Below are 46,293 nucleotides of genomic sequence, written 5' to 3'. Positions count from 1 at the left end.
TCGACCTCGCCGAAGCCGAGGCTGCGCGCGAGTTCGGCCAGGCGCGCGCTGGCCGCGCTGACGTGCGCCTGGCGCAGCCGCGCGCCGGCTTCGCCGGGCAATTGGGCGAGCACGCGTTGCAGCGCTTCGCCGCTCGACAGCGGCAACCACAGCGGACCCTCGGCACCGAGCAGGCGCGCGATCTCGAATCGCGACAACGCGCCCGGCTCGCGTACGTAGATGTCGGCGCGCAGCACGCGCGCGCCGCGCGCTTGCAACGCCGGCGCAAGCACGCCGCGTCCGCCCGCCGCAGTCAGCAAACCGAACGCTTCGTCGTCGAAATGTTGCAGTTCCGCCAATGCGAGCAGGCCTTCGCTGTCCATGCGCTGCGGCCACCGCACCTCGTCGATGCCGAGCTCGCGTAAAGCCGCGGCGGTGCCCGCGCCGACCGCGTACCAGCGCTGGCCGGCGCGCGCCGTCAGCGACGGTTGCAGATCGCGCAACGCGCGCGCCGCGGCCGGACTGGTGACGAGGACGTGCGGCGCCGCCAATGCTTCCGATAACGCACGCCGGGAGGCCGAATCGTTCTGCGTGCGCACCGACCATGGCGAAAGCTCGATCAATCCGCCGCCGTACTGTGCGGAGATACGACGAAGTTCTTCGTGATCGCCGCTCGGACGCAGTGAGATCACGTACCATCCCGGCGGTTGTCGCAGCTCGCGGCTCATGCGAACAGCTTCGCACAGCACCGCCGATCGCTGCACTCGCCGGTGGCCGCCGTCTCCGACGCGACACTCAATACTCCCCCGAACTGCAATGCCTTCGATGACTTCCGACGCCGCTCTGCAACGCCTTCATCAGCACTACCAATCGATGCCGCCGGTCGCGGCCATGCAGGTCAACATCGCCGGTTACGACGGCTCGCGCCTGCGCCTGCACGCGCCGCTGTCGCAACACGTCAACGACAAGGGCTGCGCCTTCGGCGGCAGCCTGGCCTCGATGATGACCCTGGCTTCCTGGGGCGTGATGTCGCTCGGCATCGAACAGGCCGGCCTCAAGGCCGAGGTGTTCGTCGCCGACAGCCAGACCCGCTACCTCGCGCCGCTGTTCGCCGACCTGGACGTGCACGCCGAGCTCGCCCCGGGCGCCGACTGGGACAGCTTCCTGACCACCCTGCGCGAGCGCCGCCGCGCCCGCACCTCGCTGATCGCGCGCGCGCTGCTGCCCGAAGGCGGGATCGCGACCGAGTTCACGGCGCGCTACGTGGCCATCGCTAAGCCCTGACGCGAACGGTAGGATGCACGCCGAACGTCCTTTCCGCCGGAGTCCGCGATGCGCCCGCTTTCGAACAGCTCGCTCCTGATGCGCTTGCTGCAGCTCGCCCTGGTGTTGTCGTGGGCGGCCGCGCTCAGCGGCTGCCAGACCACCGGCACCCAGAACAACAAGATCAGCGAGACCCAGTACGCCTACTCGGCGGCGATCCGCTGGGGCGACTTCGAGGGCGCGGTCAACCTGATCGAGCCCAAGCTGCGCAAGCAGCAGGCGCCGACGCCGATGCAACTGGAGCGCTACAAGCAGATCCAGGTCTCCTCCTACCGCGACGTCGGCACCGAGATGGACAAGGAAAAGGGCACTGCGGTGCGCCTGATCGACATCGGCGTGATCAATCGCCACACCCTGGCCGAGCGCACCGTGCGCTACACCGAGGCCTGGACCTGGGACCCGGAAGCCAAGACCTGGTGGCTGGTCAGCGGCCTGCCGGACTTCTGGGCCGGCCAGTAAGCACGCGTCCGGCCGCCCGCTCCGGGCGACCCGTTCGGGCCTCGCTTTTGCGCCGCCGCGCGCGCTGGGCGACAATCGCCGCCCGTTCGGGCCTGCGCGAGTCCGATTCCGCCCGCCCGACCTTGTGAGCCCGACCCTGTGAGCATGTCCCCGTGAGTCTTGAAGAACTGCTGGCGTTCGCCGGCCGCCACCTGTACCTGTCGCTGGGCTTCGCCGGCCTGACCGTGGCCATCGTCTACACCGAGATCGCGCGCCTGTTTCGCGGCTACAAGGCCCTGCGCCCGGCCGAACTGACCGCGCTGATCAACCGCGACAACGCCCTGGTCGTCGACCTGTCGGCCAGCACCGAGTTCGAGAAGGGCCACATTCCGGGTAGCCGTTCGGTCCAGCCGAGCCAGTTCGACCCGGAAAGCAAGCTGCTCGCCAACGCCAAGACGCTGCCGGTGGTGGCGGTCTGCCGCACCGGCCAGGCCTCGGCCGACGCCGCCAAGCGCCTAAAGAAGGCCGGCTTCGAGCAGGTCTACTGGCTCGACGGCGGCATCCAGGCCTGGCAGCAGGCCGATCTGCCGCTGATCAAGGGCCGCGGCTGAGCCCTGCCGCGGCGGCGCGAACCTGTCGCGCCAGCGCCACGGGCGCGGCCTAGACTGCGCCCCATCCACCCTCGATAGCCGCTGTGCGTGATCCCGGTCCGGGGGTTTGGTCCCGGTCCGCGCGAGCGGGCATAATCGACCTCTTTTCTGAATTCCGCTGGGGAGTCACCCGAATGTCCGAAGAAAACGTCAACGGCGCCGTCGCGCCGGCCGAAGCCGCAACCGGCCCCGCGTTCACCGTCGAGAAGATCTACGTCAAGGACGTCTCCTTCGAGGTGCCCGGCGCTCCGGCCGTGTTCGCCGAAGCCGCGCAGCCGCAGCTGCAGCTGAACCTGTCGCAGAACGTGCAGCGCGTCGGCGAGAACGCCTTCGAAGTCGTGCTCGGCGTCACCCTGACCTGCAGCGCCAACGACAAGCCGATGTACCTGGCCGAAGTGAAGCAGGCCGGCGTGTTCGGCCTGATCGGCTTCGACGCGGCGACCCTCGACGCGATGCTCGGCACGCACTGCCCGAACGTGCTGTACCCGTACGCGCGCCAGCTGGTCAGCGACCTGATCCAGGCCGGCGGCTTCCCGCCGTTCTTCCTGCAGCCGATCAACTTCGACGCGCTGTACGCCGAAGGCGTGCGTCAGCGCGGCGCCCAGTCCGAAGGCGGCCTGGCCGACGCGGAAACCGCGGGCAACGCCTGAGCCCCGGCTCGCTTCGCGCATGAGCCAGGATCCGTCGCCGGCGGTTGCGCCGAAGCTACGCGTGGCGGTGCTCGGTGCCGGTTCCTGGGGCACCGCGCTCGCCGCACTGATCGCCCGGCACGGTCATCCGACCGTGCTGTGGGGCCGCGACGCCGAGGGCGCCGCGGCCATCGACACGCGGCATGAAAACCCGCGTTACCTGCCCGGCATCGCCTTGCCGGACTCGCTGCGCGCGACCACCGACCTGGCCCTCGCCCTGCGCGAGGCCGACCTGGTCCTGGTGGTGGTGCCCTCGCACGCCTTCGCCGAAACCCTGCGCCAACTCGCGCCGCACCGTCCCGCACGCGCCGGCGTGGCCTGGGCGACCAAGGGCTTCGAACCCGGCAGCGGCCGTTTCCTGCACGAGGTCGCCACCGAAGTGCTCGGCGACGAGGTCCCGCTGGCGGTGGTGACCGGCCCTTCGTTCGCGAAGGAAGTCGCGCAAGGGCTGCCGACCGCATTGACCGTACACTCCGACGATGCCGGCTTCGCCCAGAGCGTCGCCGACGCCCTGCACGGGCCGGCCTTCCGCGCCTACACCGGCGACGACATGCTCGGCGCCGAGCTCGGCGGAGCGATGAAGAACGTGCTCGCGGTCGCCACCGGCGTCGCCGACGGCATGCAGCTCGGCCTCAACGCGCGCGCCGGCCTGATCACCCGCGGCCTCAACGAAATGCTGCGCCTCAACCAGGCCATCGGCGGTCAGCCCGAAACGTTGATGGGCCTGGCCGGCCTCGGCGACCTGGTGCTGACCTGCACCGGCGATCTGTCGCGCAACCGCCGCCTGGGCCTCGCCCTCGGCCGCGGCCAGTCGATCGAGGACGCGGTGCGCGAGATCGGCCAGGTGGTCGAATCGGTGCAGACCGCCGACGAGGTGATGCGCCAGGCCGAACGCCACGGCGTCGAATTGCCGATCTCCAACGCGGTGCGCGCGGTGCTGCACGGCGAGATCACCCCGGCCGACGGTCTGCGCAAGTTGCTTTCGCGCGAACAGAAGCCCGAATACCCGACCGACCTGTTCGGTTGAGTCGCAACGCCGGCGCGGTCGCCGGCATCGCCGCCTTCGCTGTTGCATCCGCCGCGCCGAGCGCGCGGCGCCCCACTGCCTCGAACCCTTCGGGAAAGGAACTCCTATGCCTCGTATGCGGGCCGTCTGGCCACTCGTGTTGTCCCTGTTGTCGCTCCCGGCCTTCGCCGCCGCGCCGCCTTGCGGCAGCTATGCGACCGACGATTCCAGCGATCGCCTGATCTTCGAGGGCAGCCGCGTCGAGCTGCGCGACGAGGACGGCTTCCTTTCGGATTTTTCGCCCTACGGCTACCGGGTCGAAGGCGACATCCTGTGGCTGCGCTCAGGCGACAGCAACCTGCTCAAGACCTACCGCATCGAGAGCGACGGCCGTCTGGTCCAGCAAGCCGATCGTTTCGACAGCGGCGGCGCGGTCTATAAACAGGTCGCCAAGGGCCAGTGCCAAGCGGCAAGCGCGCCGGTCGTGGCGGTCGCGCCGCTCGAAGGCAAGGAACGCGGCGACGACCAGCGCGATTGCGCGCTCGGCGACGTCCAGTCCTGCGTCGCGGCGATCGAATACGACCACCGGCTCGCCCCGGCGCAACGCGCGGCGAAACTGGAACCGCATTGCCGCCGCGACCGCAGCGCTTACGCCTGCAAGCAATGGGTCAAGGCGCTGAGCGCCGGACAGGACGGCGACCCGGTCTACATGTTCCGCACCGAGCGCGTGTCCGAGGCAGGTTTGGCCGTGTTGCGTCTGTCCTGCCGCGAGATCGGCAACGGCGAGGCCTGCGCCGCCTTGGCCGATCAGCAATGGCTGGCCGGGCGCTATGCCGATGCGCGCGACAGCTTCGCCTTCGCCTGCGACGGCAAGCGGTCCAAGGACGCCTGCAAGCGCGTGCGGGAGTTGAGCGGACTGGCCCTGAGCAACGACCCGCCGCGCCAGTCGCCGCGCCAGCCCTGCGGCAGCTACGCCTCCGCCGACAGCGAATCGAGCCTGTTCGGCCTGTTCCGGTTCGGCGACGGCCAGGGGGCGAGCGTCTCGGAAGAAGGCGAGTTCGACCTGCGCTATCGCCTGCGCGGAGACGAAGTGCTGGTGCGCCACGACAAAGGCGACGATTTCGTGCTGCGCTGGCTCGACGCCGACACCCTGGTCGGCATGGACGACTGGACCCGCTACAAGTCCTACCGGCGCAGCGAGCCGGCGCAGTGCGAGGCCATCGCGATGCCGGTGGCCGGCAAGCCGCTCAGGGAAACCCCGTACCAGGTCGACCACTGCGCCTTGACCGATCCCGGCGGCGCCGCGGCTTGCTGCGCGAAGGGCTCGATGTCGTCCTGCATGGGCGAGGGCCACATGGCCGCGCTCGCCAACGACTGGGCCAAGGCCGCGCGGTCCTACGACAAGGTCTGCGCGATGCACGTGCGCGAAGGCTGCGGCAACCTCGTCGCCGCGTACCACAACACCGGCGACGACACGCTGCTCGCCGGCATCCGCAAGGTCTGCGCCGACACGCCCGATTCGGTGGCCTGCGAAGAACTGCAACTGGCCAGCCCGCAGCAGGTCGAACAAAAACGCCTGGAGCGCGAGATGGCCCGGGAACTGCAGAAGATGCTGCAGCAAGGCGAGAAGGACGGCGAGGCGCCGCCGGCGCCCGAGGGCGAGCGCTGAGTACGAGTCCGGGGCGTTGCGATCGGCAGCGAGCGGGCTTCGCGGCAGGCGGGCGCTAACGCGTCGCGGCAGCGATGCGGCCGCTGACGGCGCGGCGAAAAAAAGAGCCCGGCCTTTCGGCCGGGCTCGATCGCGACGTTTCGGGGGAGAGAGAGACGGATCGCGGTGTTGCGGAATACTTATCGGTAGCGCTTTCTATCAGAAGCTGAAGCGCGGGCCGATGAAGAATTCCTTCTCGCCGCCGTCGATGAACTTGGCGTCGGCGGTGATGCCCCAGTTCTGGTTGAACTTCACCAGGGTGCCGATACGGCCGTAGAACTTGCCGTCGTAATGCTTGTCGTAGTCCTGGTAGCCGGCGAAGGCATAGCCTTCCCAGTTCGGCGTCAGGGTGCCGTTGACGCCGGCTTCGACGCTGCCGCCCTTGAGCTTGTACTCGCCGAACGAATCGAAGTCGGCCTTGTTGTTCTCGTAGGCGATGCGGGTCACCAGGTCGACGCGCTTGCTCAGCTCATGGTTGTAGCCCACGCCCAGGCGCCAATGATCGACATCGTGGCCGGGAATGCGGACGTTGCCGAACACCGCATCGTTCCAGTTGTACGAATCGGTCTTCTGTTGGTTGTAGCTGCCGAACACATGGAAGTTCGGGTGGAACGCATACGAGCCGCCGATGGCCCAGCCGTCGGCGTCGGAGTACTTGTTCTCGCCGTCGGTCTTGGCATAACCGGCTTCGGCGTAGGTGTAGGACACGCCTTCGGCCGCGGAAGCTGCGAACGGCAGGGCGGCGGCGAGGGTCAGGGCAAGCAATGCACGCTTCATAAGGTCTAAGCCTCTTTATTGGTTTTATTCCGAAGCCTCGCGCCTCGGTATGAGGCGTCGTGTGGATTCGGTGTGCGCAGTATCGGCATCGCGCATCAATCGAACCTGAATTTTGTGTGCCTTTTTACAGGAACTAAACGTTCTGCTTACGGTACTTGGACATTCTCCTAGGCCGTAAGTCACGGATTTTTTCGCTTGGTTCAGCTCGCGGCGACGCAATCTGGCTCGCGCCTGAATGTTTTGTTCCGCCGCATTCGGCAAAGCCGCGGTGTCGCATCGGCGCGCGATGCAAGAAACGGATATCGCTGCGCGCGATCGCGAGCGGAGAATGCGATCGACCCGACTGCCCGGCGCAAGCCACGACCATGACGTTTGTCATCGATCGCCCCACACGTCCGGCGCCGCCGGACGAACCTTCCGCCCTTGACGAACGCATCGGCGGCCTGGACTGGACGGCCATCGCCGCCGATCTGGACGCCGGCGGCCATGCGTCGCTGCGCTCGTTGTTGAGCCGCGAGCAATGCGAGGCCATCGCCGCCGGCTACGAGGACGAAGCGCGTTATCGCAGCCGCGTGATCATGGCCCGGCACGGTTTCGGCCGCGGCGAATACCGTTACTTCCGTTATCCCTTACCCGAGTTGGTGGAAGGTTTACGCCAGGCCTGCTACCCGCGGCTGGCGCCGATCGCGCAGCGCTGGAACGAGGCGATGGGGATCGGGGTGGCGTATCCGCCGCGGCTCGACGACTTCCTCGCGCGCTGCCATGGCGCCGGCCAGACCCGGCCGACGCCGCTGCTGCTGCGGTACGCGAGCGGCGATTACAACTGCCTGCACCAGGACCTGTACGGCGAACACGTGTTTCCCTTGCAGGTCGCGATCCTGTTGTCGCAGCCGGGACGCGATTTCGAGGGCGGCGAGTTCGTGTTGACCGAACAGCGCCCGCGCATGCAGTCGAGGGTCGAGGTGGTGCCGCTGCGGCAGGGCGATGCGGTGGTGTTCGCGGTCAACCAGCGCCCGGTGCGCGGCGCGCGCGGCCATTACCGGGTGGCGATGCGCCACGGCGTCAGCCGCCTGCATTCCGGGCAGCGGCACACGCTCGGTCTGATCTTCCACGACGCGAACTGAGCGCGGGCCGCGGCGATCGCGCGCGAGCGGTGTTGCAGGAATGAACGACCCGGGCGTGACCGTGTTCGCATGGCGCCGGCGTTGGCTAGGAAGTCGCGGCCCATGCGCCGCGACGACGCGACGATGACCGCTCGCGGTGCGCGCCCGCAGGCGCGCGCCGATGCCGGAGGCTTCGCGCGTCCATGGACGTAGTCGCCGTCAGGGAGTCAGCTCATGGCATTGCACGAACAAGCGTATATCCGTCGCGAACTGGAGTTTCCGGGGCCCCTGAGCAATGGGGCGAGCGGAGTCGGCGCGCGGCGCATCCAGGAATGGCTGGGGTTTCACGGCAACGGCACGCCGATCGACGGCAAGTTCGGCCCGGCCACCAACCGCGCCATCGGGGCCTTCGCCGAGCGCAAGCGCCTGAGCTATGCGGGCAGCTTGAATCAGGAGGTCTGGGCGGCGTTGACCGAACCGATGACGCGCGTCGTCGGCTTGCCGGCGAAGGCGCCGAACAAGAGCTATCCGCAGCTCGTGCGCTGGTTCGCCGAGCAGCACTTGGCCGAGCATCCGGTCGAGCTCGGCGGCGCCAACCGCGGGCCGTGGGTGCGCATGTACATGAAGGGCAGCGAAGGCGAGGCGATGCTGTGGTGCGCCGGCTTCGTCAGCTTCGTCGTGCAGCAGGCCGCCGAGAAGGCCGGCCGCGCCGCGCCGATCGCCGGCAGCTTCGGTTGCGACGAACTCGCCCGCCAGGCGAAGGCGGCCGGGCGCTTCGTCGCCGGCAAGAACGTCGCCCACAACGGCGGCTTCGGCGCGCTCGGCGCCTGCGGCATCTTCCTGGTGCGCAAGACCGCCAGCGACTGGATCCACACCGGCTTCGCCTTCGACGGCGGCGAGGAGAGTTTCCTCAGCATCGAGGGCAACACCGACCACAAGGGTTCGGCCAACGGTTTCGAAGTCGCGCGTCGCACCCGCCGCACCGCCGCCAACGATTTCATCCGCCTGGCCTGATCGCGGCGATACCTCGCCGCGCTGCGCGTCGCGATCCGCGACCCTGCCTGCGCTCCGCCGGCCAGACCGGCGGAGCGGCTTCGCTGCGTCCACGCCGATCCGCCAGACGAAATCTCGACGGGGCGTATTGACGCGCCCTCGACCCCGACTTACATTGCCGCGTAGATGAAATGATATATCGTTTCATTTCACATTCGGCATGGGGCGAGGATCACAGTGAGCGCAGGCAAGCAGGGCAGCCGGGCAGGTGCGGCGTACTTCGGGCGGATGACGCTCGCATCGGCTTTGGCATCGGTGGCGTTGGCGCCGCCGGCGGCGGCACAGGAGGCCGCCGGCGGCGCGGCGGCGACCCTGCTCGACACGGTCACCGTCGAAGGCCGGCGCGCCGCGGTCGCGCCGCTCGACACGCCCAGCGCCACCGGCTCGCGGCTCGGCCTGACCGTGCGCGAGACCCCGGCGATGGTCGAGGTGCTGGGCCAGGACACGATCCAGGCGCGCGGCCTGCGCGGCAGCGTCGACGCGCTCAATGCCGCGCCCGGCGTGCTGGCCGGACAGTTGCCGTCGTCGCCGGGCATGACCTCGATGCGCGGCTTCACCGGCGGCGCCATCGCCTTGCTCTACGACGGCGTGCGCCAGACCGCGGCTCCGCTGGTGACGCGCGACTTCGACAGCTGGAGCTTCGAGCGCATCGAGGTGCTCAAGGGCCCGGCCTCGGTGCTGTACGGCGAGGGCGCGCTGGCCGGCGCGATCAACCTGGTGCCGAAGCGGCCGCAGCTCGGCGACAGCACTGTGGACGCCCGCGCCTTCGAGGCCATGGCCGGCTGGGGCCGCTTCGGCAGCCAGCGGTACGCGGTCGACGCGAACTTCCCGGTCGGCGACCGCTTCGCCCTGCGCGCGGTGGCCAGCCACCGCCGCGGCGACGGTTACCTCGACGACACCGCCAGCGAGGCGACGTCGGCGACGCTGGCCGCGCGCTGGCGCCCGAGCGAGGCGCTCGACATCGATCTGGCCCTCGATCACTACGAAGACGACTACGACACCGCCTACTGGGGCACGCCGCTGCTGCCCCGCGCGCTCGCGCGCGACCCGAGCGGGCTGGTGCGCAGCGGCAACGACTACGTGCTCGACCGCTCCCTGCGCAAGCGCAACTACAACGTCGACAACGGCGTCCAGGACGCGCGCAGCGACTGGCTGCGCTCGCGGGTCCACTGGCGGATCGGCGACGGCCTGCGCTTCAGCAACGAGTTCAGCTACTACGACGCCAAGCGGCGCTGGATGAATTCCGAGACCTACGCCTATAACCGCCGCAGTGGCCTGCTCGATCGCGGCATCACCCGGATCGAACACGAGCACCGCTTCTGGGTCGAGCGCGCGACCCTGTTCTCGGAGCGCCTGCTGGCCGGGCGGCGCAACCGCGCCTCGGTCGGAGTGGAGTTCAGCGACGGCGACTTCTTCGTGATGCGGCGCTTCGGCACGACCAGCGCGGTCGATCCGTTCGCGCCGGCCCGCGGCCGGTTCTCGTTCGAGGACGACGCGCGCAACTTTCCCGGCGCCGGCAACCGCGTGGACTTCGACTCGACCACCCGCGTCGCCTCGGTGTTCGCCGAAGACGCGCTCAACCTGACCCCGCGCTGGCTGTTGCTGGCGGGGCTGCGTTACGACCGGATCGAACTCGAGCGCAGCATCCGCGACCTCAACACCGCCGCGCTGACCCGCTTCGAGCGGCGTTACGAGCCGCTGTCGTGGCGGCTCGGCACGGTGTTCGACCTGAGCCCGAAGACCCAGTGGTTCGCCCAGTACAGCGAGGCGGTCGCGCCGGTCGGCAGCCTGCCGCTGCTGTCGCTGGCCAATTCGCGCTTCGAGCTGACCCACGGCCGCGCCGTCGACGCCGGAATCAAGAGCAGTTTCTGGCAGGACCGGGTCGACGTGAGCCTGGGCGGCTACTGGATCGAACAGGACGACATCGTCACCCGCGATCCGGCCAACGCGAATCTGTCGGTGCAGGGCGGGCGCCAGTCCTCGCGCGGCATCGAACTGTCGGCATCGGCGAAGTTGAGCCGCGGCCTGCGCCTGGACGCCGGCTTCGCCGCGCTCGATGCGCGCTTCGACGAACTGCGCGAAGCCGGCGGCGTCGACCGCGCCGGCAAAGTTCCGCCGAATGTGCCCGAACGCGTCGCCAACCTGTATGCGAGCTATCGCTTCGAAGCGATTCCGCTGACTCTCGGCGGCGGCGTGCGCCACGTCGGCGCGTTCTACACCAACAACGCCAACAGCATCCGCGTCGCCGGCCACGAGGTCTGGGACGCCTCGCTCGCCTACCGCCTGCCGTTCGGCGAGATCGCCCTGCACGGGCGCAACCTCGGCGACGCCTTCTACGCCGACTGGTCCGGCGGCGCCGCCGACCAACTGGTGATCGCGGCGCCGCGCAGCGTCGAACTGACCTTCCGGGTGACCCTATGAGCCTGCTCGAAACCCGCAGCGATGCGCTGCGCCTGCATGCGGTGCGCAAGGACTTCGGCGCGCGCCATGCACTCGAGGCCTTGTCGCTGGCGATCGCGCCGGGCGAGGTGTATGCCTTGCTCGGGCCGAACGGCGCCGGCAAGACCACCACCTTGAACCTGATCCTCGGCTTCCTCAGCCCGGAATCGGGCCATATCGACGTCGCCGGCGTCCGCGTCGACCGCGATCCGCTCGCGGCGCGGGCGAAAATCGCCTATCTGCCGGAAACGGTGATGCTGCACCCGAGCCTCGACGCGATCGAGAACCTGAGCTATTTCGCTCTGCTCGGCGGGCGCCGGCTCGACGAGGCGCAAGCGCGGGCGCTGCTGACCGAAGCGGGCTTGCAGGAAGAAGCGCACACGCGCCGCGCCGCCGGTTTCTCCAAGGGCATGCGGCAGAAGGTCGGGCTGGCGATCGCGCTGGCCAAGAATGCGCAGTTGCTGCTGCTCGACGAACCCACTTCGGGGCTCGACGCCAGCGCCGCCAACGATCTGTCGCAAGGCGTGCGCGCCGCGGCCAGGCGCGGCATCGCGGTGCTGATGGCGACCCACGATCTGTATCGGGTCAAGGACGTGGCGCATCGGCTAGGCATCCTGCGCGCCGGGCGGCTGCTGGTCGAACGCCACACCGACGAGCTGTCGGCGACCGAGATCGAAGCCCTGTACCTGGAGCAGCTCGCCGCATGAGCGCGTCGCTGACCGGTTACGAATGGACCCTGCTGCGCCGCGACCGCCGCGCCTGGTGGGCCTTGCTCTGCCTCGGCGCGCTGGTGCTGCTGGCGTTCGCGGTCAATCTGGAGGCGCTCGCCACGGCCAATGCGGCCAAGAGCGAGGTCGCCCGCGCCGAACGCGCACGCTGGCTCGGCCAGGGCGAGAAAGACCCGCATTCGGCCGCGCACTACAGCATCTACGCGTTCAAGCCGACGCCGGTGCTGGCCGCGCTCGATCCCGGCGTGGAGCCCTTCGTCGGCCAGACGGTCTGGCTCGAAGCGCACGTGCAGAACGACATGCTGTACCGGCCGCAAGGCGAGGCCTCGACCTTGCAGCGCGCCGGCCTGGTCAGCCCGGCCGGCCTGCTGATCGGCTTCGCGCCGCTGGTCGCCTTCCTGCTGGCGTTCACCGCGGTGGCGATGGACCGCGAGCGCGGCACCTTGCGCCTGGCGCTCGGCGCGGCGATCCGGCCGCGCGCGATCGTGATCAGCAAGGCGCTGGCGATCTGGACCGCGCTGGTGCTGGTCCTGTTGCTGCCGGTGACGCTGGTCGCCGCCGCATCGACCTTCGTGCTGGGCGCGTTCGATCTCGACACGGCAACCCGCCTGGCGTTGTGGGCGCTGGCGATGGCGCTGTACCTGGCCTTGCTGACCGCGGTCGGCATCGCCGTGTCGATGCTCGCCGGCAGCGTGCGCGCGGCCCTGGCCGTGTTGTTCGGTCTGTGGATCGTGTTCGGCCTGGCCTTGCCGCGCTGGGCCAACAGCGCGGTCGACAGCGCGCAGCCGCTGCCGTCGACCCAGGCGGTCAAGCAGCGCCTGATCGACGAAGCGCCGGCGTTCTGGACCGCCGAGGACGCCAAGGCCAACCAGGCCAAGCTGCTGGCGAAGTACGGCGCGGCCAGCAAGGACGAGTTGCGGGTGGACCTGCGCGGCGCCGAACTCGATCTGAGCGAGCGCCATTCGCATGCGGTGTTCGACCGCGTGCTCGGCGGCTTCTACGATCGGGTCGAGGCCCAGGACCGCAGCTACGCGCTGCTCGGCCTGTTGTCGCCGATGGCGGCGATGCAGAGCCTGTCGCCGGCCCTGGCCGGCAGCGACTTCGTCCATCACCGCCGCTTCGTCGATGGCGCCGAGCGCTATCGGCGCGAGCTGGTCAATCGGATGAACCAGGACGTGATGGCGCATCCGCTCAACGGCGAGGGCGCGCGCCATACCAACGATGTGTCGCTGTGGGCGCAGATCCCCGAGTTCCGCCATTCGGTGCCGCGCCTGGCCAGCGCCTGGGGCGTGAGCGGTCCGGCCCTGCTGGCGTTGCTGGCCTGGTGCGCGGCGGCCCTGGCGGCGTTGGCCGTGGCGGCGCGGAGGATGCGCCCATGAGCGCCGCCGTCGATATCGGTTTCGCCGCGCTGTGGCGTTGGGAACTGCGCCACGTCGGCCGCAATCGTTTGCTGTGGATGGTGATCGGCCTGCTCGGCGCGGCGATGCTGTGGGGCGCGCTGAGCGGCGCCGCGCTGCATCGCGGCCAGACCGAGTCGATCGAACGCAGCCGCGCCAGCGACGCGGCCTGGACCGCGCAGATCCGCGAACGCGCGCGCCGGTACGCCGAGCCGGCCGAGAGCGAAGTGCCGTATTGGCAGGACCCGACCGATGCGGCCGGCTTCAGCCGCTATTTCCTGCGCGCGCACAGCTACAAGCCGCACCTGCCGCTGTCTCCGCTCGCGGTCGGGGTCAGCGACCTGATGCCGGGGCGCCTGCCGGTCAAGCTGGAAACGCCGTTCGGGGTCGAGCCGGTGTACGACTTCGAAAACCCGCGCGGGCTCGGGTTGGGGCGCTTCGACCTCGGCTTCGTGCTGGTATACCTGCTGCCGATCGCGGTGGTGCTCTTGTTCGGCCTGCTCGCCACCTTCGAGCGCGACCACGGCATGCTGCGCCTGATCGCCGCGCAACGGGTCGGCCCGCGGACCTGGCTCGGCGCCCGCGTCGCCGCGATCCTCGCCTGGCTCGCGCCGGCGACGGTGCTGCTGGCGACCGTCTCACTCCTGGCCGCCGGCGTCGATCTCGCCGCGGCCTGGCCCGAACTGATCGCGTCGGCGGTACTGGTGGTGGCTTACCTGTCGTTCTGGGCCGCGCTGGGATTCGTCGTGGTTTCGGCCTGGCCCAGCGCCGCCGGCGCGATCAGCCTGATGAGCGCGGTGTGGGCCCTGCTCGCGATCGGCCTGCCGCTGCTCGGCAGCGCGCTGGCGACCCGGCTCGGCGATGCGCCCTCGCCGGTTGCCTATGTGGACGCGCAGCGCCGCACCAACGACGCCATCGCCGAGCAGCGCGATGCGATCGTCGCCGCCGCGTTCCGCCGTTCGCCGACGCTCGCCGCGGCCACCGAACGGGTCGCCAAGATCGACTACGCCACCCGCATGAGCTTCCTCGCTCCGGAACTCGAACGACGCCTGCGGCCGTTGCGCGAGCGGCAACAAGCCGCGCGCGAGTCGCGCGCCCGGGTCTCGGACTGGGCCGGTTACCTCGCGCCGCCGTTGGGGCTGGAAGCGGCCCTGGCGGTGCTGGCCGGCACCGATGCCGCGCGTCATCAGCGTTTCGAACAACAGACCCGCGACTATCAACTGCGCTTGCGCGAATGGTTCTACCCGCGCATCCAGGGCCAGATCGCCGCGCCGACGCCGCGCACGGTGGCGAACAGCTACGGACGGATGAACTTCGCCGAGTACGACGCAATCCCGGCCTACCGCGGCAGCGAGGCGCCGGCGAGCGCGCGCTTGCTCGCGGTGCTGCCGACGATCGGCTGGCTGTGCCTGCTGGCGGGGCTGCTGACCGCGATGGCCTGGCGGCGCCTGCGCCGTTGGCCGACGGAGCTCTGAGCGATGAGACGACACGCACTGGCCTGGACCCTGGGACTGATCGCCGCGACCGCGACGAGCGCGGCGCAGGCGCAGCGCACCGACGACAACGCCGTCACCGCGGCCGAGGACGCGTTCGGCGCCACCCTCGGCAACGAGACCATCGGCCTGTACAGCACCAAGCAGGTGCGCGGCTTCTCGCCGGTCGATGCCGGCAACGTGCGGATGGACGGAGTGTATTTCGACCGTCAGGGCACGGTGCCGCCGCGCTTGGTCGAGGGCTCGACCATCCGCGTCGGCCTGTCGGCGCTGAGCTATCCGTTTCCGGCGCCGACCGGCATCGTCGACTATCGCCTGCAGAAGGCCGGCGACGAGCGGGTGATCAGCGTGGTCGGCGCGCTCAACGCGTACGGCGCGCCGGCCTTGGAACTCGATGCGAAGCTGCCTTTGATCGAGGGCCGGCTCGGCCTCGCTGCCGGCGTCTCGTATGCGCGCGAGGAGTACTACGACGGCGCCGACGCACGCTATCTGCGCGCCGGCGTGGTGCCGCGCTGGCGGCCGAGCGAGAACGTCGAGATCCTGCCGTTCTGGAGCATCTCGCGCGGTCGCGACGAGGAAGTCGCGCCCACCATCCTCACCGCCGGCAATCATCTGCCGCCGAAGATCAAGCGCCGCCGCCATTTCGGCCAGACCTGGGCGGACAACGAATACGACAGCCGCAACTACGGCGTGCTGGGCAAGGCGCGTTTCGGCGACGACTGGGCTCTGACCGGAGGGGTGTTCCGTTCGATCAACAACATGCCGAGCGGGTTCGCCGAGCTGTTCGTAGACACCGGCCGCGACGGCCTGTCGCGCGAGAAGGTCATCGCCGACCCGCGCCAGCGCTCGGCCTCGACCAGCGGCGAGCTGCGCCTGAGCCGCAGTTTCCGCGAAGGCCCGCGGCTGCACGTGCTGCACGTCGCGGCGCGCGGCCGCCGGCTCGACAGCGAGTACGGCGGTTCGGCGCCGGCCCTGGACTTCGGCGTGCGGCCGCTCGGCGAAGCCTTGCCGATGCCCGAGCCCGTCGCGTTCGCGTTCGGCCCGCGCACCCACGATCAGGTCCGCCAATGGACCGGCGGGCTCGCCTACGAAGGGCGCTGGCGCGAGGTCGGCGAACTCAGTCTCGGCATCCAGCGCAGCCGTTACGAAAAAAGCGTCGACCAGCCGGGCCTGCCGCGCACCGCCACTCGCGACCAGCCCTGGCTGCCGAACGCCAACGTTTCGGTCTACCTCGGCAAGCGCCTGGCCTTGTATGCCGGCCACACCCGCGGCCTGGAGGAAAGCGGCATAGCCCCCGACGACGCGGCCAACCGCAACGAGGCGCTGCCGGCGATCCGCACCCGGCAGAGCGACGCCGGCCTGCGCTGGGCCTTCGCCGACGGCATGAAACTGGTCGCCGGCGCCTTCGACGTGCGCAAGCCGTACTTCACCACCGACGAGCGCAACGTCTACGGCGCGATCGGCGAGGTGCGCCACCGCGGCGTGGAGCTGAGCCTGAGCGGCCGGCCGACCGATGCGCTGAACCTGGTCGCCGGCGCGGTGTTGATGCGGCCGCGGGTCAGCGGCGAAGCGGTGCGCCTGGGCCGGGTCGGCGACCGCCCGATCGGCCAGACCGAGCGCGTGCTGCGCGCCGATCTCGAATACCGGCCGCCGTCGTGGTCGGGGCTGTCCTTCGACCTGTCGATGAGTCACTACGGCGAACGCATCGCCTCGCGCGACGGCGTCAACCGCGTGCCCGCCTACACCCTGGTCGACGTCGGCGCGCGCTATCGGTTCCGACTCGGTTCGGCGCCGGCGACCTTGCGCCTGTTGGTCGCCAACCTCGGCGACACCTACACCTGGAACATCTACGGCAACAACAGTTTCGGACTCACCGACGGGCGCCGCTACGTGGCCCAGCTCGCGGTCGATTTCGACGGTTAATTCGACGGATCACTCGACGTTTCATTCGATGTTTTTGGGGGAGCGTGCGGCCATGCTGAGGCAGGAGCGGTACCGCGACAACGAACACGTGCGCATCGGGGCCCGTGCGCCAGCGCAGGCGTCGAGCGAACACGAACCGACGCCGAGGATCTACAGCGGCGTCTGCCACGGCACGCTCGGCGAGCTGTTGCAGGGGCCGTACGCCCAGGACGGCGAGTTGCACATCGGCCTGATCTCCCTGCCGGTGCGCAAATACAGTTGGATCCACTTCGCCCCCGGCGAAGACGGCGAGATCGCCGTCGACCTGGCAGGCAAAGACAAATGCCGGCAGGCGATCGCGCTGTACCTGCAAGCGCACGGCAAGCGGCTGCCGCGCGGACGCTGGAGCCACGATTCGGAACTGCCGCTCGGCAAGGGCATGGCCAGTTCGACCGCCGACATCGTCGCGACCATCCGTTGCCTCGACCGGATCTTCGGCCTGGACACGGCGCCGGCGGCGATCGCCGACCTGCTGCGCGGCATCGAGCGTTCCGACAGCGTGTTCCTCGACACGCACGCGCTGTACCTGAGCGGACGCCAGCAGGTCGTGCAGGCTTTCGATACGCCGCTGCGCCTGCATGCCTGCTACATCGACGAAGGCGGCACGGTCGAGACCGAGAAATGCGCGTCTGCGCTGCTGGCCCACTACCGGCGCCACCTCGGCGCCTACCAGGACAATCTCGAGCGCGCGCTGCAGGCCTTCGCCACGCACGACCTCGCCGGCATCTGCGCCTGCGCGACGCGCAGCGCGGAGCTGGCCCAGGGCGTCATCGCCAAGCGCCATCTCGATGCCCTGACCGAGCGTCGCGGCGAGTTCGCCGCCGACGGCCTCGTCGTCGCCCACACCGGCAGCCTGCTCGGCTATCTGTTCGTCGAGCGGCCCGACGCCGCGCGCATGGGCGAGCTGTCGGCCTTCTTCCGCGGCCTGGGCCACCAGTGCCGTTTCGCCGAGACGGGGTTCTGATGAGCATGCACACGCATATCGCCGACGCGATCAAGGCGCCCGACCTGATCCGGCTGGGCGCCAATCTGTACGTCGCGCGCTTCGAGACGATGAAGGTCTACTCGACCCTGGTCGCGGTCGAGCGTCTGCTCGCGAGCGGCCGCATCCGCCCGGGCGCGACCCTGATGGACAGCTCCAGCGGCATCTACGCCTATGCCCTGGCCCTGGCCTGTCACAAGTACGGCCTGCATTGCCATATCGTCGGTTCCAAGACCGTCGACCGCACCCTGATGCTGCAGCTGCGCATCCTCGGCGCGACCATCGAACAGGTGGAGCCGCAGGCGACCTTGAAGATGGACCAGAGCTTGCGCGTCGCTCGCATCCGCGAGCTGCTCGACAGCCGCCCCGACGTGCACTGGATGCAGCAGTACCACGACGACATCCACTACGACGGCTACGAGCCCGTCGCGGCGTTGCTGGCCGACAGCCTCGCCGACGCCGCGCTCAGCGTGGTCGGCGGCGTCGGCTCGGGCTGCTCCACCGGCGGCCTGACGCGCGCTCTGCGCGCGCACGACGAGGCAGTCGAACTGATCGGAGTGCAGCCCTTCGGCAGCATGACCTTCGGCTGCCAGCACATCGAAGACCCCGGCATCATCATCGCCGGCATCGGCAGCTCGATTCCGTTCCGCAACGTCCGCCACCGCCTGTACGACCAGATCCATTGGGTCTCGTTCGACTACGGCCTGTCGGGTTCGGTGGCGCTGCTGCGCGAGCACGCGGTGTTCGCCGGCCTGTCGACCGGCTGCTGCTACCTGGTCGCCGCGCGCGAGGCCGCGCGCCGGCCCGAGCGCAACGTGGTGTTCCTCGCCGCCGATACCGGCCATCGCTACGTCGAGGGCGTGTTCGCCCACTACGAACAGGCGTTGGACCCGCGCGGCCTGGAGCCCAAGCCGATCGCCTCGCTCGACGAACTGGCCCTGCCGTGGTCGGCGATGGCCTGGGACCGCGCCGATTTCGCCGCCGACCCCGCCGAACCCAACGAGCGCGCGGCGTCGTCGCCGTGCGATGCGGCGCTCGTCGCGCACTGAATCCCTTCCCTGGAGCAAGCACCCATGGCGCATTTGTTGATGATCGAAAGCTGGGTCGGCGGCACCGGCCGGATCTTTCCGCCCGCGATCGGCCGGCTCGGCCACCGCTACACCTTCGTCACCCGCAACCGCGGCCACTACCGCGATGCGCGCTCGCACGAGATCCACCCGGTCATCGACCACGCCGAGCACGTGCTGACCGCCGAGACCAACGACGTGCCGGCGCTGATCGAATTCCTGCGCGCCCAGCACGCGATCCTCAAGTTCGACGGCGTGGTGACGATCTGCGACTACTACATCGACACCGTGGCCCAGGTCGCCCAGGCCCTGGGGCTGCCGCAGGCGTTCTCGGCCAATGTGGTGATGGAACGGCGCAAGGACCAGGTGCGCGAGGCGATCGAACGCGCCGGCCTGCCGAACCCGAAGTTCGCGGTGACCGGTTCCTGGGACGAGACCCGGATCGAGGCGCAGCGGATCGGCTATCCGCTGATCGTCAAGCCGACCGACCTGGCCTCGAGTGCGTTCGTGCGGCTGATCGACGACGAGCAGGAGCTGCGCGCGGCCTTCGATGCGCTCGAGCAGTTTCCGCGCAATTTCCGCGAACAGGCGCGGGTACCCTTGCTGTTGCTGGAGGAATACCTGCGCGGCGAGGAATTCAGCGTCGAAGCCTGCACCTACCGCGGCCGCACCACGGTCATCGGCATCACCGACAAGAGCCTGACCGGCTTTCCGTATTTCATCGAGGACGGGCACATGTTCCCGGCCCGGCTCGACCCTGCCCAGGCCGCGGCGATCGAAGCCCTGGTGCGCGGCGCGCTCGACGCGGTCGGGCACGATCACGGTATCAGCCACACCGAGGTCAAGCTGACCGCGGACGGGCCGCGCATCGTCGAGATCAATCCGCGCCCGGGCGGCAACTACATCGCAGAGCTGATCCAGCGGGTGACCGGCATCGACCTGCTGGATGCGCAGATCGAACTCGCGCTGGGCCGCGAGCCGGACCTGGGACGCGCCGAAACCGGCATCGCCAGCGCGGCGATCAAGTTCCTGGTGCCGCCGCGCGCCGGCCATGTGCGGGCGATGGAAGGCGCCGAGAGCCTGGAGGCCGACCCGAACATCGCCCGCTGGAGCCTGAGCGCGGTGGCCGGCAGCGAGGTCGCCGCGCCGATCGACAACGCCTGTTACCTCGGCCACGTGATCGCGGTCGATCGCGAAGGCGGACAGGCGCGCGGATATGCCGAGCGCGCGTTGGAGCGAGTCGTACTGCGCTATGCGGATACGACCGAGGGTCCGGATGCCGCGGCGGATCGTGTAGAGCCGTCTCAGGCTCGCGATGCTGCGGAAGCGGAGCCGACGGCGGCCTAAGTCTGCCCTGGGTGACCGCCGATTCGCGGTCGCCGAGCTTTTCCCCCCTTTGAAAAAGGGGGGTAGGGGGGATTTGCCTTTAGTGCGGGGCCAAGCAACCGCAAACGCAGAAGCAAAAGCAAATCCCCCCGCGTCCGCTGCACGGTCGCGACCCCCTTTTTCAAAGGGGGCAACAGCAGAGGCACCAGCACCAGCGACAGCGACGGCACCAGCAACAGCAACAGCAACAGCAACAGCAACAGCAACAGCAACAGTCCCCCTACCGCAGCCCCACGCCACTCTTTCCCCGAGATCGACGACATGACTCTTCCCGCCGTAACGGCCATCGATACCGCGCCTTCCACCGGCCATCACGCGCCCGCCGACGTCGCCGCTGTCACCGAAGCGGTGCTGCGCGGCGACTACGGTCCCGATCCGGCCTCGCTGCACGCGGTCGGTGCGTTCTGGGTGCGTCAGAGCACCCAGTTCCCGGGCACCGAGACCAAGTACCGCAACTACTACCTGGTGCTGCGGGTGGAGTCGGGCTTCGGCGGTTGCTGCGTGGAACGCGATCAACTCGATTCGGTGATCGCCGAGGAACTGTCCGGATGCAGCGTCGCGCAGTTGCTGCGCGATCAGCGCACGCCGGTGCGGATCGCCGCGCTCGATGCCTACCTGTCGCTGGTGCGGCCGCATCGCGAGGCGGCCGAGGCGCAGGTGTTCATGCTGCCGCACGGCACGCCGCTGGAGCGGGCGCGCGCGCGCGACGAGGCCATCGCCGGCCTGCTCAAGATCGAGCCGGGGATGCGCGTGGGCCTGATCGGCGTGGTCAACCCGCTGGTGGCGGCGATCCAGGCCCAGGGCGGCGTGTGCCTGCCCTGCGATTTCAATCTGCAGCGCACCCAGGACGGCACCGAGGTCGTGCGCGACATGCGTCCGGTGCTGGCGCAGGCGGACATGGTCATCGCCACCGGCATGACCCTGAGCAACGGATCCTTCGACGAGATCCTCGCCAGCGCGCGCGCGCGCGGCATTCCCTTGATCGTCTACGCCCAGACCGGCAGCGCGATCGTGCCGCGCTTTCTCGGCCACGGCGTCGCCGCGGTGTCGGCCGAGCCGTTTCCGTTCTCGCAGTTCAGCGCCGACCCGACCCCGATCCATCTGTATCGCGCCGCTGCCGGCGCGGCGCGCGCGGCGGTCTGAGGCGAATCCATGAGCGCGAGCCCACCGCTGCAGGCCGGCCTTCCGCTCAGCGCCGACGCGCGCCGGCGCGGCCTCAACGGGCTGCTGGTCTACACCTTCTTCATGGTGACCGGCTTCGCCATGTTGATGCCGCTGGTCGCAGTACATTTCGTCAACGACGTCGGCCTGGCCGCGGCGGCGGTCGGCCTGGCCCTGGCGGTTCGGCAGCTGACCCAGCAGGGCCTGGCCCTGGTCGGCGGAGTACTGTCCGATCGCTTCGGCGCGCGCCGGATGATCTGCCTGGGCGTGCTGCTGCGCGCGGCCGGCTTCGCCAGTCTGGCCTTCGCCGACGACCTGCCGCTGCTGCTGGTCGCGATGGCGGTGTCGGCGCTCGGCGGGGCGATGTTCGAAGCGCCGTACCAGGCCTCCATCGCCGCGCTCACCGACGAGCGCACGCGGCCGCGTTACTACGCGATCAGCAACTGGGTCAGCGGCGTGGCGACCACGCTCGGGCCCTTGCTTGGCGTCGCGCTGCTGCGATTCGACTTCCGCGTGGTCTGCCTGGCCGCCGCGGCCTGCTTCGCGCTCAACTTCGTCATCGCGCTGCGGCTGCTGCCGCCGGTAGAGATGCCCGAGCGGCCGCCGCCGCTGCGCCATGGCCTTGACCTGGTCCGCCGCGACCGCGCCTTCCTGAGCCTGGTCGCGTTGATGATGCCGTACTGGTTTCTCGCGGTGCAGATCAACATCAGCCTGCCGTTGCTGGCGCAACGCCTGACCGGCGAGGTCGACAGCGTCGGAGTGATGTTCGCGGTCAGCGCCGGCCTGACGGTGTTGCTGCAATACGGCCTGGTGCGTTGGCTGGAGCGACGCCTCAGCACCGCCCAGGTGCTGGTGCTCGGGGTGGTGCTGATGTCGCTGGCGGTCGGCGCGATCGGTTTCAGCGCCGGCTTCGCCGGCTTCCTGGTGTGCATCGGTGTCTTCGCGGTCGGCGCGGTGATGACCCGACCGACCCAGCAGACCCTGATCGCCGGCATGGCCGATCCGCGCGCGCTCGGCACCTTTCTCGGGGTCAGTTCGCTCAGCCTCGCGATCGGCGGCGGCCTGGGCAATGTCGCCGGCGGTTGGCTGGTCGACGTGGCGACCGCGCGCCACTGGCCGTGGCTGCCGTGGACGGTGTTCTGCGCGATCGGTCTGCTCAACGCTTTCGGCTTGTCGCTGTTGCTGCGCGCGCCGCGCGCGCAGACGCTGCCGGCCGCGTGAGCGGCGTCGAGGTTCGCGGACTTTGCTCCCTCTCCCGCACCCGAAGGGCAGGGGGAGTCTTTTTCTTGCAGTGGCAAGTTCTTCAGTGGCGCCGCCTCCCGCCGGACCCGGCGCGCCTGGCCCCCACTTGCAAGGCTCAGGCGCCCCCGGCGAAGTCGTGCTGGCGCCAAGCCTCGAACACCACCACCGCGACCGCGTTGGACAGGTTGAGGCTGCGGTTGTCCGGACGCATCGGCAGGCGCAGGCGATGCTCGGCCGGGACCCGGTCGAGCACGTCCTCGGGCAGGCCGCGGGTCTCCGGGCCGAACAAGAAGGCGTCGCCGGGGGCGTAGCGAGGCTGGTCGTGGCGCACCCGGCCGCGCGTGCTCAACGCGAACAAGCGCGGCGGCGCGATCGCCTCCAGCGTCGCGGCCAGGCTGTCGTGCACGCGCACCGCGGCGTACTCGTGATAGTCGAGCCCGGCCCGGCGCAGTTGCTTGTCTTCGAGGGTGAAGCCCAGCGGCGCCACCAGGTGCAGGCGGGCGCCGGTATTCGCGCACAGGCGGATCGCGTTGCCGGTGTTGGGCGGGATCTCGGGCTGGTAGAGGATGACGTCGAACATCCGCGCATTATGCGGGCCGCGGCCGCCGCCCGCAGCCGCAACGCAGGCAGGGCGTCGCCCCCCATATGACCGCCGGCCTAGTGCCTGGGCGGGCCGACCCGCCTAGGATGGCGGTTTCGTCCGTGCGCGGACGACCCCAGCCAGGAGTGCCCATGTCGCCGAAGTCCTCATTGTTCCCGAACGCGCCGCGCGTCGTCCGTCCGCGCGCCGCCGCGCTCGCCCTGGCGCTGGCGACCGCGCTGGCCGGCACGGTCTGCGCGCCGGCGCTGGCCGCGAGCGTCGATGCCGGCGCGAAGGCCGAGGTTTCGATTCCGTACCAGGAGTTCACCCTGCCCAACGGCCTGCGGGTGATCGTCCACACCGATCGCAAGGCGCCGATCGTCGCGGTCAACGTCTGGTACCACGTCGGCAGCAAGAACGAGCAGGCCGGGCGCACCGGTTTCGCGCATCTGTTCGAGCACCTGATGTTCCAGGGTTCCGAGAATCACAAGGGCGAGTTCTTCGCGCCGTTCGAACTGGTCGGCGTGACCGACCAGAACGGCACCACCAACCAGGACCGCACCAACTACTTCCAGAACGTGCCGACCACCGCGCTCGACATGGCGTTGTGGATGGAATCCGACCGCATGGGCCATCTGCTCGGCGCGATCGACCAGAAGACTCTCGACGAACAGCGCGGCGTGGTCCAGAACGAAAAGCGCCAGGGCGAGAACCAGCCTTACGGCCGCCGCATCAGCGCCAAGCTCTACGAAGCGCTGTACCAGGCCGATCATCCCTACAGCTGGCAGACCATCGGCTCGATGGCCGACCTCGACGCGGCCTCGCTAGACGACGTCAAGACCTGGTTCCGCAGCTGGTACGGCCCCAACAACGCGGTGCTGGTGCTCGCCGGCGACATCGACCTGGCCACCGCCAAGGACAAGGCGCTGCGCTACTTCGGCGACATCCCGGCCAGCGCGACCCTGCCCGACATGGCCGCGCGCGTGCCCAAGCGCGAGCGCGACACCGAGGAAACCGTGCCCGACCGCGTGCCGCAGGCGCGCGTCTACCGCGCCTGGCCGGTCGCCGAATTCGGCAGCGCCGACGGCACCGAGCTGGCCCTGTTCGCACAGGTGCTCGGCGGCAGCGCCGCCTCGCGCCTGGACGCGCGCCTGGTCCACGCCGACCGCATCGCCGACAGCGCCAGCGTGTCGATCAACGATGCCGAGATCAGCGGCACCCTGGTGGTGGTCGCCAACGTCAAGCAGGGCGTCGACCCGGCGAAAGTGCGCGCGGCCATCGACGAAGAGATCCGGCGCCTGATCGAGCAGGGCCCGACCGCGCAGGAGCTCGAGCAGGCCAAGACTTCCAGCCGCGCCGACTTCGTCCGCGGGATCGAGCGCATCGGCGGTTTCGGCGGCAAGTCCGACGTGCTCGCGCGCTGCGCGGTGTTGCTCGGCAAGCCCGACTGCTATCGCGACGAACTCAAGGAGCTCGCCGCGGCGACCCCGGCCAGCGTCCAGGCGGCCGGCCGCAAGTGGCTCGGCGTCGGTTCGCACACCCTGATCGTGGTGCCCGGCGACAAGCCGGCCTCGTCGCTGCCGGAGACCGTGCGCGCCGCGCCGGCGACCCGGCCGGCGGGGATCCCGCCGGCCGACCCGCGCTTCAAGACCGTGGCCTCCACCGTCGACCGCAGCGCCGGCGTGCCGGTCACCCAGCGCTTCCCCGACCTCGACTTTCCGACGCCGCAGCGCGCGCGCCTGGGCAACGGCATGGAAGTGGTGTTGATCGAACGCCACGAAACCCCGGTGGTGCAGCTGGCGATGGAATTCCCCGGCGGCTTCAGCGCCGACCTCGGCAAGAAGGTCGGCACCGCCAGCTTCAGCATGGCCATGCTCGACGAAGGCGCCGGCGACTACGGCGCGCTGCAGCTGTCGGCGCGCAAGGAAGCGCTCGGCGTCGAGCTGTCGTCGAACGCCAGCCTCGACAGCGCCAACGTGGCGATGTCGGCGCTGACCGACAAGCTCGAACCCTCGCTGGACCTGTTCGCCGACGTCGTCCGTCGCCCGCGCTACGAGGCCGCCGAAATCGAACGCGTGCGCGCGCAGTGGCTGGCCGGGATCAAGCAGGAGAAGGCGCGACCGCAGACCGCGGCGCTGCGGGTGTTGCCGCCGCTGCTGTACGGCGAGGGCCACGCCTATGCGATTCCGTTCACCGGCACCGGCACCGAGGCCTCGATCGCCTCGCTGAGCCGCGACGATCTGGTCGCCTTCCATCGCGATTGGCTGCAGCCCGACCGTGCGCGCGTGTTCGTGGTCGGCGACACCACCCTGGCGCAGATCGTGCCGCAGCTGGAGCGCCGCTTCGGCGACTGGAAGGCCGGTGCCGACGCACCGGCGCTGCCGGGGCTCGCCACGGTGGCGCGACCGAAGGCGCCGCGGGTGTTCCTGGTCGACCAGCCCGGCGCGATCCAGTCCAACCTCTACGTCGGCGAACTGATCGCGCCAACCGGCGACGCGAGCACGATCGATTTCGATTTCGCCAACGGCGTGCTCGGCGGCGAATTCAGCTCGCGCCTCAACATGAACCTGCGCGAGGACAAGCACTGGGCCTACGGTTCCTACAGCGGTTCGGGCAACGCCAAGGGCCAGCGGCCGTGGATCGCCCAGGCCGCGGTGCAGTCGGACAAAACGGTCGAATCCTTGACCGAGCTCAAGCGCGAGATCGAAGCCTTCGCCAGCGGCAGCGCCCCGATCAGCGCCGCCGAGGTCGCCAAGATCCGCGCCTCGAACACCCTGAGCCTGCCGGGCGCCTACGAAACCACCGACGCCCTGATGGCCCAGGTCAGCGCCGACCAGCGCTATGGCCGTCCCGCCGACTACATTCTCGAGTACAAGGCGCGCAACGAAGCGATGACCCCGGCCCTGGCGCAGGCCGCGGCGAAGACCCTCGATCCGGCCGCGCTGACCTGGGTCGTGGTCGGCGACCTGTCGAAGATCGAGGAGCCGATCCGCGCGCTCAAGCTCGGCGAGGTCAAGGTGATCGACCAGGACGGCAAGCCGGTGCGCTGAGGCGATCGACTCCCCTCGCTCATGGCAGCGGGCTGCTTCTTCGGAGGCGGCCCGTTGTTGTTGTGGTGCAGCCGCGATGGCCGCAACGGCAAAAGCTAAAGCCAAATCTCCCGCGTCCGCTTCGCGGTCGCCGTTCCTTTTAAAGCGGGTAGGGTCGCGTCGTTTCTGTCGCCACGTTTTCGGCGGACAGTGAGCGGAGCCGCTCCGCATCCACCGCCCCTCCTCCCCAAGATGGATTCCCCCCTTTGCACAGGGGCAGGGGGGATTCGCTTTCGCTTTCCCTCTCTCCGGCCAGCGCCCCATTCCTACCGCGCTCAGCCGATTCCGGCGACAATGCGCGCGATCGCTTCCCTAACGAGGTTTCCATGCGCGCGTTGGCCATCGTCTCCGTGGTTTCGACTCTGGCCCTGATGGGCTCGGCCTGCACTTGGGTGCCGATGGCGCCGGGCGCGCAGGCGATACGCGTGCTCTCGGCCGGCGCGGCACCGTCGGGTTGCGAGAAGCGCGGCGAAGTCGTCGTCGCGGTCAAGCACAACGTCGCTTTCTACGAACGCAACGCCCTGCGCGTGCGCGAAGAACTCGAGACCCTGGCGCGCAACGAAGCCCCCGGCCTGCAGGCCGACACCATCCAGCCGATCGCGGCGCCGGCCGACGGCCAGCAGCGTTTTGCGGCCTACCGCTGCGGCCCCGGCGCGGCCCCGGCTGCGCAATCGGCGCCTTCCGCGGCCGCCCAGACCTATCCGGTAGGCGGCTAAGCCGGGTTCCAAACCCTCGCGTACGGCCTGATTCAGGCCTCCGGTGTCGTCGTAATTTGCTGTTTTTAAAGGGGTTTCGGGCGCCGTGCCCACGTCGGTCACCGGCCGCGGGCCTATCCCGGCTAATGCATAGGGGTCGTGAAGGCGCTAATCTGTCGCACTTTGTCCGCGAAGGGTTTGCGCCCATGCTGTTCCAACACGTCGCTATTGCCGGGCTCGCTCACGTCGATGCTCCGCGCAGGCTGACCTCCGACGAAATCAACGCCCGCCTCAAGCCGACCCTCGATCGCCTCGGCATCAAGGTCAATGTCCTGCAGGACGTGGCCGGCGTGCACGAGCGCCGTCTGTGGGACGGCGAAATGCGCGCATCCGATGCCGCCACCCTGGCCGCGGTCAAGGCGCTCGCCGATGCCGCGGTCGACACCGATCGGATCGGCCTGCTCGTCAACACCTCGGTCAGCCGCGACTACCTGGAGCCGTCCACGGCCAGCATCGTCGCCGGCAATCTGCGTCTGGGCGAGAACTGCCAGAACTTCGACGTCGCCAACGCCTGTCTCGCCTTTCTCAACGGCATGGACATCGCCGGGCGCATGATCGAGCGCGGCGAGATCGACTACGCCCTGGTCGTCGACGGCGAAACCGCCAACCTCGCCTATGAGAAGACCATCGAGCGCCTGAGCAAGGCCGACGTCACCGAGTCGCAGCTGCGCGACGAGATGGCGACCCTGACCCTCGGCAGCGGCGCCGCCGCCATGGTGCTGGCGCGCGCCGAACTCGCGCCGGGCGCTCCGCGTTACCGCGGCGGCGTGACCCGTTCGGCGACCGAGTGGAACCAGCTCTGCCTGGGCGACCTGCATCACGACCGCATGGTGGCCGACGGCCGCATGCTGATGATCGAAGGCCTCAAGCTCGGCCACAAGACCTTCGCCGCGGCCAAGGCCGCGCTGGGTTGGGCGGTCGAGGAACTCGACGAATTCGTCATCCACCAGGTCAGCCGCGCCCACACCCAGGCCTTCCTCAAGGCCTTCGGCATCGACCCGAAGAAAGTCATGACCATCTTCGGCGAGCACGGCAACATCGGCCCGGCCTCGGTGCCGATCGTGCTGAGCAAGCTGCGCGAGATGGGCCGCCTGAAAAAGGGCAACCGCGTCGCCCTGCTCGGCATCGGCTCGGGCCTGAACTGCTCGATGGCCGAAGTCGTCTGGTAACACGCGGCTAAGCGCGGCGCGAGCCGACGCAGTCGAATACGAAAGGCCCGGTGCGCAAGCATCGGGCTTTTCGCTTTGTGCAGTTGAGTGGCGGCGTTGGCTTGGTCGCGTCGCAGTCGGACGCCAATTTCGGAACCCCGGCACGCATAACAGCTTTTGCGTTGCCTTTGGCTCTGGCTTGACTTTAGCTTTGGCTTAAGCAGCTCGGCGCAGCCTCGAACTTGCGATGCGAGAGTAGACCCGGAGGGCGGCCCGCAGGGATGCGGGCCGTTATTCATCGGGACAGGGAGGTCCCGTATGAAAAATCTCCGCGTCGGCGCCGATCGTGCGGGCCGGTGATTCAAAGAGAAGCATTTTTCTTTGGTTACCTTTCTTTTGTTGCTTTGGACGAGAAAGTAACCCGCCGCTTTAGTGGCGGAAGCTTTGGGTTTGATCTTGTTCTGACCCCGACCTTACTTGACAGAGACACCGCAAGACCGTCGCAGCGATGTCGCGGCTTGCGCCGCTCCTACCCTGCAATGGCTCGGCGCTTCGATGAACAGCGACGGCCCTGTCATCTTTGCGCGCTCCGTGGTCGCGACTTACGTCGCTCCTACAAAGGGGGGCATGTAACGCCATGCCGCGAATCCGCCCCTGTAGGAGCGACGTAAGTCGCGACCGCGACACCTCAATCCCGCGCCGATGCCGGCGGCAGCCCCTCAGGGTAGGAGCGGCGCAAGCCGCGACCAAGGGGCGCGCAGAGGCCGCAACGCGGGAGCTACCCGTCGAAGCCGTTAACTCTCGCGGGGGTAGGGGCGACGCAAGTCGCGACCGCGCTGCCTCCGGTGCGGCGTTTCTTATCGCAGGGCTTTGAAGCCACATCAACAGCAAAGCTTCCGCCCCCGAAAGGGTGCGGGTAACTTTCTCGTCCAAAGCAACAGAAAGTCACCAAAGAAAAGTGCTTCTTCCTGCATGGGCACCAGCCTGCACGATCGAAGCCGACGCAGGGATGCTCCAGACAGGCCATCCCTGGCCTGGTTGCGCACGGCCCGCCTCCCTGCGGGCCGCCCTCCGGGTCTTCACTTGACCAGCAACGCACCAAAGCAGATCAAAATCACGGCAACGGCAACGGCAACGGCAACGGCAACGGCAACGGCAACGGCAACGGCAACGGCAACGGCAACGGCAAAGCACAAGCAGCGCCCGGCAACCGCGACGGGCGCGGGCCGCGCCTCGATGGCCGCTACCGCGTAGCCCGTCCTTGCTATAGTCGATCCCATCACGCGCCCCCGCCCCACCGGCGTCGCGTTCAGGACTTCATCCACCGCAACGGAGTTGCCGTCATGGCCCAGCCCAAGAGCCACCTCGAGATCGCCCTCGCCTCGATCCCGGTATTCACCAACGACGGCACGCTCGACGTCGCCGAACTGCAGAAGCTGCTCGACCTGGCGCTGCGCGACCAGATCATCGACGACGACGAAAAGCGCGTGCTCGACAATATCTTCAAGCAGGCCGAACTCGGCACGCTCGACGCCGACGTGAAGCGCCGCATCGACGAGGCGCGCAGGCAGCACGGTATTTCCGCCTGAAACGATCCGCGTCGCGGCCCGGTCGGCAACGGCCGGGCCGCGCGACGGGGTGCGGGCGATTGACGGAATCCTTGATTGGGGGCTCGGGACTCGGGACTCGGGACTCGGGGATCGGGGATCGGGGATCGGGGATCGCGGCCGCGTCGGGCGGCGCCCGGGCTTGGCGTTGGTTTCGTCGCAATCGGTTTGGCGACCGCGAACCTTGGGTTGCGGCGCCGCTGTCGGGTCCCGTCGCCTCTGGCCATGCCGGCGTTTGCGCCGCTTCGGGGCGGTTTCGCCCTTAGCTCACTGCTAAGTTCTTGAAATAACGCGTTTATATCAGCGCTCAGCCTAGCCCCGCCGTTCGTCGGCATCTCACATGTCATGCTTGCCGGTGTCACATGTGATGGCTTATCGTGAATGACATGGAACGTCGATCCTCTGCCTACTACCAGCGCAAACATCGCGAGCGCCTGCGCGAAAAGGGGCTGGTCAAGAAAGAGCTGTGGGTGCTGCCGGAATTTTCCGAAGAACTCATGGCGGTGGAGCGGCGGATGCGGCAGCCGCGCGGTGCGGCGCCGGGGCGAGGACGCGTGGAGAGTTCGATGAGCGACGGCAAGGTCTGGACGGCGGCGGGTCTGTACGACGCGTTGTCGCAGGACGAGGAGTTCGTCTACGGCGATTCGCAGATCGAGCTGATCGACGGGGCCGAGCCGAGCCTGCACCTGGTCATGGCCGAGTACGGCGACCTGCCGCTGTTCGTGGCGGTGGTCGGCGAACAGATCGTGGTCGAGGCGCTGCTGTGGCCGGTCGCGCACGTGCGCGACGCCTCGGCCTTCAACGAGGAAGTGCTGCGCACTCACAAGGTGTTTCCGCTGTCGACGATCGGGATCGAGACCCTCGCCGACGGCGAGTCGGTGTACATGATGTTCGGCGCGCTCAGTGCCGCTTCGCCACTGTCGAACGTGCTGTACGAGATCGAGACCCTCGCCGACAACGTAATCAAGGCGACCGAGGCCTACGAAGCCCAGTTGCTGGAGGTGGCCTGATGCCCACGTCCGATTCGAACATCTGGAGCAAGCTGCTGACTTCGATCCGCGGCGGTGCGCGCGAGCTCGGCGAGGCCTGGGTCGACAGCCAGGCGCTGCGCATCCTCGACCAGGAAATCCGCGACTGCGACCTGGAGCTGCGCCGCTCACGCGAAGCGCTGGCCGAGTTGATGGCGCGCCATGCGCTGGCGCAACGGCGGCTGACCGACTCCGCCGACCGGGTCGCCGAATACGAGGGCTATGCGATCAAGGCGCTGGAGTCCGGCGACGAGCCGCTGGCGCGCGAAGTCGCCGACAAGATCGTGCGGCTCGAATCCGGACGCGGCGAAGACGAACGCCAGGTACAGCAACTCGCGCTCAGCGCGACCGAGCTGCGCAAGGCCATCGCCATGGCCGAAGGCAACATCCGCCGGCTCAAGCAGCAACTGGACACGGTCAAGGCCACCGAAAGCATGCAGCGCGCGCAGGCCGCGGTCGCGCATCGCTACGCCGGGCCGCAGAACCGTTTGCAGACCGCGGTCGATTCGTTGGCGCGGATCAAGCACAAGCAGGCCGAGCGCGGCGCGCGCATGGAGGCGGCGACCGAATTGGCGCGCCAGGACGGCGGCGACGCGCTGGAACGCAAGTTGCGCGAGGCCGGCATCATCGCCGACGACGCCGGCGCCGAAGCGGTATTGCTTCGACTGCGACAGAAACTGCCGGGCTGACCGGCTTCATGGAGGCGCCGCAGGGAGCGCGGCACGCGGGGAGGGAGGGGTGATGATCGAGTTTCTGCAGATCGTGTTTTCGTTTCCAACGGCGTTCTACTCCGTCCTGCTGGGCGTGGTGGTCGGCTATTGGCTGTTGTCGGCGCTCGGCCTGGTCGGCATGGACGTGGCCGACGGCTTGTTCGGCCACGGGCATGGCCATTTCGGCGGCGACGGCCACGGCCACGGCCATGCGCTCGGCGATCAATCGCTGGCCGACGGCGCCCATCACCATCAAAGCGTGTTCGATCCGCTGATGCGCCTGGGCCTCGGCGGCATCCCGGTGACCGTCGTGCTGAGCGTGCTGATCGCCACGGCCTGGGCGCTGACCTACCTGGCCGACCTGTACCTGCTGCGCCTGCTGCCGGGCGGCGGCGTGCGCTTCGTCGCCGACCTGGTCGCGCTGGTGGTCGCCTTCGTTGTGGCGATACCGGTCGCCGCGTTCGCGCTGCGCCCGGTGCGGCGCCTGCTGCGCAAGATGCAGCCCGAGCCGCCGCGGCCGCTGCTGGGCCAGACCGCGGTGATCCGCAGTCCGGGGGTCACCCGGGCCACCGGCACCGCGGCGATCGAGGACGGCGGCGCCGGCCTGATCCTGCAGATCCGCGACGAAGGCGGCGAACGTTTCAAGCGCGGCGACCGCGTGGTGTTGATCGAGTATCTCGCCGACCAGAACGCCTACCGCGTGGTCAGCGAAGAAGAATTTCGCGGCGCCTGACCCTGTCGGGGCGTCGCCGTCCGTATCGAAGTCGAGTCATAGGGAGATGCAAAGATGAATTTTCCGTCGGGTATTTTCATGGTCCTGACCCTGGTGGGCCTGGGCATTCTGGTCGTGTTCGTCCTGCTGATGATGTTCAAGGCCTTCTACATCAAGGTCCCGCAGGGCACCGCGCTGATCGTCAACGACATGTCGGCCATGCCCAAGGTGCATTTCACCGGCGCGCTGGTGTATCCGGTGATCTACAAGAAGGAGTTCATGAAGATCTCCCTGATCACCCTGGAGGTCGACCGCCGCGCCAAGGACGGGCTGATCTGCAAGGACAACATGCGCGCCGACATCACCGTGGCGTTCTACCTGCGGGTCAACGAGACCCAGCAGGACGTGCTCAAGGTCGCCAAGTCGATCGGCGTGGACCGCGCCTCCGACCGCACCGCGGTCAATGAGCTGTTCAACGCCAAGTTCTCCGAAGCGCTCAAGACGGTCGGCAAGCAGATCGAATTCGTCAAGCTGTTCGAGAACCGCCAGGAGTTCCGCGACCGCATCGTCGAGGTGATCGGCAACGATCTCAACGGCTACGTGCTCGAAGACGTCGCGATCGACTACCTGGAGCAGACCCCGAAGTCCTCGCTCGACCCGACCAACATCCTCGATGCCGAGGGCATCCGCAAGATCACCGAGCTGACCGCGGCGCAGAACGTCATCACCAACGAACTCGAACGCAACGAGCAGTTGGCGATCACCAAGAAGAACGTCGAGACCCGCGAAGCCATGCTTGCGCTCGAGCGCCAGCAGGCCGACGCCGAGGCGCGGCAGAAGCGCGAGATCCAGACCATCCAGGCGCGCGAGCAGGCCGAGACCGCCAAGGTCCAGGAAGAAGAGCGGCTGAAGTCCGAGCAGGCGCGCATCTCGGTGCAGGAGCAGCTCGACATCCGCGAGCAGAACCGTCAGCGCGAAGTCGAAGTGGCCCAGCAAAACCGCCAGCGCGCGGTGGTGATCGAGGTCGAGAAGGTCACCCGCGCCAAGGATCTGGAAATCGTCTCGCGCGAGCGCGAGGTCGAGCTGAACCGGATAGAGAAGGAAAAGGCGCTGGAAGAACAGCGCAAGGAGATCGCCAACGTCATCCGCGAGCGCATCGCGGTCGAGAAGACCGTGGCCCAGGAAGAGGAGCGGATCAAGGAAGTGCGCGCGGTGTCCGAGGCCGATCGCGCCAAGCAGGTCACGGTGCTCAACGCGCAGGCCGCGGCCGAGGAAGAGCTGGTGCGGCAGGTCAAACAGGCCGAGGCCAACGAGACCGCGTCCAAGCACCGCGCCGGCGAGATGACGGTGCTGGCGCAGGCCGAGCTGGAAGCGGCCGGCAAGCAGTCCGAAGCCAAGAAGAAGCTGGCCGAGGGCATCGAGGCCGAACGCGCCGCGCCCGGCCTGGCCGATGCGCGGGTACGCGAAGTCACCGCGGCGGCCAGCGAGAAGGAAGGCATGGCCAAGGCGCGGGTGATCGCCGAAACCCTGACCGCGGAAGCCCGCGGCGAGCAGGAGAAGGGTTTGGCGCAGGCGCGGGTGATCGAGGCGCAGGCCGACGCCAAGCAGAAGCAGGGCCTTTCCGACGCCAAGGTGCTGGAAGAGAACCTGTTCGCGCAGGCGCGCGGCGACGAGCAGCTGGGCGCGGCCAAGGCCAAGGCGACCCGGGACCTGGGCCTGTCGGAAGCCGAGGTGCTGCTGCAGAAGTTCAAGTCCGAGGCCGAGGGCCTGTCGCAGAAGTTCGGCGCGCTGGATTCGCTCAGCGACCAGGCCCGCTCGCACGAAGAATTCCGCATGCAGCTGGAGAAGAACTTCGAGCAGGCGATCGCGTCGATCGAGGCCAACAAGGAAGTCGCCAAAGAACAGGCCGACGTGCTGGCCGCGGCGCTCAGCAAGGCCAACATCGATATCGTCGGCGGCGAAGGCGAGTTCTTCAACTCCTTCGCCAAGGCGCTGTCGGTCGGCAAGGCGATCGAGGGCGTGGCCGGCAAGAGCCCGATCGTGCAGGACGTGCTGCAGCGCTTGCTGGCCAAGTCGGACGGCAAGCCGGACGGCAAGGCCGCCAGCGAGACCGTGCTGGACTCCTGACCGCTCGCGGCCGGGATCAGCAGCATCGACCAAGGAACGCGCCGCCGCATCGGCGGCGCATGGCAGCACGCCGGCGGCGCGGCTCAGCGCGCCGCCGGCAGGATCGTTAGGACGGACACATGGCGGACACCAAGCCGGGCGCGGCCACGGGCGAGAACGCGAACGACAGCGGCGCCAACAGGGCAGCGGCGAACCAAGCCGTCGACCAGGCCGTCGCCCAGGGCGGCGCCTACGAGGTATTGAGCAAACGCCTGGCCGAGCAGGGCCAGCGCCTGCGCGATATCGCCCAGGGCTTGAACCAGCAGCGCCTCGAGGAGTTCGGCAGCAGCCAGATGGCGGTGGTCGGCCGGTTCCGCCTGCGCACCGAGAACAACTGCGTCGCCCGCGACATCGTCCAGGTCGGCGATTGCCTGGTGTTCGGCTACAACGTTTTCCTCGGGCTCAAGAAAGAGACCCGGGTCGAGGACGTGTTCGCGCTGTACCAGCTGGTGCAGGGGCCGGAGGGCTACGACGTCACCCCGGTCGAGCTCAAGGGCAGCTTCCTCGGCATCGACAGCTTCGCCCAGGATTTCCGCGAGCTGTACGCGTATTACAAGAACACCCGCCTGATCCAATTGATCGTGCGCGACGGCAAATTGCTCGCGGCGTTCCAGATCGGCGAGCGCATCACCGACCTGCGCGTGTTCCGCTGGGCGATCGCGCCCGGCGGCGAGGTGACGTACATCGACAACCGCGGCGAGCGCGACATCGCGCTGCCGGCGCCGTTCGATTTCGAGTGGACCCGCGCGACCCGCGAGATGGTGGTCAACGGCCGCCACCCGCACCTGAACATTCTCGACAGCGTGTTCGTCGAGACCGTCAACGGCGATCTCACGATCAAGATCGAGAACAACACCGAGGACGGCCAGGGCATCTACCGCGAGCCGGTCGCCGACAAGACCCAGTCGCTCGACGACGCCCAGGTCGACTACGCGCGCGTCGGCAGCCTGGTCCTGCTGAAGATCCTGCCGTACCGGGAAGAACAGTGGCGTTATCTGGTCTTCAACACCCTGACCCGCAAGGTGGTGCGCCTGGACGAGATCGGCCTGGCCTGCATCCAGTTGCCGGAAGACCACGGAATCATCTTCCCCGGCGGCTATTACCTGCAGAACGGCGAGCACAAGCGCTTCGACCAGGCCATGGACGGCATGCGCTTCAAGCGCGCCATCCGCTCGCCGAACGGCGAGGACGTGCTGTACCTGTTCTACGAGCCCGAGCAGGGCCGCACCGCGATGTTCACCTACAACATGATCGAGCGGCGACTGCAGACGCCGATCTTCGGCCATGGCTATGCGCGCCTGGAAGACGGGCGCATGGTGATCTTCGCCACCGAGAGCGACGAGCCGACCCGGGTGCATCCGATGCAGGTCTGGCAGACGCCGTACTACAGCGACGAATTCGCCGCCAAGCAGCCGGCCGGCAACAGCTTCATGGGCAAGATCGGCAACGCCGAGCTGGTCCGCGGCCTGTCGGAACTGATGAGCCTGTCGCGGGAGATCGAGGCCACCGAAGTCTCGGCGCAGCGTTACGGCCTGCTGGCGCAGAACACCCGGCGCCTGTTCGACGCCCACCATTGGCTGTCCGACCCGGCCTGCGGCGGCACCGCGCCGCTGCTGCGCGAGATCGCCGCGACCGCCGAGTCGGTGCTCGACGAATACGAAAAGGTCGAAGGCATCCGCAGCCAGTCCGAGCGCGCGATGGCCGAGGCGCGCACGCGCCAGAAGGCCTTGCTCGACGGCCTGCAGCCGGAGAACTGGGAGCGGGTGCAGGAGTTCGTCGACGCCCTCAACGGCCTGACCGCGCAGCGCGGCCATCTGCTGACGATCCGCGACTACCGCTACATCGACGTGGCCGGCATCGATGCGATGGAGCAGGACCTGATCGGCGCGCACGAGCGCACCGCCGCGGCGACCGGCGCCTTCCTCGCCGGCGACAAGGCGCTGGCGCCGTTGGGCGAGCGGCTGCACGCCCTGGAAGCGCAGGCGCAGCAAGCGGTCAGCGTGGCGCAATTGCTCGAACCGATCGGACAGATGCAGGCGATGTCGGGCGACCTCGACATGCTGTCGGCGCTGATGGCGACCTTGAAGGTCGACGACGCCACCCAGCGCACCCGCATCGTCGAGTCGATCTCGGAGATCTACGCCAAGCTCAACCAGGCCAAGGCGCGCGCCGAGCAGCGCCGCAAGAGCCTGGGCTCGAGCGAGTCGGTGGCGCAGTTCGGCGCCCAGTTCACCCTGTTCGGGCAAAGCATCGCCAGCGCGCTGTCGCTGGCCCAGGACCCCGAGCGCGCCGACGAGCAGCTGTCGCGGCTGATGGTGCAGCTGGAGGAACTGGAAAGCCAGTTCGGCGAGCACGAGGCCTTCCTCGGCGACATCCTGTCCAAGCGCGAGGAACTGCTCGAAACCTTCGAGGCGCACAAGCAGACCCTGCTCGACGACCGCCAGCGCAAGGCGCAGGCGGTCATGGACGCGGCCGCCCGCATCCTCGACGGGCTCGGCCGGCGTACCGCGCGCTTCGTCGGCAGCGACGAGCTCAACGCGTTTTTCGCCAGCGACCCGCTGATCCTCAAGCTGCGCGAACTGGCCGAACGCCTGCGCACGCTCAAGGACAGCGTCAAGGCCGACGATGTCGAGGCGCGCCTGAAGGGCGCGCGCGACCAGGCGGTGCGCGCGCTGCGCGATCGCAGCGAGTTGTTCGAGGAAGGCGGCAACGTCATCAAGCTGGGCCCGCGCCACCGCTTCAGCGTCAACACCCAGGAACTCGACCTGACTCTGTTGCCGCGCGGCGACGTGCTCAACCTGCACCTGACCGGCACCGATTTCTTCGAGCCGCTGCGCAACCCCGAACTCGACGCCGCACGCGATTACTGGGGCGTGTCGATGGATTCGGAATCGCCGCAGCTGTACCGCGGCGAGTACCTGGCCGGCCTGGTGCTCGAGGCGGCCGGCGCGAACAGCGACGGGCTCAGCCTGGACCTGCTGCGCCAGCAACTGGCGCAGCCGGAACTGCTGGCGCGCAGCGTGCGCGACTTCGCCGCGCCGCGCTATCGCGAAGGCTACGAGAAGGGCATCCACGACCATGACGCCAGCCTGATCCTGCAGGCGCTGTTGCCGCTGCGCGACAGCGCCGGCAGTCTCGGTTTCGAGCCGGCCGCGCGCGCCTGGGCGGCGTTGTTCTGGTCGCGGGCCGCCGAACACGCCGACGCTCGCCAATGGCCGGAACGCGCGCGCACCGCGCGCGACATCCAGCAGTTGTTCGCCAGCGCCGCCGGGCTGGAATCGCTGCGCACCGAAATCGCCGCGGCGATGACCGGGTTCGCCCGGCAGCACACCCTGGCGATCGACCCGGCGCTGACCCCGCGCGCGGCCGAGTACCTGGTACTGGAGCTGTCGGCCGAGCACCCGCAGTTCGTGTTCAGCAAGTACGCGCAACAACTGCTGCAGGCGCTGCGCGACAAACTCACCGCGGCGCGGATGTGGGACGGCTTCGTCCAGGCCCTCGACGGTCTCGGCGACCGCGTCGCCGCGCGCTGGGCGCTGGCGATGAACTGGGTCGAGGCGCTGGCGCGCACCCCCGAGCTCGCGCCGGTGTCGGCCTACGCCGCCGAAGCGGCGACCTTGTTGCTGCTCGACGAACGCTTCCCCAAGAAGATCACCGAGGTCGACCTGAGCGCGCCGGTGCAGGGATTGCTCGGCGAGCACCCGCGCATCGTCGAGGGCCGCATGAGCCTGGCGATCGACGACTGGTCGGCGCGCCTGCGTCATCACCGCGAGACCTTCGTTCCCGGCTTCCAGCGCTATCAGGCCCTGCGCCAGGAAATCGTCGGTCGCGAGCGCCATGCCCTGCGCCTGGACGAGTTCAAGCCGCGTCCGCTGACCTCGTTCGTGCGCAACAAGCTCATCAACGACGTCTATCTGTCGGTGATCGGCGACAACCTCGCCAAGCAGATGGGCACGGTCGGCGAGAGCAAGCGCAGCGACCTGATGGGCCTGCTGATGATGATCTCGCCGCCGGGCTACGGCAAAACCACCTTGATGGAATACGTGGCGCACCGGCTCGGCCTGATCTTCATGAAGATCAACGGGCCCGCGCTCGGCCATGAAGTGCGTTCGCTCGACCCCGAGCAGGCGCCCGATGCGACTTCGCGCCAGGAGCTCGACAAGCTCAACCTGGCCCTGGAGATGGGCAACAACGTGATGCTGTATGTCGACGACATCCAGCACACCCATCCGGAGTTCCTGCAGAAATTCATCTCGCTGTGCGACGGCACTCGCCGCATCGAGGGCGTGTGGAAGGGCCGTACCCGCACCTACGACATGCGCGGAAAGAAGTTCTGCGTGGTCATGGCCGGCAACCCCTACACCGAGTCCGGCGAGGTCTTCAAGATCCCGGACATGCTCGCCAACCGCGCCGACATCTACAACCTCGGCGACGTGCTCGGCGGCATGGAGGCCTCGTTCGTGCTCAGCTACATCGAAAACAGCCTGACCTCGAACCCGGTGCTGGCGCCGCTGGCGACGCGCGAGATGGCCGACCTGTATCGCTTCGTCGACAAGGCCCAGGGCAAGCCGTTCTCGGCCAACGAACTCAGCCACGCCTACAGCGGGGCGGAGATCAACGAGATCGTCGCCACCCTGGAGCGGCTGGTGAAGGTGCGCGACGTGGTCTACCGGGTCAACCAGCAGTACATCGCCAGCGCCGCCCAGGCCGAGAGCTATCGCACCGAGCCGCCGTTCAAGCTGCAGGGCAGCTATCGCAACATGAACAAGCTCGCCGAGAAGATCTCGCCGGTGATGAACGAGGCCGAGCTGCAACAGCTGATCGGTGACCACTATCTCGGCGAGGCGCAGCTGCTGACCAGCGGCGCCGAGGAAAACCTGCTCAAGCTAGGCGAGATGCGCGGCACCCTCGACGAAGCGCAGGCTGCGCGCTGGGCGCAGATCAAGCGCGATTTCCAGCGCAACAAGGCGATGGGCGCGGGCGACGCGGATGTCGGCACTCGGGTCGTGGCGCAGCTCAACGACCTGGTCGAGAGCGTACGCTCGCTCGATCAGTCGGCCACTCAGGCTGCGAGCCGTGCCGGGGCACCGCCGCCGTCGGCGCCGTGGCCGGAAATCCTCGCGGCGCTGGAACGTGTGGCGCAAGCGCAGGCGCAACCGCCGGCGCTTCCGGCTGGCCCGACGCCGGATCTGGGCGAGGTGCTAAGCGGTCTCGGCTCGTCGCTGCAAACCTCGCTGGTGCCGTCGCTGCAGTCGGCCTTCGATCCGCTGGTCAACCACCTGCAGGACAGCAGCGAGCGCCAGGCCCGGCTCAACGAAGCCCTGGTCGAGATCTTCAAGCGGCTCGGCCAGCGCGACGTCGACGACGCGCCGACGCGCGCGGAGATGACCGAGCAGCAGCGCGAACTGCAGCGCGCGCTCAACGAATTCGCCGACCGCCTCAACGGTCGCATCCAACGCTAAGGCAGGGACAGGAATGGATTTCGGCCGGCTGGACCAGACCTTGCGCGACAGCATCGCCGATCGCACGCTCGACAACGACGAGAAGTTCGAGTTGCGCGAGCTCGGCGCCGGGCTCGGCAGCGAGCGCGTACGCTATCTGCGCAACCGCGCCTTCGCGATGGCCCGCGAGCTGATGCTCGGCGAGCCGGTGCATGCCCTCGACGGCCTGCGCTGGCTGGAACAGGTGATCAAGACTCTCGACGTGGTCGCCGCGCCGGCGACGGTGTCGAGCGCCTACTTCGCCCCCGGCGACGCCTGCCTGCGCAAGTTGCGCGAGTTGTGCCGCGGCGCCAGGCGCAGCGTCGACATCTGCGTCTACACGATTTCCGACGACCGCCTCAGCGAGGAGATCCTCGCCTGCCACCGGCGCGGCATCGCAGTGCGCCTGATCAGCGACAACGACAAGAAGTTCGACGACGGCAGCGACGTACTGAGGCTGCGCGACGCCGGTGTGCCGGTGCGGATCGACGACAGCCCCTTCCACATGCACCACAAGTTCTCGCTGTTCGACGGCCGGGTGTTGGCCAACGGCAGCTTCAACTGGACCCGCAGCGCGACCACCAGCAACGAAGAGAACCTGGTGGTGACCGACGATGCCAACCTGGTGCGTTGCTTCGCCGGCCAGTTCGAGGAGCTGTGGCAGAAGTTCGCCCTGGATGCGCAGGCCGCGCGCTACTAGCGCGGCGCGCCTGAGCCTGGACGGAGGGACGCCCGGCGCTCAGCCTTCGACCGGGCCGCGCCGCCGCCAGCTCAGCGCGCCGCGGTCGGCCAGTTCGTCCTTGATCGCGCGGGTGTCCTGGTCGAGCATCGGCGCGGCGAACGGGGCCGGGCCGGGGGTGCGGCCGAACTTGATCGACTGGGCGACGCCTCGGTAGCGGCCGACCTGCGGGTGCTCGATCGGGCCGACGATGCCCTCGGCGAGCACCTGCGGATGCTCGAACATGTCCTCGATGCGCCGCGCCGCGGCGCAGGGCACCTCGTCGCCGAACAGCGCTTCCCACTCCATCGCGCCGCGCGCCGCCAACGCCTGGTGCAGGCGCGGCACGATCTCGGCCACCGCCTGCGCGCGCTTGCGCACGCTGTCGTAGCGCGGGTCGTCGGCGAGTTCGGCCAGCCCGGTCTTCTCGCACAGGGCTTTCCAGAAGCGCGCGGTGTTGGCCGAAATATAGATATGGCCGTCGCGGGTGGGGTGGATCCCTGTGACACCGCCCGAGCGCATGTCGCGGCCGATGTCGAGGCCTTCGCCGTCGGCCCAGATCATCCGCGCCGATTGCATGGTCAGGGCGCTGCGCAACAACGACACCCCGACGAACTGGCCTACGCCGCTGCGTTCGCGTTCGTACAGCGCCGAGGACACGCCGGCGGCGAGCAGGGCGGCGGCGTAGTAATCGACCACCGAGCCGTAGATGATCTCCGGCGGTCCGCCGCGGCGCCCCTGCAGCGCGCACATCCCGGTCATGGTCTGCAGCACCTGGTCGTAGCCGGCCTTGTCCTTCATCGGGCCGCTCTCGCCGTAGCCGCTGACCGCGCAATAGATCAGGCGCGGATTGATCAGCTGCAGGCGCTCGAAATCGATGCCCAGGCGCGACGGCACGCTCGGGCGGAAGTTGTGCACCAACACGTCGGCCTCGCGCACCAGGCGCAGCAGCACGGCATGGTCGGCCGGGCGTTTCAGGTCGAGCACCATGCCGCGCTTGCTGCGGTTGACCCCGAGGAAGGCGCGGCTTTCGCTGGCCAGGGTCGAGGGGTACTGGCGCAGATTGTCGCCGTCGGGCGGCTCGATCTTGATCACGTCGGCGCCCTGGTCGGCGAGCAGCGTGCAGCCGTAGGGGCCGGCGATGTAGGCGCTGAGGTCGAGGACGCGGATGCCGGCGAGCGGCCCGGCCGGAGCCGTGCGGTCGGAGGTCGGGGCGGGGGAAGTGGAGTCCATGCGGTGCGCGTCCGAAAGCCTGGAACCTGATGCCGAGTCGCTGTGCCGGGTCACTGTGCGCCAGTCGCGGCCGCGGAAACACCCTCGCCGCATATGTTCTGGCAGCACAAATTCTTGCTTGGCGCGTGGACTGTGCGGGCAGTCACGTCGCTGGCGGAGGCGAGGGCAGCGGCGTGGGCGCGAGCGACATCCAGGTCAGGCGCCAGGCGCCGTGGATGCGGCCGCCGGCGCAGTAGTAGGGATGAAACAACAGCGGCGCGCGATAGCCCGGGTCGAGCTCGATGCGCGGCAGCGGCTCGACCGGATCCGGCCCCGACCATCGCAGCCAGGCGCTCGGCGGCGTCGACGGCAGGCGCAGGGTTTCCTCGGTCTTGAAGCCGTCGATCAGGCCGGTCGCATACACCAGCGGCCCGCAGGTCAGCGCGAGGTACTCGTAGTGCAGCACTTCCTGCGCCACCGCGCTGCCGTCGGGCGCGCGCGACTCCTGCACGTTGCGGTGGACCGCGGTATGGGCCTGCGGCGTCATCGGGAATTGCAGGTCGATCGCGTCGCCCGCCGACCACCGGCGGTCGATGACGAAGTAATCGCCGGGGACGATCTCGCCCTCGCAGGCCGTGCCGTTGACCGCGATCCGCGCCTGCGCGGCCCAGGACGGAATGCGCAGCTTGAGCCGGAAGCGCGCGGCGCGCTCGGGGTCGATGCGCAGGCGGATCGCGCCGTCGAAGGGATAGGCGGTGTCCTGTTCGATCGTCACCGGCCCGCACGAGGGCAGCTCGATCCGCGCCGAGCCCGCTGCGTACAGATTCACCGCGATCGCCTCGTCGCCGGCGCGCGCATAGGCCACGCCGGGCAGTTCCTCCAGCGCCATCGCGCCGCTGGACTTGCAGCAGCGCCAGTACGTGGTGTGCACGCGACGGCCGTTGGCGAATACGTAATAGCACCAGTCTTCGCCGTCGGGCGCCTGCGCGCCGAGCAGATCGTTGTAGGCCGAACGCTCGATCTCCTCGGCATAACGCGCCTCGCCGCTGATCGTGAGCAGTTCGCGGTTCAACTGCATCCAGGCCAGGGTCGAACAGGTTTCGACATAGGCCTGCGGACTGAACACCCCGGCCGGGTTGAACACTTCGCGCGAGCGGTGGCCGACGCCGCCGCAGGGGCCGCCGCCGAGGCTGAGATGGTGCGTCCGGATGCTGCCCCAGAGGTTCTCGACCGCGCGGCGGTAATCGGGATGGCCGGTGGCGCGGTGCAGCTTGGCCAGGCCGACCAGGTTCCAGGCCAGCTGATAGGCCTTGCCGGTCGCGATCTGCGCCGCGTCGGTGCCGTCCAGCGCCTGCGACAGCAAGCGCAGTTCGGGGTGGCGCTCGGCCTGCGCGAGCACGAGCTGCGCGAGGTGCAGATACGCCGCTTCGCCGGTAGCGAAATACAGCTCGACCGCCGGGTCGATCAGCACCGTCGCCGACAGGCCGTGGTGGTTGCCGAGCTCGGTGATGTCGATGCCGTCGTCGCCGAGGCTGCGCAGGCAGAGATCGCCGATGCGCCGGGCCGCGTCGAGATAGCGCGGCGCCGGGAAGTGGCGATGCACTTCGAGCAGGCCCAGGATGAGATAGGCATGGGTCCAGATGTCCCAGGTGCGCACGCTCGGCGCGCCGTCCCAGCTCACCGGCTTGGGCGGCTGCCTGCGCATGAAGCGGCAGCCGGGCGCATAGGTGCCGAGGTAGCCGTCGTCTTCCTGGGTCGAGACCAGGAAGTCGGCGACCCGCAACAGGCGCGCACGCAGTCCGGCATCGCCGCTGCGCGCGGCGGCCTTGGCCGCGGCGATCAGCCATTTGCCGGCATGCTCGCCGTACCAGTCGCCTTCGCGGTTCTGCCGGCGTTGCTGCGGGGCGAAGATCGCGATCGCCGGGCTGGTCTCGTCGACGATGAAGTGCGACAGCCGGCCGTGGCGATTGGCTTCGAGCGCCTCGCCGAGCAGGCCGCCGAGGCGGACGTTCGTTCCATCCCGTGGTCCGCCAGGGCGGACCGCGGCCATGTGGTGCGAACGCTCGCCGTGCGGCATGCCGGTATTCATGCGGCATCCGCCGCGCAGCGGAAGCCGATGCAGCCCGAGCGATCCTTGCTCGGCGCCATCAGCAGGTACTTGCCGTGCTGGTCGAGCCGGTAGGCCTGCGGGAAGTACCAGTGCGAGGTCTGCGGCTGGTAGGCGCTGCCGCCGCGCAGGATCGCCGCGCGGGTGTGTTCGTCGAGATATTCGTCGCTCCATTGCCAGACGTTGCCGACCAGGTCGAGCACGCCGAACGGACTGGCGCCGGCCGGGTGCGCGTCGACATCGGCCGGCGCGCGCAGCCGGCGGCTGCGGTTGGGCACCGGCACCGCGTCGTCGCGCCAATCCTCGCCCCAGGGATAGCGGCGGCCGTCGCCGCCCTGGGCGGCGTACTGCCATTCCCATTCGCGCGGCAGGCGCTTGCCGGCCCACTGCGCATAGGCGCGTGCGTCTTCGAGCGCGACCCAGGTCACCGGCTTGCGTTCCCAGCCCGGGCGCGGCGCGCCGTCGACCCAGTCGCGCAGATAATTGTGCCGATCGCGCGGGACGTAGCCGCTGTCGGCGACGAAGCGCTGGTACTCGGCATTGGTCACCGGGGTGCGGTCGATGAAGAAGCGCGGCAGGCGCATGCGCTTGCGGTGATGGCGGCGCGGGCTGTCTTCCCACGGGTATTGCACGTCGACGCCTTCCCAGGTCTGGCCTTCGATCTCGACGCCGCCGACCACGAAATCGAATTCGCCGGCCGGGATCTCGAGCATGCCCGACGGCGCCGATGCGACCGCCGCGACCGCCTCGATCGGCACCAGCCGTTGCGGCAGGGCGCGCCACTGGTTCGAGTAACGATGCAGGGGCGTCGCCGATAACGCGTGCATGCGGCCGAGGAACGCGTCGAGGCCGTCGATCGCGGCGCCCGGCGCCAGCGCGAGCACGGCGCCGAAGCCGCGGCCTTCGAGCACGAAGTCGAGCACCGCGCGGCCGCCGTCGAAGCGCGGCTGCAAGGCGACGCCGTTCCAGACGTCGTAGTAGCGCGTGCCGTCGAGATGATCGACCGCGATCTGCTCGCCGGCGATTTCGTATTCGTTGCGGTTGACCAGGGTCCACAGCGTGCTGCCGCCGTGCGGGAAGCGGCTGGCGAACACGCCGGCCTGCAGGGTGCGCGCATACGGGCGCCAGTCGGCGCTGACCATGTGGGCGGGGAACTGCCTCTCGATCGTGGCGATGCGCCGCAAGGTCTCGGCGTCGCGCTCGCCGAGCTGGTTCCACAGGCCCCAGACGTTCTCCCAGGCGTTGTAGCCGATGCCGTTGAAGAAGATGTATTGCAGGTCGTGATTGCGCTCGCGGCCCCAGCGATTCTCGTAGTTGATCATGTGGCGCGGTTCCAGCCACTTGAACTTGGCGACCGGCGGCACGACTTCGTTGGGCGCCTTCTTGCCCCAGCTCTGCACGTTCCAGATCAGCGCCTCCTCGGCGCTGATGGTCGACTCGGGCTGCAGCACCACCGGGTGGCCGAGCGCGTCGCAGGCGTCGAAGAACGCGCGCGGCACGCCGTTGTAGGTGTCGCCGTTGACGCCGTCGGCGCCGACCGCTTTCACCAATTGCGCGACCGATTCCCAGTCCGTGCGTCCGCTGTCGCGGGTGCCCTGGTCCCAGGGCATGGTCGGCAGGAACACGCGCACGCCGCGGCGATGGAAATCCGCGATCGCGCCGCGCAGGCCGTCGAGCCCGCCGGGCAGGTCGGCGGCGAGGTCGAACTGGTTGCGGTCGTCGACGCCGATGTTCGGGTACACGTGCCAGATCAGCACGCTGTCGATGCCGCCGTAGCGGCGCTCGAGGTCGTCGAGATAGCGGTCGACCGTGTAGCGGCCGGCGACCGGATCGTAGAAGTAACGGTCCTCGGCCATCATCTGGGCATGGACGAAATTGCGCTGCGCCCACTGCAGTTCCGGGCGGCGGTAATGGGCGTCGTCGTAGCCGATCCGGATCAGGTGTTCGCGGCGCCAATCGCGCAGCTCGGCGATCCAGTCGTCGAGGGTGCCGTCGACATCGACCTTCCAGTGGCCGATCTCGGCGAACGGCCAGCCCGGCGCCTTGCCCGGCAGCGGCAGATAACGCTGGGTGGTGACGTGCGAGAACTTGTACTCGGTGCGCACGCGCGGACGCTCGTCCTCGCTGGCGGCATCGTGGAAGTCGGGGGCGTCGGGCGGGCGGGGCGCTGAGGTCATGGGAACGTCGCTAAGCCTGGAGCGGGAAAGACGTGGCGGGCGCCGGGATCGGATCGGCGGCGTCGGCGAGCCGGCGTTCGACCTCGTCGCAAGCCGGCACGCTGTTCTGCGCGCCGGGGCGGGTGCAGGCCAGGGCCGAGGCGGCGCAGGCGCGGCGCAACGCCGCGGCGAAGGCCGCGCCCTGCGCGAGCGCCGCGACCAGTGTGCCGCAGAACGTGTCG

The 46,293-nt window shown here is 68.9% G+C and carries 35 protein-coding genes and 1 pseudogene; 28 read left to right on the top strand and 8 right to left on the bottom strand.

Annotated elements, in window-relative coordinates:
• On the bottom strand, positions 1–707 hold a 707-nt coding region (locus ACSAMQ_RS08380; RefSeq protein WP_435395201.1), incomplete at its 3' end, for a uroporphyrinogen-III synthase.
• Positions 708–804: 97 nt separating this feature from the next.
• On the opposite strand from ACSAMQ_RS08380, the gene ACSAMQ_RS08375 reads away from it, so the two are divergent.
• The 6 genes from ACSAMQ_RS08375 (at position 805) to ACSAMQ_RS08350 (ending at position 5,754) form a co-directional block, all read left to right on the top strand.
• Positions 805–1,263: a YiiD C-terminal domain-containing protein gene (locus ACSAMQ_RS08375; protein ID WP_435395200.1), complete on the top strand. Its 459-nt coding sequence runs from the start codon at positions 805–807 to the stop codon at positions 1,261–1,263.
• A gap of 48 nt (positions 1,264–1,311) precedes the next feature.
• The gene (locus ACSAMQ_RS08370) at positions 1,312–1,761 is read left to right on the top strand and encodes a hypothetical protein (protein ID WP_435395199.1); all 450 of its coding nucleotides are present in this window, start codon (positions 1,312–1,314) and stop codon (positions 1,759–1,761) included.
• 152 nt (positions 1,762–1,913) lie between these two features.
• Complete coding sequence (locus ACSAMQ_RS08365) at positions 1,914–2,351, top strand: rhodanese-like domain-containing protein (RefSeq protein WP_435395198.1); 438 nt, start codon at positions 1,914–1,916, stop codon at positions 2,349–2,351.
• Between the two features lie 173 nt (positions 2,352–2,524).
• Entirely contained in the window at positions 2,525–3,040 is a 516-nt protein-coding gene (gene secB, locus ACSAMQ_RS08360) for a protein-export chaperone SecB (protein ID WP_435395197.1), read from the top strand.
• Positions 3,041–3,059: 19 nt separating this feature from the next.
• Positions 3,060–4,106 carry an NAD(P)H-dependent glycerol-3-phosphate dehydrogenase gene (locus ACSAMQ_RS08355; RefSeq protein WP_435395196.1) on the top strand — a complete coding sequence of 349 codons (1,047 nt, stop codon included), beginning with the start codon at positions 3,060–3,062 and terminating at the stop codon, positions 4,104–4,106.
• A gap of 139 nt (positions 4,107–4,245) precedes the next feature.
• Positions 4,246–5,754 (top strand): hypothetical protein, encoded by a 1,509-nt coding sequence (locus tag ACSAMQ_RS08350; RefSeq protein WP_435395195.1) that lies wholly within the window; start codon positions 4,246–4,248, stop codon positions 5,752–5,754.
• A 198-nt stretch (positions 5,755–5,952) separates the two neighbouring features.
• Here the strand turns inward: ACSAMQ_RS08350 and ACSAMQ_RS08345 are convergent, their stop codons facing one another.
• A complete protein-coding gene (locus ACSAMQ_RS08345; RefSeq protein WP_435395194.1) occupies positions 5,953–6,570 on the bottom strand; it encodes a porin in 618 nt (205 codons plus the stop codon).
• Between the two features lie 365 nt (positions 6,571–6,935).
• Here ACSAMQ_RS08345 and ACSAMQ_RS08340 point away from each other — a divergent pair, with 365 nt between their 5' ends.
• The 12 genes from ACSAMQ_RS08340 (at position 6,936) to ACSAMQ_RS08285 (ending at position 22,562) form a co-directional block, all read left to right on the top strand.
• Positions 6,936–7,694, top strand: coding sequence for a 2OG-Fe(II) oxygenase (locus ACSAMQ_RS08340; protein ID WP_435395193.1), 759 nt, complete (start codon positions 6,936–6,938; stop codon positions 7,692–7,694).
• A gap of 213 nt (positions 7,695–7,907) precedes the next feature.
• Positions 7,908–8,687, top strand: coding sequence for a peptidoglycan-binding domain-containing protein (locus ACSAMQ_RS08335; protein ID WP_435395192.1), 780 nt, complete (start codon positions 7,908–7,910; stop codon positions 8,685–8,687).
• A gap of 216 nt (positions 8,688–8,903) precedes the next feature.
• Positions 8,904–11,147, top strand: a complete 2,244-nt coding sequence (locus ACSAMQ_RS08330; protein ID WP_435395191.1) for a TonB-dependent receptor — start codon at positions 8,904–8,906, stop codon at positions 11,145–11,147.
• On the top strand, positions 11,144–11,872 hold the full coding sequence (locus ACSAMQ_RS08325; RefSeq protein WP_435395190.1) for an ABC transporter ATP-binding protein: 729 nt from the start codon (positions 11,144–11,146) through the stop codon (positions 11,870–11,872). The genes ACSAMQ_RS08330 and ACSAMQ_RS08325 overlap by 4 nt, the downstream gene beginning before the upstream one ends.
• Complete coding sequence (locus ACSAMQ_RS08320) at positions 11,869–13,272, top strand: ABC transporter permease subunit (RefSeq protein ID WP_435395189.1); 1,404 nt, start codon at positions 11,869–11,871, stop codon at positions 13,270–13,272. Before ACSAMQ_RS08325 ends, ACSAMQ_RS08320 begins: the two co-directional genes overlap by 4 nt.
• The gene (locus ACSAMQ_RS08315; protein WP_435395188.1) at positions 13,269–14,765 is read left to right on the top strand and encodes a DUF3526 domain-containing protein; all 1,497 of its coding nucleotides are present in this window, start codon (positions 13,269–13,271) and stop codon (positions 14,763–14,765) included. The genes ACSAMQ_RS08320 and ACSAMQ_RS08315 overlap by 4 nt, the downstream gene beginning before the upstream one ends.
• Before the next feature lie 3 nt (positions 14,766–14,768).
• The gene (locus tag ACSAMQ_RS08310; RefSeq protein ID WP_435395187.1) at positions 14,769–16,706 is read left to right on the top strand and encodes a TonB-dependent siderophore receptor; all 1,938 of its coding nucleotides are present in this window, start codon (positions 14,769–14,771) and stop codon (positions 16,704–16,706) included.
• Between the two features lie 52 nt (positions 16,707–16,758).
• The gene (locus ACSAMQ_RS08305) at positions 16,759–17,709 is read left to right on the top strand and encodes a GHMP family kinase ATP-binding protein (RefSeq protein WP_435395186.1); all 951 of its coding nucleotides are present in this window, start codon (positions 16,759–16,761) and stop codon (positions 17,707–17,709) included.
• The gene (locus tag ACSAMQ_RS08300; RefSeq protein WP_435395185.1) at positions 17,709–18,776 is read left to right on the top strand and encodes a pyridoxal-phosphate dependent enzyme; all 1,068 of its coding nucleotides are present in this window, start codon (positions 17,709–17,711) and stop codon (positions 18,774–18,776) included. Before ACSAMQ_RS08305 ends, ACSAMQ_RS08300 begins: the two co-directional genes overlap by 1 nt.
• A 24-nt stretch (positions 18,777–18,800) precedes the next feature.
• Positions 18,801–20,141: an ATP-grasp domain-containing protein gene (locus tag ACSAMQ_RS08295; RefSeq protein ID WP_435395184.1), complete on the top strand. Its 1,341-nt coding sequence runs from the start codon at positions 18,801–18,803 to the stop codon at positions 20,139–20,141.
• 300 nt (positions 20,142–20,441) lie between these two features.
• Complete coding sequence (locus ACSAMQ_RS08290) at positions 20,442–21,323, top strand: Rossmann-like domain-containing protein (RefSeq protein WP_435395183.1); 882 nt, start codon at positions 20,442–20,444, stop codon at positions 21,321–21,323.
• 9 nt (positions 21,324–21,332) lie between these two features.
• Positions 21,333–22,562, top strand: a complete 1,230-nt coding sequence (locus ACSAMQ_RS08285; protein WP_435395182.1) for an MFS transporter — start codon at positions 21,333–21,335, stop codon at positions 22,560–22,562.
• Between the two features lie 136 nt (positions 22,563–22,698).
• Here ACSAMQ_RS08285 and trmL read toward each other — a convergent pair whose 3' ends face one another.
• Positions 22,699–23,163, bottom strand: coding sequence for a tRNA (uridine(34)/cytosine(34)/5-carboxymethylaminomethyluridine(34)-2'-O)-methyltransferase TrmL (trmL, locus tag ACSAMQ_RS08280; RefSeq protein ID WP_435395181.1), 465 nt, complete (start codon positions 23,161–23,163; stop codon positions 22,699–22,701).
• A 152-nt stretch (positions 23,164–23,315) separates the two neighbouring features.
• On the opposite strand from trmL, the gene ACSAMQ_RS08275 reads away from it, so the two are divergent.
• The 3 genes and pseudogenes from ACSAMQ_RS08275 to ACSAMQ_RS08265 all read left to right on the top strand — a co-directional run bounded on the left by ACSAMQ_RS08275 (position 23,316) and on the right by ACSAMQ_RS08265 (position 28,176).
• Complete coding sequence (locus tag ACSAMQ_RS08275) at positions 23,316–26,213, top strand: M16 family metallopeptidase (RefSeq protein ID WP_435395180.1); 2,898 nt, start codon at positions 23,316–23,318, stop codon at positions 26,211–26,213.
• A 365-nt stretch (positions 26,214–26,578) separates the two neighbouring features.
• Positions 26,579–26,902: pseudogene (locus ACSAMQ_RS08270) on the top strand (DUF4156 domain-containing protein); the annotation flags it as partial.
• A 251-nt stretch (positions 26,903–27,153) separates the two neighbouring features.
• Positions 27,154–28,176, top strand: coding sequence for a 3-oxoacyl-ACP synthase III (locus ACSAMQ_RS08265; RefSeq protein WP_435395179.1), 1,023 nt, complete (start codon positions 27,154–27,156; stop codon positions 28,174–28,176).
• Between the two features lie 1,058 nt (positions 28,177–29,234).
• Here the strand turns inward: ACSAMQ_RS08265 and ACSAMQ_RS08260 are convergent.
• Positions 29,235–29,480, bottom strand: coding sequence for a hypothetical protein (locus ACSAMQ_RS08260; RefSeq protein ID WP_435395178.1), 246 nt, complete (start codon positions 29,478–29,480; stop codon positions 29,235–29,237).
• A gap of 18 nt (positions 29,481–29,498) precedes the next feature.
• Between ACSAMQ_RS08260 and ACSAMQ_RS08255 the strand changes: the two genes are divergently transcribed.
• From ACSAMQ_RS08255 to ACSAMQ_RS08225, 7 genes are all read left to right on the top strand, one after another.
• Positions 29,499–29,744, top strand: coding sequence for a hypothetical protein (locus tag ACSAMQ_RS08255; protein ID WP_435395177.1), 246 nt, complete (start codon positions 29,499–29,501; stop codon positions 29,742–29,744).
• Positions 29,745–30,148: 404 nt separating this feature from the next.
• Positions 30,149–30,772: a biofilm formation regulator BacA gene (bacA, locus tag ACSAMQ_RS08250; protein WP_435395176.1), complete on the top strand. Its 624-nt coding sequence runs from the start codon at positions 30,149–30,151 to the stop codon at positions 30,770–30,772.
• The gene (locus ACSAMQ_RS08245) at positions 30,772–31,479 is read left to right on the top strand and encodes a PspA/IM30 family protein (RefSeq protein ID WP_435395175.1); all 708 of its coding nucleotides are present in this window, start codon (positions 30,772–30,774) and stop codon (positions 31,477–31,479) included. Before bacA ends, ACSAMQ_RS08245 begins: the two co-directional genes overlap by 1 nt.
• Positions 31,480–31,531: 52 nt before the next feature.
• Positions 31,532–32,233, top strand: coding sequence for a hypothetical protein (locus ACSAMQ_RS08240; RefSeq protein WP_435395174.1), 702 nt, complete (start codon positions 31,532–31,534; stop codon positions 32,231–32,233).
• A gap of 54 nt (positions 32,234–32,287) precedes the next feature.
• Positions 32,288–34,339: a hypothetical protein gene (locus ACSAMQ_RS08235; RefSeq protein ID WP_435395173.1), complete on the top strand. Its 2,052-nt coding sequence runs from the start codon at positions 32,288–32,290 to the stop codon at positions 34,337–34,339.
• A 119-nt stretch (positions 34,340–34,458) separates the two neighbouring features.
• Positions 34,459–39,840: a DNA repair ATPase gene (locus tag ACSAMQ_RS08230; RefSeq protein ID WP_435395172.1), complete on the top strand. Its 5,382-nt coding sequence runs from the start codon at positions 34,459–34,461 to the stop codon at positions 39,838–39,840.
• Positions 39,841–39,853: 13 nt separating this feature from the next.
• Complete coding sequence (locus ACSAMQ_RS08225; RefSeq protein ID WP_435395171.1) at positions 39,854–40,558, top strand: phospholipase D-like domain-containing protein; 705 nt, start codon at positions 39,854–39,856, stop codon at positions 40,556–40,558.
• Between the two features lie 39 nt (positions 40,559–40,597).
• On the opposite strand, the gene ACSAMQ_RS08220 is transcribed toward ACSAMQ_RS08225, so the two are convergent.
• The 4 genes from ACSAMQ_RS08220 to ACSAMQ_RS08205 form a co-directional block, all read right to left on the bottom strand.
• Positions 40,598–41,809, bottom strand: a complete 1,212-nt coding sequence (locus ACSAMQ_RS08220) for a CaiB/BaiF CoA transferase family protein (protein WP_435395170.1) — start codon at positions 41,807–41,809, stop codon at positions 40,598–40,600.
• A gap of 142 nt (positions 41,810–41,951) precedes the next feature.
• Entirely contained in the window at positions 41,952–43,877 is a 1,926-nt protein-coding gene (locus ACSAMQ_RS08215) for a glycoside hydrolase family 127 protein (RefSeq protein WP_435395169.1), read from the bottom strand.
• A complete protein-coding gene (locus ACSAMQ_RS08210) occupies positions 43,874–46,072 on the bottom strand; it encodes a formylglycine-generating enzyme family protein (RefSeq protein ID WP_435395168.1) in 2,199 nt (732 codons plus the stop codon). Before ACSAMQ_RS08210 ends, ACSAMQ_RS08215 begins: the two co-directional genes overlap by 4 nt.
• Positions 46,073–46,082: 10 nt before the next feature.
• The coding region (locus ACSAMQ_RS08205) for a PfkB family carbohydrate kinase (RefSeq protein WP_435395167.1) at positions 46,083–46,293 on the bottom strand (211 nt) is incomplete at its 5' end.

The organism is Lysobacter sp. 1R34A (genome assembly GCF_051217035.1).
In the GTDB taxonomy this organism is placed as follows: Bacteria; Pseudomonadota; Gammaproteobacteria; order Xanthomonadales; family Xanthomonadaceae; genus Lysobacter.
This window is presented reverse-complemented; position numbering and strand designations above follow the sequence as displayed.

Coding starts and splice junctions, on each gene's coding strand:
- ACSAMQ_RS08355 (WP_435395196.1), top strand. CDS start 3,060: ATGAGCCAGGATCCGTCGCCGGCGGTTGCGCCGAAGCTACGCGTGGCG.
- ACSAMQ_RS08310 (WP_435395187.1), top strand. CDS start 14,769: ATGAGACGACACGCACTGGCCTGGACCCTGGGACTGATCGCCGCGACC.
- ACSAMQ_RS08290 (WP_435395183.1), top strand. CDS start 20,442: ATGACTCTTCCCGCCGTAACGGCCATCGATACCGCGCCTTCCACCGGC.
- ACSAMQ_RS08230 (WP_435395172.1), top strand. CDS start 34,459: ATGGCGGACACCAAGCCGGGCGCGGCCACGGGCGAGAACGCGAACGAC.
- secB (WP_435395197.1), top strand. CDS start 2,525: ATGTCCGAAGAAAACGTCAACGGCGCCGTCGCGCCGGCCGAAGCCGCA.
- ACSAMQ_RS08375 (WP_435395200.1), top strand. CDS start 805: ATGACTTCCGACGCCGCTCTGCAACGCCTTCATCAGCACTACCAATCG.
- ACSAMQ_RS08325 (WP_435395190.1), top strand. CDS start 11,144: ATGAGCCTGCTCGAAACCCGCAGCGATGCGCTGCGCCTGCATGCGGTG.
- ACSAMQ_RS08275 (WP_435395180.1), top strand. CDS start 23,316: ATGTCGCCGAAGTCCTCATTGTTCCCGAACGCGCCGCGCGTCGTCCGT.
- ACSAMQ_RS08245 (WP_435395175.1), top strand. CDS start 30,772: ATGCCCACGTCCGATTCGAACATCTGGAGCAAGCTGCTGACTTCGATC.
- trmL (WP_435395181.1), bottom strand. CDS start 23,163: ATGTTCGACGTCATCCTCTACCAGCCCGAGATCCCGCCCAACACCGGC.
- ACSAMQ_RS08295 (WP_435395184.1), top strand. CDS start 18,801: ATGGCGCATTTGTTGATGATCGAAAGCTGGGTCGGCGGCACCGGCCGG.
- ACSAMQ_RS08225 (WP_435395171.1), top strand. CDS start 39,854: ATGGATTTCGGCCGGCTGGACCAGACCTTGCGCGACAGCATCGCCGAT.
- ACSAMQ_RS08215 (WP_435395169.1), bottom strand. CDS start 43,877: ATGAATACCGGCATGCCGCACGGCGAGCGTTCGCACCACATGGCCGCG.
- ACSAMQ_RS08265 (WP_435395179.1), top strand. CDS start 27,154: ATGCTGTTCCAACACGTCGCTATTGCCGGGCTCGCTCACGTCGATGCT.
- ACSAMQ_RS08345 (WP_435395194.1), bottom strand. CDS start 6,570: ATGAAGCGTGCATTGCTTGCCCTGACCCTCGCCGCCGCCCTGCCGTTC.
- ACSAMQ_RS08315 (WP_435395188.1), top strand. CDS start 13,269: ATGAGCGCCGCCGTCGATATCGGTTTCGCCGCGCTGTGGCGTTGGGAA.
- ACSAMQ_RS08370 (WP_435395199.1), top strand. CDS start 1,312: ATGCGCCCGCTTTCGAACAGCTCGCTCCTGATGCGCTTGCTGCAGCTC.
- bacA (WP_435395176.1), top strand. CDS start 30,149: ATGGAACGTCGATCCTCTGCCTACTACCAGCGCAAACATCGCGAGCGC.
- ACSAMQ_RS08340 (WP_435395193.1), top strand. CDS start 6,936: ATGACGTTTGTCATCGATCGCCCCACACGTCCGGCGCCGCCGGACGAA.
- ACSAMQ_RS08210 (WP_435395168.1), bottom strand. CDS start 46,072: ATGACCTCAGCGCCCCGCCCGCCCGACGCCCCCGACTTCCACGATGCC.
- ACSAMQ_RS08235 (WP_435395173.1), top strand. CDS start 32,288: ATGAATTTTCCGTCGGGTATTTTCATGGTCCTGACCCTGGTGGGCCTG.
- ACSAMQ_RS08285 (WP_435395182.1), top strand. CDS start 21,333: ATGAGCGCGAGCCCACCGCTGCAGGCCGGCCTTCCGCTCAGCGCCGAC.
- ACSAMQ_RS08240 (WP_435395174.1), top strand. CDS start 31,532: ATGATCGAGTTTCTGCAGATCGTGTTTTCGTTTCCAACGGCGTTCTAC.
- ACSAMQ_RS08335 (WP_435395192.1), top strand. CDS start 7,908: ATGGCATTGCACGAACAAGCGTATATCCGTCGCGAACTGGAGTTTCCG.
- ACSAMQ_RS08320 (WP_435395189.1), top strand. CDS start 11,869: ATGAGCGCGTCGCTGACCGGTTACGAATGGACCCTGCTGCGCCGCGAC.
- ACSAMQ_RS08220 (WP_435395170.1), bottom strand. CDS start 41,809: ATGGACTCCACTTCCCCCGCCCCGACCTCCGACCGCACGGCTCCGGCC.
- ACSAMQ_RS08305 (WP_435395186.1), top strand. CDS start 16,759: ATGCTGAGGCAGGAGCGGTACCGCGACAACGAACACGTGCGCATCGGG.
- ACSAMQ_RS08255 (WP_435395177.1), top strand. CDS start 29,499: ATGGCCCAGCCCAAGAGCCACCTCGAGATCGCCCTCGCCTCGATCCCG.
- ACSAMQ_RS08300 (WP_435395185.1), top strand. CDS start 17,709: ATGAGCATGCACACGCATATCGCCGACGCGATCAAGGCGCCCGACCTG.